We start from the raw sequence: 57,671 nt of genomic DNA on the forward strand, positions 1-57,671 counted from the left end.
GCAACGCGACCCTCGCCGACCTGCTCGGCGCGTTGGAGCAGGCGTCCGGCCGCGACCTGTCGTGGTGGAGCGCGCAGTGGTTGCAGACCACCGGCCTGAACACCTTGCGGCCGCGGTTCGACGTGGACGGCGGCGACCGGTTCACCTCCTTCTCCGTGGTGCAGAGCGGCGCCAAGCCCGGCGCGGGTGAGCTGCGCACGCACCGCACCGCGATCGGCGTCTACGACCGCGACCGCACCACCGGCAAGCTCGTCCGGATCAACCGCGTCGAGCTGGACGTCACCGGTGAGGTCACCGAGGTGCCCGAGCTCGTCGGCACCCCGCGCGGCAAGCTCGTGCTGGTCAACGACGACGACCTGACCTACTGCGCGATGCGGCTCGACCCGGGCTCGCTCGCCACGCTGATCGACAGCATCGGCGAGATCGAGGAGTCCCTGCCGCGCACGCTGTGCTGGTCCGCCGCGTGGGAGATGACCCGCGAGGCCGAGCTGAAGGCCAGGGACTTCGTCACCCTGGTGCTCAACGGCATCGACGCGGAGACCGAGATCGGCGTCGTGATGCGGCTGCTGCTCCAGGCCCAGGCCGCGCTGAGCTCCTACGCCGACCCGTCGTGGCAGGCCGAGGGCTGGTTCCGGTTCACCACCAAGCTGTTCGACCTCGTCGAGTCCGCGGAGGAGGGTTCGGACCAGCAGCTGACCTACGTCAACACGCTGACCGGCTCGGTGCTGCGGCCGGAGCAGGTGGAGGTGCTGCGCGGCTGGCTGGACGGCTCCCGCGAGCTGCGCGGGCTGACCGTGGACACCGACCTGCGCTGGCGGCTGCTGCACGCGCTCGTCGCGCACGGCGCCGCGGGCGAGGACGAGATCGAGGCGGAGCTGGCCGCCGACCAGACCGCGACGGGTCAGCGCGCCGCCGAGCGCTGCCGGTCCGCGCGCCCGCTGGCCGAGGCCAAGGCGGAGGCCTGGGATCGGGCGATGCGCGACGACGAGCTGCCCAACGCGATCAACGAGGCGATCGTCAGCGGGTTCTCCCACCCGGCGCAGCGGGAGCTGCTGGAGCCGTACGTGCCGCGCTACTTCGCCGAGGTGGCGGAGATGTGGTCGCGCCGCTCCACCGAGCAGGCCCAGCCGTGCGTGGAGGGGCTGTTCCCGAGCTGGGCGATCGAGGAGTCGACCGTGGAGGCGGCGGACACGTGGCTGGAGGGCGAGGCCTCACCCGCCCTGCGCCGCCTGATCACCGAAGGCCGGGCGGGCGTCGTCCGCGCGCTCCGCGCTCGCGAGTTCGACCGCGCGTAATTCCCGCGCTTCCCGAAAAGGGGCCGCCGGTTCCCGGCGGCCCCTTTTCGCGTTTTGTCACCTAAGCGCGAATGAGAGCGCTCCCAACCCGCATCAAGGTGACACAACGCGAAAAACGACGGCGCCCGCCCACCGGGAGGGTGGACGGGCGCCGGGTGGATCGGAGTGCGGCGGGCTAGTGCTTGGGCGCGGGGCCCGCCTGGTCGGAGAGCATGCGCAGGCCGCTGACGAGACCACCGGAGAGGTCTCCCTCCTTGAAGGAGGCGACCATGCTCATCACCGCGAGCTTGCAGCTGCGGTCGGAGAGTCTGCGGGCGGACTCCTCGCCGGTCACGACCTCCAGCACGCGGCTGCCCGGCGAGACCGCGATGAGCACCGAGTCCGTCGCGCGCGCGCCGATGCCCGCGTGCAGCGACTCCGCCGTCTCCCGGCTGTCCTCGCCGAGGTCACCCAGGTAGACGCTGAAGTCCAGACCGGTCGCCCGGCTGGCCAGGGTCAGCGCCTCGTCCAGGGACGCCAGCTGCGAGGGGGTGAACGGGACCGCGGGCGGCTCCGGCTGCACCATCCTGGCGGCCGAGATCCGGCCGCTGGTGGTCAGCGCCTCACCGGGACCCAGCTCGGCCTCCAGCTCCTTCTTGACGACCTCACCAGCTACCACGGGCACCTCCCCGAGCGGTCCGGACGGACTGCGCTGCGGACTCGACGGGCGCGGAGTGGTTCACGCGCACGCCGACCCCGGCCGGGTTGGCCGTCCACCACACCGGCTCGTAGTCCCAGTCCTGCCCCGGGCGGTACCTCGGGGTACGAGCGAACTTGGGCCACAGCGTCAGGAGCGCGATCACGCCGTAGATGGCCAGCGGGATCAGCGCAAAGACGAGTAGGGTCTCCGCGACGTTCACGGCTCGTACTCTAGATGCCCGATCCCCGCGCGGCTTGGCCAGGTCCACCCGTCCTCAGCAGCGGACCTCCCAGCACCACCGCGGTCGTGGCGACGATCACCGCGGCGCCCAGCAGCACCGTCTGCAGCGAGCTGGCCCCGGCGACCGGACCGGCCAGCGCGGCGCCCAGCGGCATCAGCCCCCACGCCAGCACCCGGTAGCCGCTGGAGACCCGGCCGAGCAGGTGGCCGGGGGTCAGCCGCTGCCGCCTCGTCGCCGACAGCACGTTCCAGCACCCGCTGCCGAGCCCGGTCACGAAGTACGCCACCCACGCCAGCTCCGGCGCGCCCGCCGTGCCCAGCACCGCGAAGCCGAGGGCGACCAGCAGCAAGGACCCGATCATCATCGGGCCCTCGCCGAAGCGGGCGGTCAGCACCGGGGACAGCCGCGCCGAGACGAGGATGCCAACGGCCATCGTGATCATCAGGGTCGGCACGAGCGCGGGGGCGAGGCCCAGGACCTGGATGGCGAACAGCGCGCTCACGACGTTCACCGCGGCCGCCGACAGGGCGCTGAGCACGACGGCGAGCACGAGCACCCGCAACGCGCGCTCGGTTGCCAGGTAGCGGACGCCCTCCACGACCTGGAGCAGCAGACGCGTCCGCGATCCGCCCACCGCGCCCTCGGGGTCGCGGCACGGGACGACGTCGGGCAGCCGGGCCACGTACCAGGCGGCCACGGCGAAGGACAGCGAGTCGAGCGCGAAGCACGCCGCCGGCTGCCACGCGAAGAGCAGGGTCGCCGCGAGCGGGCCCGCGAGATCGACCCCGATGGTTTCCGCTGTGACGAAGCGGCTGTTGGCGCGGTCCAGGTCAGCAGCACCCGCGATCTCCACGAGCAGCAGCTGGGACGCGGAGTCGGCGAAGGTCTCCGCGGTGGTGAGCACGAAAGCCAGCGCGGCGAGCACCGCGACCCCGTCGTTGCCGGTGAGCACGGCGAGGGCCAGCACGGCGGTCAGCACGGCGCGGGCGAGGTGGGAGACCAGCACGACCGTGCGCGGGCGCCACCGGTCCACGAGCGCGCCCGCCGGGAGCGCGACGAGCAACCAGGGGAGGAGCTCGGCGACGGCGACGGTGGACGCCGCCAGCGGGTCACCGGTCCGGACGGCGACGTAGAGCGGAAGCGCAGCCACCCGGACACCGTCTCCGACCAGTGAGACGGACCAGGCGAAGAACAGCCTGCGGAACGCGGTGCCGCGCACTCCCGCGCCCGCTGTGGCATCCCCGCCGGGGCCACTCACCGTGACCGTGTCCTCCCTCGGTGTCCAGTGTGTACGACGACACCGGTTACCGATCCCCCGACCTGCGGTGATCCGCATTATCGGCGAACGGTAGACCGCATTCGACCACTTCCTGGGAGCGGTTTCCGAAGATCACTCGACGAGACCACGACCTGCGGCCGAATGGCCCCGGTCCGGACGGCGGCGAATGGCGGTCAGCTTGGCGGCTTGTTCTCCGAGCGCCGGGGCCTTACTTTTTCACCTATCCGGGTCTTGCGTATGCATCCGATCTCCCCTTATCCGAACAATGATCGCTGGAGGGCAATCATGTCCACTTCGACCATCCCCACTCAGAGCAGCAACGTCACCCGTCCGGGTAAGGGCATGTTTACCGAAGCGTGCACTTCATACCAGGGAGTGCGGATCAGCGCACGGGACGGCGTCCGCATCAGCGCGCGGGACGGCGTTCGGATCAGCTCCTGCTCCGGGGTGCGCATCAGCGCACGTCAGGGTGTTCGGATCAGCGGGAAGGGCGGCGTTCGGATCAGCGCGAAGGATGGCGTGCGCATCAGTGCGCGGGAGGGCGTTCGGATCAGTTCCCGCGACGGCGTGCGAATCAGCAACCGCGACGGCGTGCGCATCAGTGCGCGGGACGGCGTTCGGATCAGTTCCCGCGACGGCGTGCGAATCAGCAACCACGAGGGCGTGCGGATCAGCCGCGAAGGGGTGCGGATCAGCAACCGCGACGGCGTGCGCATCAGTGCGCGAGACGGCGTTCGGATCAGTTCCCGCGACGGCGTGCGAATCAGCAACCGCGACGGCGTGCGGATCAGCCGCGAAGGGGTGCGGATCAGCTACGCGCTCGCGGCCTGAAAACGATCTCGACGTTGACTTCGACAGTGGCTGAAGGGGCCGGACCGGCCCCTCAGGCCGCTTCGTCCAGATAAGGCAACCAGAGCGGATCGGCCTCGGAAATGCTCGCGAGCAGCCGCCAGTACCGACCGCGCGGAGCGCGCGGAACCACCCGCAACCGCCAGCCCAGCTCGGAGAGCTGCTTGTCCGCCTTGCGGTGGTTGCACTTGGCACAGCAGGCCACGCAGTTCTCCCACGTGTGCGGGCCGCCCCTGCTGCGCGGGACCACGTGGTCGATCGTCTCGGCCCGGCCGCCGCAGTACGCGCAGCGGTAGCGGTCGCGGTACATCAGCGCGGCCCGTGTCATCGGGACCCGCCCCCGGTACGGCACGCGCACGAAGGTGCTCAGCCGGATCACCGACGGAACCAGCACGACCTCGCTCGCGGAGTGCAGCACGAGCCCGGCGGGATCACCGTGCACGACCTCGGCCTTGCCGCAGATGAGCAGCACGACCGCGCGGCGCAGCGGCAGTGCCGTCAGCGGTTCGTAGGTGGCGTTGAGCAGCAGGACCCTTCGTCTGCCCCAGATCGGCTTACCGTCCGCGGTGGCTTTGTCGCCCCCGAGCGGAGAGCCGGATCCGGCGTGGGATGATGATGTTGCCACCCCTGTCGGACACGGCTTTGCCCGAGGCGCCACCCTCAAGGGTGCGCCCTTGGTAGTCGGTTGTCGGTCTGGCACGCGACCACCTCCACCGGTTCAGTTCTTAGCAGACCACACAACCGCCCTCGTACGCACGTGTGATTCATGACGTGTCGGTGAAGACTCGGCCAATGAGCCGAGACACGGCCACCGGCCGGACCGACCAGCGAGGTGTGGTCGGTGCGAGCCTCTATCGTCGGTGCCGTGACCGATTCGCGACCTCCTGCCCTGCCGAACTCCTACCCCGACGCGCAGCGCCTCGACCTCGTCGAGGACCTGCACGGCCATCTCGTCGCCGACCCCTACCGCTGGCTTGAGGACACCGCGGACGAGCGGACCACCACGTGGGCGGCCGCACAGGACGAGCTGGCCAAGGCCCAGCTGGCCGCGCTGCCGGGACGGGACAGGATCGCGGGCAGGCTGGACCGGCTGATGCGGACCGGGTCGGTCGGCGCACCGCGCTGGCGCGCGGGCCGGGCGTTCTTCACCCGGCGGCAGCCCGACCAGGAGCACCCGGTGCTCTACGTGCGCGAGGCCGACGGCTCCGAGCGGGTGCTGCTGGACGTCACGGCGATGGACCCGACCGGGCTGACCACGCTGGACGGCTGGTCACCGAGCCTGGAGGGCACGCGGCTGGCCTACAAGGTCTCCAGCAGCGGCGACGAGGAGTCCCGGCTGAGCATCATCGACGTCGCCTCCGGCGAGCTGCTGGACGGCCCGATCGACCGGATGCGGTTCAGCTCGATGACCTGGCTGCCCGGCGGCGAGGAGCTGATCTACGTCCGGCGGCTGCCGCCGGAGGCGGTCCCCGAGGGCGAGGAGGTGTTCCACCGCAGGGTGTGGCGGCACCGCGTCGGCGCGGACACCTCGACCGACGCGCTGCTGCACGGCGACGGCCTTGACCTGACCTTCTACTACGGCACGCGGGTCTCCGACGACGGCCGCTGGCTGATCGTGGACGCCACCCCGGGCACCGCGCCGAAGCAGTCGGTGTGGATCGCCGACCTGCACGGCGGCGGCGAGCTGCGCAAGATCGTGGACGGCGACGCCGACGGCGGCTACTGCTCGGCGTGGGTGGAGGACGACGGCCGCCTCTACCTGATGACCACGTTGGACGCGCCGCGCTGGCGGCTGTGCGTCGCCGACCCGGAGCACCCGCAGCGGGAGAACTGGACCGAGCTGATCGCCGAAGACGCGGACTCGGTGCTGGAGGGCGTGCACCGGGTGCCCGCGACGGCGGAGCGGCCCGCGCGACTGCTGGCGCTGCGGACCAGGCACGCGGTCTCCGAGCTCTACCTGCACGACGAAGTCACCGGCGAGCGGGTCGGCCAGGTCCCCTTGCCCGGCATGGGTTCCGTGCACGCGGTGTCCACTGTGGACAGCAAAACCGCCGGGCACCCCGACGACGTCTGGCTGGGCTGGGCGGACTTCGTCACCCCGCCCTGCGTGTACCGCTACTCGCTGAGCACCGGGGAGATGGTGCTGGAGGCGACCGCCCCGGGCGCGGCCGCCGCACCGGCAGTGCACACCAGCCAGGTCGCCTACACCTCCAAGGACGGCACCACCGTGCGGATGTTCGTCATCTCGCCGCACGCGCGGCCGGAGCGCCCGCTGCCCACCCTGCTCAACGGCTACGGCGGGTTCTCGCTGAGCTCCTCGCCCGGCTACCGCGCCGCGGCGCTGGCGTGGGCGGAGGCGGGCGGCGTCTACGCCATCGCCTCGCTGCGCGGCGGCGGCGAGGAGGGCGAGGGGTGGCACCAGGCGGGTATGCGGGCCAACAAGCAGAACACCTTCGACGACCTGCACGCGGCGGCCGAGCACCTGGTCGCGACGGGCTGGACCACCTCGGAACAACTGTCGATCATGGGCGGTTCCAACGGCGGCCTGCTGGTCGGGGCGGCGCTCACCCAGCGACCGGAGCTCTACCGCGCGGTGGTCTGCTCGGCCCCGTTGCTGGACATGGTCCGCTACGAGAAGTTCCTCATCGGCCGCACCTGGAACGACGAGTACGGCAGCGCGGACAACCCGGAGGAGCTGCCGTGGCTGCTGTCCTACTCGCCGTACCACCACGTGCGCGAGGGGGTCCGCTACCCGTCGGTGCTGTTCACCGTCTTCGAGTCGGACACCCGCGTTGATCCTTGCCACGCAAGGAAAATGTGCGCAGCGCTTCAGCACGCCACCATCGGGTCCGATGTTGATCACCCGATAGTGTTCCGCCGTGAGACTGAGGTCGGCCACTCGGCACGTTCGGTGTCCCGGATGGTCGACCTGCTCACGGACGAGTTGGCGTTCCTGGCTTCGGCCACCGGACTGGACCTGGAGAGTCGGTAAGTGCAGTCGCTTCCGATAGACCTGAACACGATGACCGAGGCGGTGCAGAACCCGGAGCAGGCGGCCTCATGGGTCGCGGACAACTGGCCGAGGCTGCTCGCGGGAGCGGGTCAGATCATCCTGATCATCCTGCTCGCCTTCATCGCCAGGTACCTGGTGCACCGGGCGATCCGCAAGCTCACCAGCGGCGGCGACGGCAAGGTGCCGAAGCTGTTGCAGCCGTTGAAGGAGCGGGCGCCGGAGTCGCTCGGCCCGCTGCTGTCCGAGCGGCGCAAGCAGCGGGCGCAGACCATGGGTTCGGTGCTGCGCTCGGCGTTCTCCATCCTGATCTACGGCGTGGCGTTCCTGATGGTGCTGGACGTGCTGGGGGTCAACCTCACGCCGATCCTCGCCTCGGCGAGCGTGCTCGGCGTCGCGATCGGTTTCGGCGCGCAGAACCTGGTGAAGGACTTCCTCTCCGGCATCTTCATGCTGCTGGAGGACCAGTACGGCGTTGGTGACGTCGTCGACCTCGGTGAGGCCAGCGGCACCGTGGAGTCGGTCGGACTGAGAGTGACCACGCTGCGGGACGGCAACGGCACCGTCTGGTACGTCCGCAACGGCACGGTGATGCGGGTCGGCAACTCCACCCAGGGCTTCGCGGTCGCCGTCGTCGACGTGCCCCTGGCCTACACCGTGGACGTCAACAGGGCGATCGAGCTGATCGGCGAGACGACCGCGGCGGCCACCCAGGTCGCCCCGCTCGCCGACGACGTGCTGGCGGCCCCCGAGGTCCTCGGTGTGGAGAAGGTCACGTCGGAGACGATCACCGTCAGGGTCACCGTGAAGGTCCGGCCGAGCAGGCAGTGGGCCGTGCAGCGGGCGCTGCGGGCCAAGGTCAAGTCGGCGGTGGACGAGGCGGGCATCGAGGCCCAGCCGGTCGCGGCCGCCGACTCCTGACCCGCGTCGCTGTCCGGGCGGTCCTCGTACCGCCCGGACGCGGCGTGTCAGGATGGACGGGTGGGCACTCCCGAGACTTTCTACGAGGCCGTGGGCGGCGAAGAGACCTTCCGGCGGCTCGTGGCCCGCTTCTACGCCGAGGTGGCCGTCGACCCGCTGCTGCGGCCGCTGTACCCGGAGGAGGACCTCGGTCCCGCCGAGGACCGCATGCGGATGTTCCTGATGCAGTACTGGGGCGGCCCGCACGACTACTCCGACCAGCGTGGGCACCCCCGGCTGCGGATGCGGCACATGCCGTTCAAGGTCGGCCCCCTCGAACGGGACGCGTGGCTGCGCTGCATGCGGATCGCGGTCGACGAGGCGGGGCTGGACGAGGCGCACCGCAAGCAGCTCTGGGATTACCTGGAGATGGCGGCGAACAGCCTGATGAACTCCCCCGTCTGACCCCTGAACGGGCCTCGGATCGCCCTCATCGGGCGGTTGTTGTCGGTGCCGGATGGCAGGATGAACTCCCGTGCGACCTTCCCCCGGCTCCTCGCCCGACACCGAGCACGCCGACGCCCCGGGCACCTTCTGGTGGAACAACACCGTGTTCTACCAGGTCTACGTCCGTTCCTTCGCCGACGCGAACGGGGACGGGGTCGGTGACCTGGAGGGCATCAGGGCCCGCCTCGGCTACCTCGAACTGCTCGGCATCGACGCCCTGTGGCTGACCCCGTTCTACCGCTCCCCCATGGCCGACCACGGCTACGACGTGGCCGACCCGAGGGACGTCGACCCGCTCTTCGGCGACCTGGCCGCCTTCGACCGGCTGGTCGCCGACGCGCACTCGCGCGGCATCCGGGTCACGGTGGACCTGGTGCCCAACCACAGCAGTGACCAGCACGAATGGTTCCAGGAGGCGCTGCGCGCGGCCCCTGGCAGCCGGGAACGGGAGCGCTACGTCTTCCGTGACGGGCGCGGCGCGGACGGCTCGGAGCCGCCGAACAACTGGCCGAGCATCTTCGGCGGACCGGCGTGGTCCCGGGTGCCCGACGGCCAGTGGTACCTGCACCTGTTCGCCCCGGAGCAGCCGGACCTGAACTGGGCCAACCCCGAGGTGGCCGAGGACCTGGACCGCACCCTGCGGTTCTGGCTGGACCGCGGCGTGGACGGCTTCCGCATCGACGTGGCGCACGGCATGGCCAAGTCCGCGGACCTGCCGGATGTCGGCGACGGCTTCATCAGCGGCACCGCGGTGCTGCACGACAACGACAACGACCCGCGCTTCGACAACGACGAGGTGCACGAGATCCACCGCCGCATCCGCAAGGTGCTCGACGAGTACCCGGACCGGATGGCGGTCGGCGAGATCTGGGTCAAGGGCGACGACCGCTTCGCCGCCTACGTCCGGCCGGACGAGCTGCACCTCGGCTTCAACTTCCGCCTGGTGGAGACCGAGTTCGACGCGGAGCAGGTGCGCTCGGCGATCGACCACTCCATCGCGGCGGTGCGGACCGTGGGCGCGCTGCCGACCTGGACGCTGTCCAACCACGACGTGGTCCGGCACGCCACCCGCTACGGCGACGGCGAGCTGGGACAGGCGCGGGCACGGGCCATGGCCCTGGTCGAGCTGGCGCTGCCGGGCGTCGTCTACCTGTACAACGGCGAAGAGCTCGGCCTGCCCAACGTGGACCTGCCGGACTGGGCGCTCCAGGACCCGGTGTGGGAGCGCTCCGGTCGCACCGAGCGCGGCCGCGACGGCTGCCGCGTCCCGATGCCGTGGGAAGGTGACGGGCCGACTTTCGGCTTCACCACGGGCGAGACGACCTGGCTGCCGATGCCGCAGGACTGGGGTTCGCTGACCGTCGAGGCGCAGCTGGAGGACCCAGGCTCGATGCTCTCGCTGTACCGCCAGGCCATCGAGCTGCGCAGGACGCATCCGGGCTTCGCGGGCGAGGAGATCGAGTGGTACGGCGCGCCGGAGGGCTGCTGTGCCTTCCGCCGCAGGTCCGGCGGCCTGATCTGCGCGCTGAACACCTCGGACGCCCCGGTCCCGCTCCCGCCGGGCGAGGTGGTCCTCGCCAGCGCCCCGCTCGCCGACGGCGAGCTCCCCCCGAACGCCGCCGTCTGGCTGGCCTGATCCACCCCGCACCCCACCCCGCCCGCCCCACATCGGCCGGCTGGGGTGGGGTTGCCCGTTCATGACCAGGCCCGCCGAGGCGGCGAGGGGTGGTCAGACCAGCAGGGGGAGCAGGGAGTGGCGGCGGCGGACCACGGCGCCGTAGCGGGCGTCGAGGCGGACCCAGGAGTCCGTTGCCGTCACCCGCACGACGTCCCCCTCCTGGCGGCCGGTGAGGAACCCCATGCCGGAGAGCGCGAACAGGCAGCGGAGCGGGATCTTCACGTCCAGACCGGAACCGCTGACCGTCAGGACCGACTGGTCCAGCAGCGAGGCGGGCGGCGTGCCCCGCGGCCCCGGGTTCTCCTTGGCCACCGCCACGCCCTGGTCGGCCAGGTCGGAGACCATCTCCGCGGGCAGGTCGTCGACCAGGAGCCAGCCCGTCGCGGGCGGCAGCGCCGAGCGCCACATGATGTCCTGCGGCGGGCCCGGGTCGATGCGCTCGCCGCCCACCACCGCCAGTGAGGCCAGCAGCTCGTTGCCGTTGACCGTCAGGTCGCTCGGCTCCACCCTGCCGCGGACGGTCCGGGTGACCAGGGTGTCGAACGGCGTCGACGCCCACGCGTCCAGCAGCGGCTGACCCTCGACGTTCTCCCGGACGCGCATGCGGACCAGGACGCCGGTGTCCAGCCGGACCGCGCGCGCCACGAAGGCGCCGAGGTCGTCGCGCTCGTCCCGGTCGGAGATGAGCAGCTCAGGCATGGACGTCCTCCACCAGGTACTTCTCCAGGAACTCGCGTTCTTCCTCGGCCAGCCGGCGCGCGCGGGTCGTCGCCACGTGGAAGCCGGCGACCAGGACCTCGCCGACCGCGGCGACCCTGTCCGACTCCGAAGGTCCACAGTGGACTGTGTGCCGCATGACGAACGTCGCGGGCCGCAGGTCGCTGATGTCGACCTGGACCCGCACCGGGCCGCCGGTCCAGTCCAGCGGGGCGCGGAAGTCCACGGTCAGCTTCGCAACGACGAGGCCCCGGGCCGGGTCGGCGAACCCGGCCCAGGGCGACGCGTGCGTGAACAGCATGTGCCCGCGCGCTTCCTCCATCAGCGTCACGATCACCGCGTGGTTGACGTGGCGGTTGAGGTCCATGTCCGCCCAGCGTGGATGGACATGGGTCACGAACGGGCTCACTGCTGGTGCTTCCCCTTTATCTCACGATGCTGCGGACCTGACGGGCCGCCACCGACAGCGTAGGCAGGTCGAGCCGACCGGCCTCACGGATGTCCTGCATCGCGGCCCGCATCCGGGCGAGGCGGGAGGCGTTGGCCTCCTCCCACTTCGCGATCTTCTCGTCCGCGGAGTCGTCGGGGTCGCTGGTGCGCAGCACGTCCAGCGTGATGGCGCGCATCGTCGAGTACAGGTCGTCGCGCAGCGCGAGCCTGGCCAGCGCGTGCCAGCGGTTGCCCCGCTCCAGCGCGCTCACCGAGACCAGCATCCGGTCGACGTCGAGGTGCTCGGACAACGCGTAGTACAGCTCCGCCGTCTGGCGCGGGCTGTGCTCGCCACCGTGGACCAGACCGCCCTCGCGCTCGGCCAGCTCGGCGACCTCGGTCACGTCCAGCAGGCAGTAGGTGTAGAGCAGCGAGGCCACCCGGCACGCCAGCTCCTTGGGCACGCCGGAGGACATCAGCCGCTCGGCGTGAGCCTGGACGGTCTCCAGCTCCCGGCCGCGCAGCATCTCCATCGCCCTGGGCGCGAGGTCGCCGACCACCCGCTGGAACCGGGTGATGTCCGCGCCCACCGCGAGCGGCTGCGGGCGGTTGGACAGCAGCCACCGCGACGCGCGGTCGAGCAGGCGCCGCGACTCCAGCACCATGTCGTCGGCCACGTGGGTCGGGATGACGTTGTCCAGGGCCTCGATCTCCCGCCACAGCGACGGCAGGTCGTAGACCTTGGTCACCACGGCGAAGGCGCGCACCGCGTCGGTGGCCGATGCCGTCATCTCCTCGGCGAGGCGGAAGGCGTAGGAGATGCCACCGCCGTCGACGACCTCGTTGACCAGCAGCGTGGAGATGATCTCCCGGCGCAGCGGGTGCGAGGGGATGGCGTCGCCGAAGCGCTCGCGCAGCGGCGTCGGGAAGTACTCCGGCAGCCTCGCCGCGAACGTGCCCAGCTCGGGCAGGTCGCTGGCCAGCACGTCGTCCTTGAGCGCGAGCTTGACGTGCGCCAGCAGCGTGGCCAGCTCCGGGGAGGTCAGGCCCTCGTTCGCCTGCTCCATCGACTTGAACTGGCCGCGGGTCGGCAGCGCCTCCAGTGCGCGGTCCAGCCCCCGGTTCTTCTCCAGGTCGGTGACCAGGCGCGAGTGCACCGACAGCATCGGCACGGCGTGCGCGCGGCTCACGCCGAGCACCCCGTTCTGCCGGTAGTTGTCGGTCAGCACCAGCTCGGCGACCTCGTCGGTCATCTCCACCAGCAGCTCGTCGCGCTGCGCGCCGTCCAGCCTGGCGTCGGCGACCAGCCGGTCCAGCAGGATCTTGATGTTGACCTCGTGGTCGGAGCAGTCCACCCCGGCGGAGTTGTCCAGCGCGTCGGTGTTGACCTTGCCGCCCGCCTTGGCGAACTCGATCCGGCCGCGCTGGGTCAGGCCCAGGTTGCCGCCCTCGCCGACGACCTTGACCCGCAGGTCGGAGCCGTCCACCCGGACCGCGTCGTTGGCCTTGTCGCCGACCTCGGCGTGGCTCTCGGTGCTGGCCTTGACGTAGGTGCCGATGCCGCCGTTCCACAGCAGGTCGACCGGGGCCAGCAGGATCGCCTTGATCAGCTCGGCCGGCGACAGCTTCTCCACGCCCTCGTCGATGCCAAGCACCTCGCGCACCTGCGGGGTGAGCGGGATGGACTTCGCGGTGCGCGGCCAGATCCCGCCGCCCTCGCTGATCAGGGCGCGGTCGTAGTCGTCCCACGAGGAGCGCGGCAGCGCGAACAGCCGGGCGCGCTCGGCGAAGCCGCTCGCCGCGTCCGGCGCCGGGTCGATGAAGACGTGCCGGTGGTCGAAGGCGGCGACGAGGCGGATGTGCTGGGAGAGCAGCATGCCGTTGCCGAAGACGTCACCGGACATGTCGCCGACGCCGACGACGGTGAACTCCTCGGTCTGGGTGTCCGTGCCGAGCTCGCGGAAGGCGCGCTTGACGCTCTCCCACGCGCCGCGCGCGGTGATGCCCATGGCCTTGTGGTCGTAGCCGATGGAGCCACCGGAGGCGAAGGCGTCGCCCATCCAGAAGCCGTAGCTGGCCGCGACCTCGTTGGCGATGTCGGAGAAGGTCGCCGTGCCCTTGTCCGCCGCGACCACCAGGTAGGTGTCGTCGCCGTCGTGCCGCACCACCTGCGGCGCCGGGACGACGACGTTGCCCTCCGGGGTGGCCTGGAGGTTGTCGGTGACGTCCAGCAGCGCCGAGATGAACATGCGGTAGCAGGCGATGCCCTCGGCCAGGAACGCCTCGCGGTCCAGGCCCGGGTCGCCGGTGGGCGTCGGCGGGCGCTTGACCACGAAGCCGCCCTTCGCGCCGACCGGCACGATCACCGCGTTCTTCACCGCCTGCGCCTTGACCAGGCCCAGGATCTCGGTGCGGAAGTCCTCGCGGCGGTCGGACCAGCGCAGACCACCGCGGGCGACCGGCCCGAAGCGCAGGTGCACGCCCTCGATGCGCGGGGAGTACACGAAGATCTCGAACGCCGGGCGCGGCTCCGGCAGGTCCGGGATCGCCGTCGGCTCCAGCTTGAACGCCAGGTACGGCTTGGTGGCATTGGCGTCATCGCGGACGAAGTAGTTCGTGCGCAACGTGGCGTTGATCAGGGTGAGGTAGCTGCGCAGGATGCGGTCCGCGTCCAGGCTGGTGACCTCGTCGATCATCCGGGTGATCTCGGCGACCAGCGTCTCGGTCTGCGCCCGGCGGCCCTCGTCGGCGAGTCTGGGGTCGAACCGGACCTCGAACAGCCGCACCAGCGCCGCGATGACCTCGGTGTGCGCGAGGACCGCGTCCTCGATGTAGTCCTGGCTGTAGGGGGTGCGGGCCTGGCGCAGGTACTTGGCGTAGGCGCGCAGCAACGCGGCCTGCTGCCAGTCCAGCCCGGCGCGCAACACCAGCGAGTTGAACCGGTCGACCTCGGCCTCGCCCCGCCACGCCGCGGCGAAGGCGTCCTGGAAGCGGGTGCGCACCGCGTCCAGGTTCTCCGCGCCGATCTGCTCCAGCACCGACGGCTCCAGGCGCAGCCCGAAGTCGAAGATCCAGCACTGGGTGCCGTCGTCGCGCACGACCTCGTAGGGGTGCTCGTCGACGACCTCGACGCCCATGCCCTGCAGCACCGGCAGCACCTGGGACAGCGTGATCCGGCGACCGGCCAGGTAGAGCTTGAAGCGGCGCTCCCCCGGCTCGGCGTCCTCGGGCACGTAGAAGCACATGTCCGCGTCGCCGGGCCCGGACAGCCGCTGCAGCCTGCGCAGGTCGGACAGGCCCTCGACGGCCGGGAAGTCCTCCTTGTAGGACTCCGGGAACATCGTGGCGTAGCGCTGGCCCAGCTCGGTCGCGGACTCCGTGCCCGCGGTGGCCGCGGAGTGCTCGGCGAGCACCGCGTCCACCATCAGGTCGTCCCAGCTGCGGGCGGCCTCGGACAGGCGGTTCTGGATGCTCGCGGTGTCCGGCTCGATGTCGCTCTGCGGGTCGGTGTGCACCATGAAGTGCACGCGCGCCAGCGCCGACTCGCCGATGCGGGCGCTGTACTCCAGGCCGGTGCCGTTGAGCTCGGCGAGCAGCACTTCCTGCATGGCCAGCCGCGAGGTCGTGGTGTAGCGGTCGCGCGGCAGGTAGACCAGGCAGGAGAAGAAGCGGCGGTAGGGGTCGCGGCGCAGGAACAGCCGCAGCTTGCGGCGCTCGGCGAGGGCCAGCACCTTGGTGGTGGTCTGGAACAGCGACTCGGGGTCGGTGGAGAACAGCTCGGTGCGCGGGTAGTTCTGGATCACCTCCAGCATCCGCTGGCCCGAGTAGGACGCCAGCGGGAAGCCGGCGCGGTGGATCACGTCGCGGACGCGGCGCTCCATCACCGGGATGTCCAGCACGTTCTCGTGCAGCGCGGTCGTGGTGAACACGCCGAGGAAGCGGTGCTCGCCGTTGACCTCACCGTTGGCGTCGAAGGTCTTCACGCCGACGTAGTACGGGTAGACCGAGCGGTGCACCGTGGACGGCGCGCTGGCCTGGGTCAGCACCAGCAGCTCCTTCGCCAGCGCCTGGGCGGCGGCGTCCGGACCCGCGGTGAAGCTGCGCGCGGCCAGGCTGTCCTGGCGCAGGACGCCGAGGCCGGAGGCGAGCACGGCGCGCAGCGCGGGCTCGTTGCCGGTGGTCTCGTCGCGGACCAGCTCGTAGTGCCGGTAACCGAGGAAGGTGAAGTGGCCGTCGGCCAGCCAGCGCAGCAGGCCGGCGCCGTCGACGACCTCCTCGCTCGGCAGCGGCGGCGGCGCGGTCTCCAGCTCCGTGGCCAGCTCCAGGGCGGTGCCCGCCATCTTCTCGCTGTCCTCGACGACCTCGCGAACGTCGTTGAGCACCGACAGCAGCCGCTGCTCAAGGTCCCGCGCGCGCTCGGCGTCGGTGATGTAGTCGACCTCGAGGTGCATCCAGGACTCGGCGAGCGCGTCCGCGGGCGGGGAGCTGGGGTCCGCGTCGTCGAGGACCTCCAGCAGCGTGCCGGTCACGTCCCTGCGCACCACCAGGATCGGGTGCACCACGCGCTGGACCTGCGCGCCGCTGCGGGTGAGCTCGGCGACGACCGAGTCGACGAGGTAGGGCATGTCGTCGGTCACCAGCTGGACCACGGTGGCCGGGCAGGCCCAGCCGTCATGGGCGCGTTCGGGGTTCAGCGCGCGGACCGCGGGGCGGCCGGGGACCCGGTTCTCGGCGAGCTGGTAGTGCGAACGGACCGCGCCGACCAGGTCGACGGGCTCGTCCTCGACGACCTCTTCCGCCGGGACGTGCCGGTAGTAGAGGCGGAGGAGCTCGGCGAGGTCCGGAGCGGCTTGCACCGCTCGGTCGAGCAGCTCGTCGCGGACCGACTCGGGACTTCCCGGGACGTCGTCGACGGGGTTGCGGGTGGACTCGGGACGGGAGGTTGCGGTACCCAACGGTTCTCCGGTCGAAGTCATTGTCAGCATGCTCCACGCGCTCTCCGGCACGCCGGTGTGCCGGGACCTCGCGAGGGTAGCTCCCCGAACGCAGTAACCGGGAAGCGGGCGGATGGCCGTCTCGACGCGCCGGGCGACACGCCGTCAGTCGATCGGGCGACCACGATCCGGCGGGGTCCACGGCTGGTCAGGCGCGGAATGGCTCACTCTCGGTCGCGGACGCCCGGCCACCCCTTCGCCGTTGGAGTGATCACCGTCATGCCGGGATTCGGTGTGGGCCGATGCGGCGGTCGGTGGGCGCGGTGCGGCGGCCGGTGGCTGCTCCAGCGGCGGCCGGTGCCGGGCAGAAGGATCTTCGTGGCCCGGCGCCTCCGTTGCGGCGCCGAACGGCGCCCAGTGCTCGCCGGTCCCGTACTCGCCCGGCTCCGGTGGCCGCGGGGACAGCCCGGAGGGCAGCATCGGCGCCGACGGCATGGACAGCGGCGTCCGCTGCGACCGCGCCAGCCAGCCGGTGTCGTAGCCGGACGAGCGGTGTTCGCCGCTCACCGGGGGCCGCCGCCGCTGGTGCTCCGGCGGCGGGGCCGGCTGGTGACCGGAGGTGACGTACGGCGCCGTCCTGGGGGCGTCCGGGGACTCGCCCCAGTACTCCGTGGGCCGGTCCGCGGAGGGCTCCGGGGCCGGTCCCGCCGGCGGCCGCAGGAAGGTCGTCTCCTGGGGCGGTACGGGCGCGGCGGTGGTGTGCTGGTCGCTCCGGGGCGGCCCGCCGGGGAAGACCGTGGTGCGGGCGCCGGGTGTGGGAACCATCGTCGTCGGCTGGGCTCCCACGGGCATGACCGTGGTCTCGGGCGCGGTGGTCTTGGGCGCGGTGGCCGCGGGCGGCGCGGGGACGACGGTGGTGGGCCTGCCGGGCAGGGGCAGCGCTTCGGAGTGGCCGGGAGCGGGCATCAGCGTCGTCGCCGAGTCGGGCGCCGGGACCACCGTGGTCGGCGGAGCACCGTTGGCCGGACGTCGCGGCTCCCCGCCGTCGAGCATGCCGTCCAGGGCGAGCGCGTCCGGCACCGAGGCGTGGTTCGGGTCGTCGTGCTTGGTGCTCTCGTAGGCGACCAGAGCCTCCGCGAGCAGCTCGGCGAGGCCGATTCCCCCCTTGCGACGACGGGACGAGGGGCCTCCGGAGGGAGGGCGCTGCTCCTGCTCCGGTTGCTCCTGCTCCGCGCTCGCAGCCGCTGCGCGACGCTCCGGCTGATCTGCCTCCACTGGCGGCTCAGGCCGCGCCGGACGTTCGCCGGTGGCCTCGTCGAGGGTGCGGCGCTGCACGACCCGCTGGACGGCCAACGAGGGGTTGGTCACGTGGTTCGCCGGGTGCGGGGCGCTCTCGCGCGCCGGGCGGTCCTGTGCGGCCGGGGGCATCGGAGCGTTCGCGGGCGCGGCGGGGGCTTCGGCGGCCGGGCGCGGCGGCTCAGCGGGCGCGGTGCTCGGAACGGCAGGAGCGCCGCTCCCCTGGTCGCTGCTGTCGTGGCCGCCGGTGGGGTGACCGGTGGCCTCCTCGCTGCTGGCCCAGCTCGCGAACTCCGCCGCGAGAGACCTGCGACGGGCGGCCACGCGCAGGGACGGCGTGGGGGGCGGCTCCGGCGCGGGGGCCGCATCGGTCGCGTGCTCGGCCGTCGGGTCCTCGGTCTCCTGGTCCGCGGCCCCGGGCTGCGGGGGTGTCACCGGTGGCGGGGGCGACGGGATCGCGTCCGGGCCCGGCTCGTCCGGGATCGGCTGCGGTTCCGGCACGTCCGGGATGGGGCTCGGCCGTGGGGGCTCGGGCTCCTTCTCGGGCTCGGGCAGGTCCGGGGTCGACGGCGGCTCGGGAACGGTGTCGGCCGGGACCGAGGGCGGCGGAGCGGGCGTGGGCCACGCCGGGAAGCCCTGCGCCCAGCCGCGCGGCGCGGGTCGAGTGACCGGCTCCGGCGTGAGTGGTTGCGGCGCAACGGTTTCGGGCGCAACGGTTTCAGGAACGACGGTTTCGGGCGCGGCTGTCTCCGGCTGCGCCTCGGCGACGGCCACCGGTTCGGGGATGGTCACCGGCTCGGGGGCAGCCGCCGTCTCCTGGACCGGGACCGCCTCGGGTTCCGGCTTCCCGGCTCGTGGCCGCGCGGGCAGGTCGAGGTCACGGGCAGTCAGCACCGGCGGCCAGTCCGCGCGCGCCGCCGGGATGCCGTAGTGGTCGTCCTCGGGTCCCTTCGAAGACGAGACCGGGAGCCCGACGGAGAAGCTGGGGCCGTCGAAGCGGTCGTCCTCCGGCTCGTCCTCGTCCTCCAGCTCCGGTTCGGCCTCGGCGTGGATCTCGGGCTCGGGTTCCGGGTGGGCCACGGGTTCGGACTCGGGCTCGGACTCGAACTCGGCGAGAGCCGGCGGTTCCGGTTCGGGCGCGGCTTCCGGTTCGGGCGCGGCGGCGAACTCGGCCTCGGTCTGGTGCAGCTCGGAGAGGAAGTCATGGGCGGCGACGCGGTCGTACGCCGAGGAGTCGTCGGCGTACTCCACCGGCTCCGTCCAGCCCGCGGGCTCGGCGGTGCCCTCCTCCGGGAGGCCCGGGGTGGGGTCCACCGGCAGGCTCTCGGCCTTGCTGTCCTCGGACATCGCCATGACCTGGGCGAGCAGCTCCGCCACCGAGTCGCGACGGGCCTGTTCGGCGGTGTCCTCCGCGGCGGCGGCCGGTTCGGGCTCGGCGTGGCTCTCGGGCTCGGGTTCGATCTCAGGCTCGGGCTCGGCGAAGGAGGGCAGGACGACCGGGGAGAGCTCCAGCTCGTCCTGTCCCGGATCCGACCAGTCGTCCCGGTACCGCCGGTCCGCGACCTGCTCGGAGTGCGACTCCAGCCGGACCTCTGTGATCTCCACCAGGTCCTCGTCGACGGCGTCCACGGGCTCGACGGCGTGGTGCTCGGCCTCGTGCTCGACGTCGGGGTCCGGCATCGCGGCGAAGCTGACCACCGACGGCAGCAGCGTGCCGGGGAACTCGAACTCCGCGCCGTTGCCCGGCCGCGGCTCCGGCTCTGGCTCGCGCGGGGCGAAGGACTCCAGCTCAGCCGCGGAGTACGACGTCTCGGGCTCGGGGTGGTCGTCGTCGGCGATCACCGGGATCGCGACGGTGGGCGCTTCGAAGAACGCGGGCCGCGGCGACTCGCCGAGCGCGTGGCGGACCTCGTCCTCCAGCTCGATGTCCTCGTCCTCGACGTCCTCGGCCGCGGGATCGAGGGTGGGCCAGAAGGAGCCGCCGCGGCCGGCCTCCAGTGACTCCTCCAGCCGGTAGCTGAAGTCCTCCGGCAGCGCGTAGCCGGGCAACGAGACGACCGGGGTGGCGGGCTCGCTCGGGAGCGGGTCGGCCGCGACCGCATCGTCGAACGCCGCGTCGTCGAACGCTGTCTCGTGCGGGACGGCGTCGGGTAAGGCGGTCTCGCGCAGGTCTGTCTCGCGCAGGTCTGTGTCGTGCGATGCGGTGTCGGGCAGGGCTGTGTCGTGCGGGACAGCGTCGTGCGGGACAGCGTCGTGCGGGACAGCGTCGTGCCGGTCGGCCTCGTACGGGCTCGACTCGGGCAGGAGCGAGGCGGGCAGGGTCGCCTCGGGGAGGGCCGAGTCGGGCAGAGGGGACGCGTCGCGCAGGGGGTCGTCGAGCAGCGGGGTGTCCAGGAACTCGGTGTCCGGGAATCTGGCGTCCGGGAATCTGGCGTCCGGGAATCTCGCGTCCGGGAATCTGGCGTCAGGGAACGCGGTGTCCGGGAGCGAGCTGTCCGGGAGACGGGTGTCGGGGAGCGAGCTGTCCGGGAGACGGGTGTCGGGGAGCGGGCTGGGGGCGGGTTGTTTGGCCTCGGCCAGCGCGCGGTCGGCCTGGGTGAACAGGTCCTCGGGGTGACCACCCGGCCGGTGCTCCGCGACGCCCGCGTTGACCGTCACCGGGAAGCCGATGGCCGTGCGCAGCTGCGCCACCCAGCGCTCCGCCTCGTCGCGGGTGGTGCCCGGGAGCAGGACGGCGAGCTCGTCGCCGTCGACCCTGGCCAGCGTCGCCTCATGGGGCACGCTGCCGCGCACGCGCTCCACCAGGGAGTTGAGCATCTCCTCCTGGCCGGACTCGGCGTCGGAGAGCTGCGGACCGCCGAGGTCGAGCAGTACCAGCGCGTGCGTGTCGGTGACCTGGCCGTCGTTGACCACCGCGTCCAGCCTGCGGCGGAAGCCGCTCTGGCTGAGCAGCCCGGTGACCACGTCCATGTCGATCTCCGCGGAGCCGCGCCCCACGTCGCGGCGGATGCGGCCCCTGCGCAGGGTGGCCGCGACCTGCTCGCGCAGCGAGGTGCCGCTCTCGCCGTGGTCCTGGCCGGGGACCCGGATGGTGCTCAGCCGCTCGATCAGCATCATCCGCACGCCGTGCACCGCGCGCTGGCGGCGGCGCTCGGCGGCGTGCGCGTCCCGGAGGCAGCCGAGCGCCTCGGTGAACTCACCGGTGAGTTCGTAGACGTGGGCCAGCGACTGCAGGCTCTGGGAGAGCAGGGGTTCCGAGCGATGCCTCCTGGCGAGGTGGGCGGTGGCGCGCAGCAGCTCCGCCGCCGTCTCCAGGTTGCCGATCGGCAGGTGTAACCGGGTGGCGAGGGCCAGCTTGAGCCAGCCCACGCTGGAGGCCAGCGGGGACCGCACCGGACGCTCCAGGAACTCCAGAGCGACCCGCTCCGCCTCCGTGCCCCGGTTCAGGTCGAACAACGCGCAGACCTGTTGCAGCACAAGCCTTCCGCTGGCGTAGCCGCTGTCGGCCGCCGGATCGGACAGCTCGCCGAGCAACGCGATGCCCTCCTCGGCGGAGTGCACCGCCGCCGGCAGGTCGCCCCAGCGGCGGTGGTTGCCCGCGGCCACCGCGCGCAGCAGCGACCGCAGGATCACCACGGTGTCGGCTTCGAGCTGGGTGTCCTGCTCGTAGAGCTGGTCGGCCTCGGTGAGCGCCTCGGTCAGCTCGGGCACGCTGCCGAGCCGGGCGAGGCAGTCCACCAGCTGCACCATGGCGGCGCCGCGCAGGCCGGACGGGGCGTCCCCGGCCTCCAGCAGCGGGCGGAGCAGGGCGAAGCCGGTGAGCGGTGTGCCGACCACGCGGGCCGAGTTGGCCAGCTCGATCCGCACCCGCCACCCGAGCTCCACCTCGCCGACCGCCTCCGCCGCCGCCATCGCGGCGATCGCGCGTTCGGCGACGGCGACGCCCTGTCCGAGCCGGTTGAGCGCGAACAGGGCGAGCATCTCGCCACGCAGCCGGGCCCATTCGTCCCCGTGGGCGAGGGCGAGCTCTGCCGCTCGCTCGCCCAGCACCAGGGTCAGTTCGGGCGCACGCCAGCGAAGCCGCCAGGCGGAGGTGACCAGCAACCCCGCTTCGCTGCTTCCCTGGTTCGTGCCACCGGCCGCCACGGTCCCAGTCCCCGCTCAGCCTCTGGTGAGCTTGCGGTGGGTGACGCGGTGCGGGCGCGCCGCCTCCGCGCCGAGCCGGTCGATCTTGTTCTTCTCGTAGCCCTCGAAGTTGCCCTCGAACCAGAACCACTTCGCCGGGTCCTCGTCGGTGCCCTCCCACGCGAGGATGTGGGTGGCGATGCGGTCGAGGAACCACCGGTCGTGGGAGATGACCACGGCGCAGCCCGGGAACTGCTCCAGCGCGTTCTCCAGCGAGCCCAGGGTCTCGACGTCGAGGTCGTTGGTCGGCTCGTCGAGCAGGATCAGGTTTCCGCCCTGCTTCAGGGTCAGCGCGAGGTTGAGGCGGTTGCGCTCACCGCCGGAGAGCACGCCCGCGGGCTTCTGCTGGTCGGCGCCCTTGAAGCCGAACGCGCCGACGTAGGCCCGCGAGGGCATCTCCACGTTGCCGACCTGGATGTAGTCCAGGCCGCCCGAGACGACCTCCCAGACGTTCTTCTGCGGGTCGATGCCGCCGCGGTTCTGGTCGACGTAGGACAGCTTGACCGTCTCGCCGACCTTCACGTCGCCCTCGTCGGCCTTCTCCAGCCCGACAATGGTCTTGAACAGCGTGGTCTTGCCGACGCCGTTGGGCCCGATCACGCCGACGATCCCGTTGCGCGGCAGGTTGAACGACAGGCCGTCGATCAGCACCCGGTCGCCGAAGCCCTTGACCAGGTTGTCGACCTCGACGACGACGTTGCCCAGGCGCGGGCCCGGCGGGATCTGGATCTCCTCGAAGTCCAGCTTCCTGGTCTTCTCGGCCTCCGCGGCCATCTGCTCGTAGCGCTCCAGGCGGGCGCGGGACTTGGTCTGCTTGGCCTTGGCGTTGGAGCGGACCCACTCCAGCTCGTCCTTGAGGCGCTTGCGCAGCTTGGCGTCCTTCTTGCCCTCGACCGCCAGCCGCTCGGCCTTCTTCTCCAGGTAGGTGGAGTAGTTGCCCTCGTAGGGGTGGGTGCGGCCGCGGTCGAGCTCCAGGATCCACTCGGCGACGTTGTCCAGGAAGTACCGGTCGTGGGTGACGGCGAGGACGGCGCCCGCGTAGGAGGCCAGGTGCTGTTCGAGCCACAGCACGCTCTCGGCGTCCAGGTGGTTGGTGGGCTCGTCGAGCAGCAGCAGGTCCGGCTTGGACAGCAGCAGCTTGCACAGCGCGACACGGCGGCGCTCACCACCGGAGAGCGTGTTGACCGGCGAGTCCGGCGGGGGGCAGCGCAGGGCGTCCATCGCCTGCTCCAGCTGGGAGTCCAGGTCCCACGCGTCGGCGTGGTCCAGCTCCTCCTGGAGCTTGCCCATCTCCTCCATCAGCTCGTCGGAGTAGTCGGTGGCCATCTGCTCGGCGATCGCGTTGAAGCGGTCGAGCTTGACCTTGATCTCGCCGACGCCCTCCTCGACGTTGCCGAGGACGGTCTTCTCCTCGTTCAGCGGCGGCTCCTGCTGGAGGATGCCGACCGTGTAGCCCGGGGCGAGGTAGGCCTCGCCGTTGTTGGGCTGATCCAGGCCGGCCATGATCTTCAGCACGCTCGACTTGCCGGCGCCGTTCGGGCCGACGACGCCGATCTTGGCACCAGGCAGGAACTGGATGTAGACGTCATCGAGGATGACCTTGTCCCCGTGTGCCTTGCGCACCTTTTTCATGGTGTAGATGTACTCGGCCATAACCGCGATCGTATCCGTCCTGTCGGTGCCTGATTGACCCGCGACCCCGCCACGGCGGCGCCATGGCCGGGTGGTGCGCGGACATAGTCTGGATCACACGGGATACAGGGATCCCGCCGCCTCGGGGACCTCGACGTCCCCAGGCTCCCGGAGTTCGACCACACCGTCCGCGGCCGGGCCTTGCCCATCAGGATCCACGATGCCACCGCGGCGCACGCGCCGGACCCTCGCCGTGCTGCGCGCGAGGTCCGGTCCGACCGCGTCGGCCTCCAGCTCCACCACGGACCTGCGCTGGCCGTCGGCCTCCCACTCCCTGGTGCGCAGCCTGCCGCTGACGATCACCGGGTCGCCCTTGTGCAGCGAGTGCGCCACCCCGGCACCGAGCTCGCCCCAGCACTGCACGGACAGGAACAGCTGGTCGGCGTCCACCCACTCGCCGGTGGCCTTGTCGAGCCTGCGCCGGGTGCTGGCCACGCGGAACCCGACGACGTTCGCGCCGGATCTCGTCGTGCGGCGCACGGGGTCGGTGACCACGTTGCCGATCACCGTCGTCTTCGCTTCGTTCATCTCCGCCTCCGGTCGAGTGCTGCTGGCCGTTCCAGGGTGGGCCGGGCGGGGCGGGCGCGGGGCGCGCCGGGACGGATCTGTGGACAACGGGGATCGATGGGGACAACCCGGCGGACGAGGGCGTCCTGGACCGGGCCACCGTCGGGGTCACGTGCTAAGAACCTTGACTTCGCCTTGACTGAGTGAGGACTCACTCATAAGTTGCCGGGCATGCCGGTCGCCAGCCAGCGTCGCCGACGCGCACCCGCGATGAGTCCCGAGGACCGCAGGGACTCGATCGTGCGCGCGACGCTGCCGCTGCTGGCCGAGCACGGCGGCAACGTCACGACCAGCCAGATCGCCAGGGCGGCCGGCATCGCCGAGGGCACCGTCTTCCGGGTCTTCTCCGACAAGAAGGAGCTGATCGGCGCGTGCCTGGAGGCCGCGTTCCGGCCGGACCCGCTCGCCGAGGAGCTCACCGCGATCCCGGTGTCGGACAACCTGGAGCGGACCCTGGTGCACGCGGTGCGGGCGATCGGGGCGCACGTCGACCGGCTCGGCTCGCTGATGCAGGGGCTGGCCGCATCCGGCTACCGCCAGGACGACGGCGAGGACACCGACGAGCACGGCACCATGCGCCACCTCGGCCCGATCAGCGAGGCGCTGTCGGCCCTGCTCGCACCGCACGACCGGGCGCTGCGGCTGGGCGCGGAGCGCTCGACCGGCTACCTGATCGGCCTGGTCTTCGTCGACCGCCTCGCCGGCCGCTTCGGCGGCACGACCGCAGCGCCCGAGGAACTCGTGGACCTCTTCCTGCGTGGAGCAGGCAGCACGAAGGAAGGACCGCCGGCATGACCGAGCTGATGATCGACGCCGTCCGGATCACCAAGAAGTTCGCCAAGATGACCGCGCTGGACGGCGTGGACCTCCAGGTGCCCAAGGGCACGGTGATGGGCCTGCTCGGCCACAACGGCGCGGGCAAGACCACCCTGGTCAACATCCTGTCCACGCTGAGCACGCCGACATCGGGCACGGCGCGGGTGGCGGGCTACGACGTGCTCACCCACGGCCACGACGTGCGCGGCCGGATCGGGCTGACCGGGCAGTTCGCCTCGGTGGACGAGCAGATCACCGGGATGGACAACCTGGTGCTGATCGCCCGGCTGCTCGGAGCGGGCAAGCGGGAGGCGCGGCAGCGGGCCGAGGAGCTGCTGGAGGTCTTCGACCTGACCGCGGCGGGCGGGCGCAAGGCGCAGACCTACTCCGGCGGCATGCGGCGGCGGCTGGACCTGGCCGCCAGCCTGGTCGGCCACCCGGACGTGATCTTCCTCGACGAGCCGACCACGGGCCTGGACCCGTCCAGCCGCAACAGCCTGTGGGAGATCGTCGAGCGGCTGGTCCGCGAGGGCACCACGGTGCTGCTGACCACGCAGTACCTTGAGGAGGCCGACCGGCTGGCCGACCGGATCACCGTGCTGGCCTCCGGCAGGATCGTGGCCGCGGGCACCGCCGACGAGCTCAAGGGCGACATCGGCACCCGCACGATCATGCTGACGCTGGCCCACCCCGGCGACGTCACGGTGGCGATGGACGCGCTGAGACGGGCCGGGCTGCACCCCTCGCACGACGTCACCCGGCGCAAGATCTCCTCCCCCGCCGCGGCGTCGACGGACCTGATCCTGGCGGTTCGCGCGCTGGACCGGGCCGGGGTGATGGTCACCGAGCTCGGCATGTCGGAGCCGTCGCTGGACGACGTCTACCTGGCCCTGAACCACGACCCCAAAGCCGACATCGAGAACGCCAACGCCGTCACCCAGATCATCAAAGCCATCTCCGCGGCGTGAGTAGGAGCACACGTTGAGTTCGTCGTCCCTCGCGCCCGCGGCCCAGAACCGGGCCTGGCGGGGCAGCAGCCTGATCACGCAGGTGCTGGTGCTCACCGGCCGCTCGCTGCGCAGCGTGCTGCTCGACCCGAAGAACCTGCTGTTCACGCTGCTGACGCCACTGATGATGCTGTTGCTGTTCAGCCAGGTCTTCGCCAACGTCGCCAACACCCCTGGCTTCCCCAAGGGCGTCAGCTACATCAACTTCCTGATGCCGGCGACGCTGGTCACCACGGCCCTGTCCGCGGCGATGACCGCGGGCGTCGGCTTCGTCAACGACCTGCGCAACGGCGTGCTGGCGCGGTTCCGGGCGCTGCCGATCAACGGCGGCTCGGTGCTGGCCGCGCGCAGCCTCGCCGACCTGGTGCGCAGCGCGGTGCAGCTGATCATCATGATCATCGCCGCGGTCGCGCTGTTCGGCTTCACGCCCAAGGGTTTCGGCGTGGTCGGCGCGCTGCTGCTGGCCCTGGTCGTCGGTTGGGGCCTCGGCTGGCTGTTCCTGGCCGTCGCGACCTGGATGCGCAACCCCGAGACGCTGCAGATGTTCACCTTCCTGGCGATGTTCCCGCTGATGTTCGGCTCCAGCGCGTACATGCCGCTCGACGGCCTGCCGGGCTGGATGCAGGTGGTCGCGACGGTGAACCCGCTGACCTACGCGATCGACGCCTCCCGCGAGCTGACGCTCCAGGGCACGCTGAGCTCGACCGCGTTCACCTCGGTCGGCATCAGCCTGGTGATCGCGGCGGGCGGCATGGTGTTCGCGGCCAAGGGCTTCCGCAGGCAGTGACAGCGACTCACCGGTCGCGTTCGGCCAGGCGGGCGAGCATCTCGTTGTAGGCGTTGAGGTCGGCGTCGCCGTCGGCGTCGGCCCTGCGGTCGCTGCGCTTGGCCTCGCGCTCGTCGTCGCGGGCCCACTGCACGAGCAGCGCGATCACAACGACCAGCAGCGGGATCTCACCGGAGGCCCACGTCAGGCCGCCGCCGAGGCGCTGGTCGGTGAGCATGTCGGTCACCCACGGCAACGCGAGCTGGGCGTAGAAGTCCTGGCCGATGACGTACTGGGCGCTCATCAACGCGATGCCGAAGAACGCGTGGAACGGGATCGCGGCGAACAGCAGCCCGAGCCGCCCCAGCGGTGGCAGCCTGCGCGGCGACGGATCGATACCGACCACCGGCCAGTAGAAGACGTAACCGGCGATCATGAAGTGCAGGTTCATCGCCAGGTGCGCCCAGTGCTCCGGCAGCGCCGCGTCGAAGAGGCCGGAGAAGTACAAGCCGTAGAAGGACCCGACGAACAGCACGAGCGCGACGATCGGATGCGTGAGGAACCGGCTCACCGGCGAGTTGACGAAGGCCAGCAACCACTCACGCGGTCCAGGCGGGGCCTGCTTGCCCGCCGGGGGGATCGCGCGGAGCGCGAGGGTCATGGGACCGCCGAGGACGAGCAGGATCGGCGCCAGCATCGACAGCAACATGTGGTTGCCCATGTGCACGCTGAACATCGCGGGGGCGTAGCGGCCGATACCGCTCGACGTCGCGATGAGGATCGTCGCGCAACCGCACAGCCACGCGATCGTCCGGCCCACGGGCCACTGGTCGCCGCGCTTGCGCAGTCGCCGCACTCCAGCCAGGTAGAGCACGGCCAGCACCAGCGACGCCGTACCGAAGACGAGGTCGAACCTCCAGTCGAACACCAGGTTGAGCAACGTGGGCGGACCGTCGAGGGTGTAGCCGATGAGCACCTCGGTGCGGGTCAGCACCGGCGCCTCGTTGGGCGGCGGAGTGCTGCCGAGCGCGACACCGATGCCCACGGTCGCGAGCATCATCAGCACTTCGAGGCCGCCGATGCGCAGCAGTGTGGCGCGTGAGGCGTCCTCCGAGACGGCCTTGACGCCGCGCTGGCGCTGGAACTGCCCGAAGACACCGAGAACGCCGAGCGCGACGACCTTCGCGACCAGCAGCAAGCCGTAGGTGGTGGTGAACAGGTCCGCCAGTGGCAACCGCACCAAGCCGTTGATCACGCCGGAGACCGCCATGACCAGCCAGCAGACGAGTGCGACCTTGGAGAAGCGGGAGTAGGCCAGCCCGAGGTTGTCGCCGCGGCGGCGGGCGTGGGCGATCAGCGCGACGAGGCCGCCGACCCACAGCGACATGGCCACCAGGTGGTAGATCAGGCTGTTGGTGCCGACGTCGTGCGAGCCACCGGTGGCGGAGTGGCCGGTGACCGCGACGGGCAGGAGCGACACCAGCGCGAGCGCGAAAGAGGCGACGGTCCAGCCCCACGAGAGCACGACGCGGGTCACCAGCGCGAGTACACCGGTCAGCAGCGCGGTGAACACCCACGCCTTCGCCTGTTCCAGCACACCGATGAACGAGAAGAGCGACCCGGAGGTCAGGATCTCGGTGACCGGCTTGCCAACGGCGTTGGCCACGAACAGCGGCACGGTCAGCGTGGCGCCGACGAACCAGGCCAGCGCGCCCCAGGCCCCGAGCCGCAGCGCGGCCCACCCGTCCGCCGAGAGCCTGCCGGTGCGCTGCTGGCCGACCATGAACGCGGCGAACATCAGCGAGCCGACGCACAGCACCGCGCCCGCCTCGGCGAGCGCCCTGGCCATCGGCAGGGCGAGCCGGGTGAACTGGCCGGGATCAGGGAGACCGAACCGGATCAGCTCCTCGCCCGGTGAGAGCGCGGTGAGCGCGGCGGCCACGACCAGAGCCAGCAGGACGGCGGGCGACACCAGCGCCGCGATGCCGGCGGCGCGGCCGCGGACCGGGGCCGGGCCGGGCTCGGCGGTAGGGGCTTCAGGCACTCGTCGAGCCTAAGCCGTGACGCGGATCGCCCCGCCTCACCGGTCCGGGTTGGCGGATCAGGCGCGAACCACACGGACGCAACAGTTACTCTTCACCCGGCGCGCGAGCGCTCGGCCTCCATAGCTCAGCTGGATAGAGCAACAGACTTCTAATCTGTCGGTCGCAGGTTCGAGTCCTGCTGGGGGCGCTCCTCGGTGTCGTACGGCACCGCGTTCGGACTCCGCGCGGGTCACCCGGCTGGACGCGCCCAGTCGGGGGATCCGCCGGATCAGCGCCATCGGCGGCTCGCGGGACCGTTCCCCCGAACGCGCGCCGCCAAATGCCGATCCAGACCTCGCTTGCCACTCGCGCAAGAATTCGCCCGGAGTCCCGCTCCGTCCGCGCGCCGGAAAACCTCAAGACACCCGCACTGAGCCCCCCGTGCTGCGAACTGTCCGTTTCGCACGGTGAACGGCACCTCTTTGCCGCACCCGCACACCAATATCCCTAGACACATTCCCGGCGGAGAGCACAGGAACGGGGAAGGGGAATCGCGCCGCCCCGAAGGCACCCTGACAAACGTCACAGAAAAAACCGTGCATGCACATGAAAGATCTCCCTGCAGGCGGGTATTCCCCGCAGGAGCATGCGCCACGCAATTCCCCACTTTGATGCTTTGTCGTGGCGAGCGAAAATCCACCACTTCAGACCGGATCACCGCGTTTCGTCCACTAGCCGACCGGTGCGCGCACTTCGCCGCTACCACGGGATTCGCTGTGGCGGACGCGACTCTCCCCTGGGCAGACTCCGCTCAACCCAGCCGAATCCGCGGCCGATCACATCGGCTGCTCGCACGAGAAACCCGCGTGTACGTGAACCTTGAACCCCGTCACCCCGCCGAGCCGACTTCCCAGGGGCGGGAGCCCGCGCAGCGGCACCCCACGACGTGGCTCGCGTTTTTCTGGGACCTGGCCGGGGACCGGAACCGACTGACAGGACTGGCGTTCCTCGCCGTCGTGGTCGGAGTGGTCGGCTTCTTTCTCGACTCCTGGGCATACCCGGTCGCGGCCGTGGCGACGCCGGTCATGTGCGCGTACATCAGAAGACGACAGGGAAAGGCGTCCAACGAGAACAAGTCCTCATGAACCGGAGTTCGGTCGCGACACCAGTTTCTCCAGATCCGTGACCGCCTCGTCGAGGTCGGGCCGGGCGAGCACGGCGCGCTCGGCCTGCTTCGCCCCATCAGCGGCCTCCGGGACCAGGGCTGCGGCACGTGTGGCACCAGGTGGGCGTTCGGCGGAACCGTGATGTCGGTGACATCCAGGCCCGCCGTCGGGGCGATCTCGCCCTGCTCGCGGAGCGGGACCGTCAAGGCCGTGCCCAGCGCCGCGAGCACCAACGGGCGCTCCGACCGACGTTCACCTGGTCGAGTGAGAATCGGTTGCCGGCAGGCGGGGCGGCGACGTTGACGAAACCGCTGGGCAGCGGCACGAACGGGACACCGAGGCGGGCCGCGACCAGGACCTCGTGGCGCCCTGGCGGTCGGAACCAACGGTCGGGTGTGTGACGGCGCACAGCACCCGCAAGGAGGCTCCTCGCGGGATCGGGGCGGCTCTCCGGTCTCCCGAGAACCGTCGTGCCGTACCCCGCTCCTTGCCCCAAGGTGCAGGGTGGCGCGGATCACATCAGTCGCCGATGAGTTCGGCGGGTGACGCAGGTCCACATTGGCGAGACCACACAGGAGGCAACACCATGAGCAGGATCGTCCACTTCGTCCACCAGTCCGCCGACGGGTTCATCGAGGGGCCGAACGGGGAGTTCGACTGGCCCACCATGGGCCCGGAGCTGTCGGCGTACTCCCGGAGCCTGTCCGAGAGCGCGGACGCGTTCCTCTACGGGCGCGTGGTGTGGGAGATGATGTCGAGCTTCTGGCCGAAGGCCGAGGAGCACTCGACCGACGAGCACGACCTCGCGTTCGCCCCGCTCTGGCGCGAGGCCCCGAAGGTCGTGGTGTCCAGGACGCTCACGGCCGCGGACTGGAACACGCGGGTGGTCAGCGACGTCGCCGAGCTGTCCGCGCTCGACCAGGAGCTGGTGCTGTTCGGCGGCTCGGAGCTGGCGGCCAGCCTCACCGAGCACGACCTGGTCGACGAGTACCAGATCTTCGTGCACCCGGTCGTGCTCGGCGGTGGCAAGCCGGTGTTCAAGGACCCCGGCAAGCGGTTCGACCTGCGCCTGGCCGAGTCGCGCGTGTTCGACTCGAACGTCGTGCTGCTGCGCTACCAGCGCTGACGGCGGGCGAGGACCGCGTCGAGGCTCGCCTTGCCCGCTCCGGCGCAGACCAGCCACGCCAGCAGGCAGATCAGCAGCCATTCCGGCGCGTAGAAGAGGTTGCTGGGGAAGTTCCACGCGTCGGGGTACCTGGCCAGCAGCGGCGGAACGATCGCCGTGGCCAGCGCCCCGGCCATCGTGGCCGCCAGCAGCGCGGCCGCCAGCCTGGTGCCGATGCCGAGCATCAGGGCCAGGCCACCGGCGAGCTCCACGACCGCGACCGCCGGGGCGGCGAAGCCCGGCACGGGAATGCCGAGCTGGTGGAACTCCTCGGTGAAGGCGCCGAGCCTGCCGAGTTTGCCCACCGCTCCGCTGGCGAACATGAACCCAACGGTGAGCCTGGCCACCAGGTTGGGCAGCCAGGCGAGGTTGTCGAGCTTCCGGGTATTCATGAGGATCTCCGTAAAAGGGCGTTGTCCAGCACACCGGAATTCCGGTGAGGTCACGTGTTGTTCGCAGAATCTAAATTCGCAACACGGACAGGACGAGAAGATCCACGGAATGGGGTGTTCCCCTGGGTTGTGGGCGGATGGCGGGCGTTGACGACGGTGGGATCCGGTCGTCAACGAGCAGCGGAACCGCCTTCTCCCAGTTCGGCGCGGCCACAGTCGCGCTGACCTGGGGTCTTGCGTCCCCGATCGAGCACTCCGGCTGGGGATGTCCGGAGAACTGGGTCCCCGCCGCCTTGGCGGCGGCCACGCTCACCGGGCACGGCGCGGGGCCGGCGAAAGGCACGGCGGCGAGGAGGAGGACGACGAGGACCGTGAATACCACCGGGGCGGCGGCCAGTGCCCTCTCGCGTCTCATCGCGTGGAGGCTATCACCTGTCGTTCCGCCGACTCGGCGCGTTACGGCGGAACGGAAATCGTGACTTCGCCTGCTGGCGGCATCCCCTTTTTCGCTTAGTCTCCCCCGGAGGGGAGAAACGCCTTTTCGGCCGGAGTCGATTGCCTCGGCAGGACCAAGCCGAGGAGAGAACATGACCGTCACCCGGATCCACCCGGCCCGCGCGAAGTTCGGCGGCCTCGCCCTCACCTCGTTGATCCTCGGGATCGTCGGGGTCTGCGGCTCACCGGTCGTCTTCGTCAACAACGCGACCGCCATCGCGGCCGGGGTCGGGGTGGTGCTCGGCGCGATCGCGTTGTTCGGTTCGAAGAAGGCCATGGCCGGGATCGGCGTCGTGCTGTCCGTCCTCGCGATCGTGTTCACCGTCGTCGCGCAGAACGCGGCGGTGCGCGAGCTGGAGGAGATCTTCACCGGCTCGGCGGACCAGGGGACGCCCGGCACCGCTCAGACGTCGACCTGGGGCAAGCGCCACACCTGGAAGGACGGGCTCGCGGTGGAGGTCTCCGCGCCCGCCGCCTGCACACCGGGGCAGTCCTCGGCCCCGTCGAACATCGAGCGGGCCGTGAAGTTCACCATCACCGTCACCAATGGGACAGACAAGCCCTTCGACGCCGCCTTGCTGACCGTGGGCGGCGACGCGCAGTTCAACGGGAGGAAGGCCGAGGCCGTCTTCGACCACAGCGGCGGGTGCGGCGGCAACGGCGGCTTCGAGTCCGCGACCGTGCTGCCCGGCAAGACCTACACCTACGAGACCTCCTACGCCGTCGGCGCGCAGCCCGGCGAGATGCAGCTGGCGTTGCGGCCCAGCTTCACGGCGGACAAGGCGGTGTTCATCGGACAGGCCTGACCGACCGGCGCTCGTCCTCGCGCGGAGATCCGGGCGTCTCCTGGCCGCAGGGGCAGTCCTTCGGGCAACGCCCGGATCTCAGCTCGGTGATCACCACGTTCGGCAGGGCGATGCCCACGGCGACCGCGATCGCGACCAAAACGATGTCCAAGGTCATCAGTCCGGCTCCCTCCGTCACCCCAGGAGGCGTGCAACCGGACTGAACAATGTTCACCGCCGCTCGGCTGTCGTGAGAAGCCGGAGGTGAGTGGCGCGGAACGCGGTCGCCACCGGCCTTCTCGGGCGCGCGGCGATGCGGCGTCGGGCACCGGACCGGCGTGCCCTCACCCCGAGCCGGTCCACGCCGCGAGACCATGGGGAAGGGGTCTGACACCATCGGGGACGACCGACGACAAACTTGATCAACTTCTCGCGCAACTACCCAGTTCCCACAACGTCCTCTTTGTGTGGTCCGCGAGTTTCACCGACGAGGGGGCATCGGCCATGACGAGTGAGCTGAGGGGGCAGGACCGGGTCGAGCTCGACCTCGGCGCCGTCGCCGGGGTCAGCGACCGCGGCCTGCGGCACCACCGCAACGAGGACGGGATGGCGGTGCGCCGGGTCACCCGGTCGGCCGAGGTCATCGCGGTGGTCTGCGACGGGGTGTCCACTTCGGACCGACCGGACGAGGCCTCCCGCACGGCCTCGACCACCGCCGCCGACGTGCTGCTGGAGGCGCGCGACTCGGGTGAGGACCCGATCACCGCGACCCGGCGCGCGATCACCGCGGCCGCCGAGGCGGTCGCCGCGCTCGAACGGCCCAAGGAGGAGAGCGAGACCGGGCGGCCACCCGCGTGCACCTTCGTCTCGGCGGTGGTCACCGACGAGACGATCACGATCGGCTGGGTCGGCGACAGCCGCGCCTACTGGCTCACCGCGCCCGCGGAGAAGTCCGCCTGCATGACCCTGGACGACGCGTGGGCCGCCCAGATGGTCGCCGCCGGGCACCTCACCGAGGAGGAGGCGCACAACCACCGGATGGCCCACGTGCTGATGGCGTGGCTGGGCGCGAACGCCGGTGAGATCCGGCCGCACGTGGTCACCTTCCGCCCGCAGGGGCCCGGGGTGGTCGTGGTGTGCACCGACGGGCTGTGGAACTACGTGCCGTCGGCGGAGGAGCTGGCGGAGATCACGCTCTCCGACTCGCTGGACTCGCCGCTGGACGCCGCCAGGGTGCTGACGCAGCGCGCGCTCGACGACGGCGGCCGCGACAACATCACCGTCGTCGTGGTGCCCTTCCCCCAGGGCCACGCCGGGCAGCGCCCCTGACCCGCTCGGACGAGGACCCCCGGGTCGCCCGCCACCACCGCGGGGGTTTCGCGTTTTGTAGGCATAGCGCGATTTGGGAGCGCTCTCTTTCGCAATATGCCTACAAAACGCGAGTTCTGGCCACGCCGGCCCAGGTGGCGGTCACGACGTGCGGGACACGAATAACCAGTCGCGACCTGGGGCGACGGCGGGATAGGTTCGGAGCACTCCACGAAGTCGCTCCCTGGAAGTACGCCGCAGAACGGGGGCAGCGTCGCCGGTCGCGACGCCACGGAAGGGCGGCACCTGTGTTCGCCATGCCCTTCCGGAGGAAGTTCTCATGCACATCGGTCTTGGCCTGCCCATCGCCGACCCCCGCGCCCTGCTCACGTGGGCGCGCCTGGCCGACGCGGGGCCGTTCCGCACGCTCGGCCTGCTCGACCGCGTCGTCTACGGCAATCCCGAGCCCCTGGTCACCCTCGCCGCGCTGGCCGGAGCCACCACCCGGATCCGGCTGCAGACCGAGGTGCTGATCACGCCCGTTCGCGAGACCTCGTTGCTGGCCAAGCAGTGCGCCACGCTCGACCGGATGTCCGACGGACGGTTCACGCTCGGCGTCGGGCTCGGCGGCCGTGAGGACGACTACCGCGTCACCGACACCTCGTTCGTCCACAAAGGACGTCAGCTGGACGCGCAGATGGCTCTGCTCAAGCAGATCTGGTCCGGCAAGGAGATCGGGCCGAAACCGTCCCGGCCGATCGAGGTGCTCTTCGGCGCCTTCGCCCCCGCCGCCATCGAACGGATCGCGCGCTGGGGTGATGGCCTGCTGTGCGCCGCGTCCCTTGACTACGCGGGAGATCTGGTCGCGATGCTGCACTCCTCGTGGGAGCGCGCCGAACGCCCCGGCCGTCCGCGACTGGTGGGGCAGGTCAACGTCGCGCTCGGCCCCGACAGCGTCGTGGAGCAGGCGAAGCGGGAGATCACCGGCTACTACTCGTTCTCGCCGCGCGCGTCTTCCATCGCTGAACGGCTGATCACCACTCCGCACGGGATCAGGGACGCGGTGAGCGGCTTCGCCGACCTGGGCGCGGACGAGGTGATCCTGTACTGCTGGTCGCCCGCCGCCGGGCAGGTCGAGGACCTCGCGAGGCTCGCGGTTGACCTTAACTAACGTTGAGGTTGCACGGTGGGCGCATGACGACGACGGAAGCCGCGAGCCCGTTGACCCACCGGCGGATCAGGGCCGTGGTCATCGGGCTGCTCATCGGCACCTTCCTCGGCGCGCTGGACACCATGATCATGGTGACCGCGATGCGCACCATCGCCGACGAGCTGCACGGCCTGACCATGCAGGCATCGGTGACCACGGCCTACCTGATCGCGTCGATGATCTCGATGCCGTTGTACGGCAAGCTCTCCGACATCTACGGCCGGAGACGGCTCTACCTGGCCGGGATCTCGGTCTTCCTGCTCGGCTCGCTGCTGTGCGCGCTCGCCGGGGACATGGGCCAGCTCGCCCTCTTCCGGGCCGTCCAGGGTCTCGGCGGCGGCGGGCTGATGGCGTTGGCGCTGGCCGCGATCGCGGACATGGTGCCGTCGGAGCAGCGCACGCGCTGGCAGGCGCTGTTCGGGTTCTCCTTCGCCGCGGCCAGCATCAGCGGGCCGGTGCTCGGCGGACTGTTCGCGGGCATGGACAGCTTCCTGGGTATCGACGGCTGGCGTTGGCTGTTCCTGGTCAACCTGCCGATCGGGCTGGTCACCATGGCCGTGGTCGGAAAGCTGTTCACGGTGCGCACGCCGCGCCTGGCGCAGTCGGTGGACTACTGGGGCGCGATCGCGCTCGCGACCGGCCTCGTGCCCCTGCTCCTGCTGGCCGAACAAGGCCGCGAATGGGGCTGGACCTCACCGGCCTCGCTGTCGCTCGCCGCGGTCGGCGTGCTCGGGCTCGCGGTGTTCGCCCGCGTCCAGGTGCGCAGGCAGGACTCCGCCTTGCTGCCGCCGAAGTTGTTCAGGGACAAGGCTTTCACCCTGATCAACCTGGTGAACTTCCTCGGTGGGGTCGGGGTCTTCACCGCGCTGGCGTTCGTGCCGCTGTACCTCCAGATCGTGCAGGGCCTGAGCCCGACTGCTGCCGGCTTGCTGATGCTGCCGCAGTCACTGGCGACGATCACCGGCTCCAGGATCGTCGGACCGTTGCTGGGCAAGGGGATGCGCTACAGCCGCGTGCTGGCGGCCGGCCTCGGCCTCTCCGGGAGCGCGTACCTGGCGCTGAGCCTCGCGGGCCCGGCGACGCCGATGGCGCTGATCACCGTTCTGGTGCTGGCCAACGGGGTCGGCGGCGGGATGTTCTTCCAGGTCGTGCTCGTCACGTTGCAGGACGCGGTCGAACCACAGGACCTCGGCGTCGCCAGCAGCCTCTCCGGCTTCTCGCGGCAGCTCGGCGGTGTCGCGGGCACGGCCGTCTTCCTGTCGCTGGTGTTCAGCACCGCGAGCGAACGCATCACCAGGCTCTTCAACGAATCCCTTGCCAGTGAACAGTTCCGCGCACTGGTCGCCGCGGACCCGCTTGCCCGATCTGTGATCGACCGGCCCGGCGGCGTGGACCTCAACGACACGTCGTTCCTCAGCCTGCTCGACCCGCGCGTGGCCGCCCCGGTGGTCGAGGGCATGTCCAGCGCGATGAACACCGTCTTCCTCAGCATCGGCCTCGTGGTGGTTCTCGCCGCGGCGCTCGCTCTGTCCATCACACCGTCCAGAAAGGACACTCCATGAGCACCATCCGCCTGGCCGTCATCATCGGCAGCACCAGGGAGGGCCGCCGCGCCGACGTGGTCGCGGGCTGGTTCGTCAAGCAGGTCGAGCAGCGCGCGGAGTTCGACGTGGAGGTGGTCGACCTCGCCGAACCGTTGCTGGGCGAGCGGCACCCGAACGGCTCGACCCCGGAGCTCGACCGGTTCAACGAGCGCATCGCGGAGGCGGACGCTTTCGTGGTGGTGACACCGGAGTACAACCACGGCTACCCGGCATCGCTGAAGTTCGCGGTCGACTCGTGCTACTACGGCTGGCAGGCCAAGCCGGTCGGCTTCGTCTCCTACGGCGGGATCTCCGGCGGCCTCCGCGCGGTGGAGCAGCTGCGCCAGGTCTTCGCCGAGCTGCACGCGGTCTCGGTGCGCGACACGGTGAGCTTCCACAACGTGTTCGGGGCCTTCGACTCCCAGGGCGTCCCGCACAGCTCCGATGAGGTGAACACGGCGGCGAAGACCATGCTGGACCAGGTCCAGTGGTGGTCGGAGACACTGCGGGACGGTCGCGCCAAGCGCCCCTACAACTCCTGACGAGAAGGGCCCGGTGTGGCCGGATCACCGACCACACCGGGCCGTCCCCTTCGCTCAGGCGGCGTTGAACTCGTCCGGGTTGGGGCCGGTGCGCTCGTCCTTGTTCAGGGTGGCGATGCGGTCCAGGTCGGACTGGTCCAGCTCGAAGCCGAAGACGTCGAAGTTCTCACCGATGCGCTTCGGGGTCACCGACTTCGGGATCACGACGTTGCCCAGCTGGAGGTGCCACCGGATGATGACCTGCGCGGTGGTCCTGCCGTGCTTGTCGGCGATCTCGGTCAGCACCGGGTCCTTCAGCAGCGCGCCGCCCTGCGCGAGCGGGCTCCACGCCTCGGTGTGGATGCCGAGCTCCTGGTGCACCGCGCGCAGTTCCGCCTGCTGGAGCAGCGGGTGCAGCTCGACCTGGTTGAGCGCGGGCACGGTGCCGACCGCGTCGATCACCCGCTCCAGGTGCGCGGGCTGGAAGTTGGACACGCCGATCGCGCGGACCCGGCCGTCGGCGCGCAGCCGCTCCAGGGCCTTCCAGGTGTCGACGTAGAGGTCGCGCTCCGGGGTCGGCCAGTGGACCAGGTACAGGTCGAGGTGGTCCAGCCGCAGCTTCGCCAGGCTGGCGTCGAAGGCCGCGAGGGTCTTGTCGTAGCCCTGGTCGGCGTTCCACACCTTGGTGGTGATGAACAGCTCGTCGCGGGCGATGCCGGACTTCTCCAGCGCGATGCCGACCCCGGCCTCGTTGCCGTAGATCGCGGCGGTGTCGATGCTGCGGTAGCCGGTCTCCAGCGCGGAGGTGACCGCGGCGGTGGTCTCCTCGTCTGGCACCTGGAAGACGCCGAAGCCCAGCTGCGGCATGGTCACGCCGTTGTTCAGGGTGACCGTGGGAACGCCGCTCATGATGTGTCCTTTCGGTTGGTACGCGGGGGAAAGATCAGGGGATGAGGCTGTTCGCGACGCCGCCGTCGACCCGCAGCGCGCCGCCGGTGGTCGCCGAGGCCAGGTCGGAGGCGACGTAGGTGATCAGGTTCGCCACCTCCTGCGGGCGGATCAGCCTGCCCAGCAACGAGGTGGGGCGGTCCTTGGCCATGAACTGCCGCTCGGCCTCCTCGAACGGGACGTCGGCGCCGTTGAGGCTGCGGATGAACTCCTCGACGCCCGGGGTCAGTGTCGGGCCGGGCAGCACGCTGTTGACGGTGACACCCGTCCCGGCGACAGACTGCGCCATGCCTCGGGAGACCGCGAGCTGAGCGGTCTTGGTCATGCCGTAGTGCACCATCTCGGTCGGGACCTGGATCGAGGACTCGCTGCTGACGAAGATCACCCGGCCCCAGCCGCGCTCCACCATCCTCGGCGTGTAGTGCCTGGCCAGCCGGATGCCGGAGAGCACGTTGACCTCGAAGAAGCGCAGCCACTCCGCGTCCGGGATCTCGAAGACCCCCGCGGGGGCGAAGATCCCGGCGTTGTTGACCAGGATGTCCACGTCCGGCTCCGCGGCGAGCAGCGCGTTCGCGCCCTCCTCGGTCCCGATGTCGGCGGCGGCGCCGCGCACCGAGGACGAGCCGGTCGACTCGGCCAGTCTCTCCACGGCGGACTTCACCCGCTGGTCGTCACGGCCGTTGACGATGACCGTCGCACCGGCCCGCGCCAGCGTCTCCGCCGTGCTGTAGCCGATTCCGGAGGTGGAACCGGTGACGAGCGCGGTACGGCCGGAAAGGTCGATGTTCATCGGGCGATGGCTCCTTGCTTGTTCTCGACGAGGTCGGCTGCCGTGGAGCGCCGGTCCAGCGCTCCGGAGTACAGGGCGACGGCGAGCCCTGCCACTGCGAGCACCGCTCCGATCCAGTTCGGCGCGGTGAGTCCCAGACCGCCTTCGATGGCGGCGCCGCCCAGCCACGCGCCGATCGCGTTGCCGAGGTTGAAGGCGGCGATGTTGGCGGCCGAGGCGAGCGCGGGCGCGCCCTCGGCCTTCTGCATGACGCGCATCTGCAACGGCGGGACCGTCGCGAAGCCGACCGCGCCGAACACGACGATGGTGATCGCGGCGGGGACCGGCGAGTGCGCGGTGAGGACGAAGAGCCCCAGCACGGCGGCGAGCGCGGCCAGGATCACGTAGAGGCTGGGCATCAACGAGCGGTCGGCGGCACGGCCACCGAGGAGGTTGCCCGCGAACAGGCCCGCTCCGAACAGCACCAGCAGCCACGTCACCGCACCGGAGGAGAAGCCCGCGACCTCGGTCATCATCGGCGCGATGTAGGTGAAGGAGGCGAAGACCCCAGCGAAGCCGAGCGTGGTCATCGCCAGCGCCAGCCAGACCTGCGGGTTGCGGAACACGGCGAGCTCGCCGCGCAGGCCGCCGGTGTCCTGGGCGGGCTGACGCGGAACCAGGGTGATGACGCCGACGAGCCCGATCACGCCGAGCACGGTGACCGCCCAGAAGGTGGAGCGCCAGCCGAGCTGCTGACCGAGCGCGGTGCCCATCGGCACGCCGAGCACGTTGGCGACGGTCAGGCCGGTGAACATCATCGCGATGGCGCTGGCCTTGCGGTCGGGGGCGACCAGGTTCGCCGCCACGACCGATCCGACGCCGAAGAAGGCGCCGTGCGACAGGGCGGCGACGATCCGGCCGACCATGAGCAGGCCGTAGCTGTCGGCGACCGCCGAGACGAGGTTGCCCGCGATGAACAGGCCCATCAGCGCGACGAGGATGGTCTTGCGGGGCAGCCGGGAACCGACCGCGGTGAGCAGGGGGGCTCCGACGACGACGCCGAGCGCGTAGCCGGAGATGAGCAGCCCGGCGGCGGGGATCGTCACCCCGAAGTCGGCTGCGACCTCGGGCAACAGGCCCATGATGACGAATTCGGTCGTTCCGATGCCGAAGGCGCTGATCGCCAGGGCGAGCAGGGCAGCGGGCATGTCAGGTCTTCTTTCCCGAGTAGTCTTGTTACCTAGCGCACTCAACAACCCGCGTCCGAGATAGTTGCACACGCTTTCTATTGACGACGCCCGATACTGCCCTATGCAACGAGGGTGTGCAAGTCGTACGCTCGATGTACAAACCGACCGGAGAGGTGAGCCGTGGGACTGTCCGACGACGCGGTCGAGGCGCGAGCTCAGGGATGGCGTGCGCTGGCCGCGCTGCACGCTCGGATCGAGGACGGCCTGGAGCGCGCGCTCCAGCAGGAGCACCAGCTCTCCGTCAGCGAGTACAGCGTCCTGGACGTGCTGGCCAGGCAGGACGGCTGGCACATGCGGATGAACCAGCTCTCCCGCGCGGTGGTGCTCAGCCAGTCCGCGACGACCCGGCTGGTCACCCGCCTCGAAGACCGCGGGCTGCTGCAGCGCTACCTGTGCGCCGACGACCGGCGCGGCATCTACACCGAGGTGACCGCCGAGGGCCACAAGCTGCTCGACGCGGCGCGGCCCACCCACGACACGGTGCTGGACGAGGCGCTCACCGAGGCCGCCAAGCTGCCGGAGCAGGCGCCACTGGTGCGCGCGCTCGCGTCACTGACCACCGCGACCACCTAAAACCTGTGCCGTAGCCCCTCCGCAACGACACCCGAACCCCGCTTCGTGGCTCGCGGCCACACCCACTCGGAGCCGCCACACACACTCCCGCTGTAACGCGTTTTGTCACCTTAATGCGAGAAGAGAGCGCTCTTTTTCGCATTAAGGTGACAAAACGCGAAACTCCCCGACCACGCCAGCCAGAGGACGCGCGCACTGCGGCGCGGCGGGGCGGGACGGGGCGCGGCGGGACGGGGCGGGGCGCGGCGGGACGGGGCGCGGCGCGGCGGGACGGGGCGGGACGGGGCGCGGTGCGGTGCGGTGCGACGGGGCGGGGCGCGGCGGGGCAGGGCGAGGGGGCGAGCGGTTTGATCCACTGATCGGTTGATGGGGGCATCGACCACGGGGGCCGGCGGCGGGGCCGGTCGGTCGAGGCGGCGGGCGGGGTGGGCGCGAAACGCTGCCCCGGTGACTCCCTTCGCAAGAAAGCCGGTGTTCGCCATAGCCGGGGCCGCCGCGCTGCTGTTGCTCATCGGCAGCGCCGTGGACGGCTACTTCTTCGACGAGCTGTACTTCCTCAGCGCGGGCAAGCACCACCTCGACTGGGGCTACGCCGACCAGCCGCCGCTGGTGCCCGTGCTCGCCCGCGCCATGGACTTCCTCTTCCCCGGCTCGGTCATCGGCCTGCGCCTGCCCGCGACGCTGGTGATGGCGGTGACGGTCGTGGTGGCCGCGCTGACCGCGCGGGAGCTGGGCGGGGCGAAGCGGGCGCAGGTGATGGCGGCGGGCGCCGCCGCGATCTCGCTGCACGCGGTGACCATCAACCACTGGCTGACCACCTACACGCTCGACCCGTTGTGGTGGGCGCTGGTGCTGTGGCTGGTGGTGCGGTGGACGCGCACCAGGGACGACCGCGCGCTGCTGTGCGCCGCACTGGTCACGGCGTTGGCCTTGCAGACGAAGTTCCTCATCCCTGTGCTGTGGGTGGCGCTCGGAGTGAGTGTGCTCGCGATCGGCCCACGTGAGCTGCTGCGACGGCCACTGCTGTGGGTGGGGGCGGCCGTGGCGGTGCTGACCACGGTGCCCGGACTGCTCTGGCAGGCCGCGCACGGCTGGCCACAGGCGGAGATGACCCAGGTCGTCGTGCGGGAGGCCGAGATGCAGGGTGGCCGACCGGCGCTGCTGATCGGCGGCCTGATCTCCGCCGGGGTGATCGCCGGGGCGATCCTGTGCCTCTACGGCGGCTGGTTCTTGTTGCGCTCCAAGGAACTTCGCTTCCTCGGCTGGACAGTGCTCGGCGCCATCGCTCTGCTGCTGATCACCAACGGACAACCGCGCTACCTCGCCGGGTTGTACCCGTTGCTCTTCGCCGCGGGGGCCGTGCGGTTCGAACGGAGTGAGCCGGGGCGCTGGTGGAGCTGGGCGCTGAGGTGGCCGGGCTACGCGCTCTCGACGGTCGTGGCCATCGGGTTCGGCGGGTTCGTCCTGGCGGTCCAGATCCCCTTCTCCGCAACGGGTCCCACCGAGACCGCCACGGTCGCCGAAGCCTTCAACCGGCTGCCCGCACCGCAACGCGAGCGCACGGCGCTGGTCGCGTCGATCTACCCGACCGCCGCCACGCTCGACCGGTTCGGCCCGGAGCTCGGGCTGCCGCTGACGCAGAGCCCGCACCGCGGGTACTGGTACTTCGGGCCGCCCGCGGAGGGGAAGGACACCGTGCTCTACGTCGGGGAGGACGTGGACCGGGTGCGGCCGTACTTCGCCTCGGCCCGCGAGGTGGCCCCGCACGTGTGGTTGTGCGAGGGCAGGAACCAGCCGTGGCAGCGGGTCTGGCCCCACCTTCGCTACACCTGAGCCACCCCCGTGTGGCACGGTTGAGCCTGCTGGGAGGTGATGTGGGATGGGTGAGCTCTTCGTCGGCAACGATGTCGAGGAACTGCACGAGCTCGTCTCGGCGCAGTTCGCCCCGCACCGGCTGCGTGTCCTCGCCGACGAGGGCGTCGACGGCCGGTTCCACCTGGCGCACGAGGGAGCGGTGTCGCTGTTCGTGCTGGGCTACGGCGCCGAGGTGGAGGTCGTCCCCGACCGGTTGCCCGACATCTACAACGTGCACCTGCCGCTCGCCGGGGGCGGCGCGCTCATCGTCGACGGTGACGAGGTCGACGCGGCCAGCGTCGTCGGTCCGGGTCAGCGGCTGCGCATGCGCTGGAGCGCGGACAGCACCACCCTGATCGTGCGCATCGGCCGCGACGCACTGGACCGCGCGCTGACCGAGCACCTCGGCGACACACCGAACCGGCCGGTGCGCTTCACACCCACGCTCAACTTCCGCGACGAGGCCGCCAGGCAGTGGGCGGGCTGGGCGCGGAGCATGGTCGACGCCTCCGGGGCCGGGCTGCTGCGACGCTCGCCGCTGGCCGCGCGGCACTTCGAGCAGACCCTGGTGCACGGGCTGCTGACCTTCCAGCCGCACGAGCTCTCGGCGTCGCTCAGCCATGACGGGGTGACCGCGCCCGCGGCCGTGCGCCGTGCGCTGGCCTTCTGCGAGGAGAACGCGGGCGAGGCGATCTCCGTCGGGGACATCGCCGCGGCGGCGCGCACGAGCGTGCGCAGCCTGCACGAGGCGTTCCGCAGCCACGTCGGCACGCCGCCCATGGCCCACCTGCGCACCGTCCGGTTGCGCAGGGCGCACGAGGACCTGGTCGCCATCGCGGCCGCCGACGGCGTCGGCCGGGTCACGGACGTGGCGCTGCGCTGGGGGTTCCTGCACCTCGGCCGGTTCAGCCAGCTCTACCGGGAGCACTACGGGCACTCGCCGTCGGCGACGTTGCGCGGCGATCGTCCGGATTCCGCGGACCGCACCGCGCGGAACGGATAGCCGCCGCGCCCTCACCGTTCCAGGATGACGCGGCGGGCCTCGCGGTCCGCCCCGCCGCTTCCCAGAAGGAGCCCTCGATATGGACACGCCCGTCGCACGGCAGTGGGAATCCGGCTGACCCCGCCGCTTTCCGCACGAGCCGAACGAAAGACGCCCCCGCTGCCCGGGGGCGTCTTTCGTTCATCTCGGCACCGGACGGCGAGGACCTTATCCGGATCTCACATCGCCCGGAACTGAGTCGATCATGGTGACGGAAAACGCCTTGCAGGGCAAATCGCTTGCCGGTAAGGCATTCCCGAGAGCCAACGAGTATCCATCTCGGCATTGTGGACCGTAACGCCGCGCTCCGCCGCGACGATAGGGATCTCTCTCCGACCGGCCACGACGGTGTGCACCCGGAAAGGGCAGGCGCGGCAGCGCCCGCCGCCACAGCAGCACCAGCCGTTACATCGTCCCCGAACGATACCCGTTCGGGTGATCCCCCTCGGAGTCATCTGACCTGGGGAAACGTCCCAATCCCGCTGGTTGCGTGTTGGGGCCGTGATGTTGTCCGGCATTGACCGTGGCCATTTCGCTGAAGTAGGAAGTTGCCGCACAGTCTTGGTTTTCGACTAACGCTTGTCGAAGACGACAACGATGGTCACCGCTATTCAGCCCGTCCGCTCACTGGCTCCGCCACCGACCGGCCCGTCGGCCGTGCTCACCGGTTCAGCGTGGACGCCTTCGGACAGGGCCGAATGTTCGTCGCTTTTCCAGCGCGCGGCGACCGGCGCGGCACAACCGCGTTCCCACCCCACATGTGAATTCGGAGTCAAGGTCTTTCTGATGGCTAGAACCGCGTCCGTCCCCCGCACGGTGCTGACCGCTCTGCTCGGCGTCGTGACCGTGGCCCTGCTCAGCGCGGGCTGCGGCTCCGGTGACACCCCGGCGCAGGCCGCGCCCGCCGAGCTGAACCAGGCCGACCTGGCCGTGCTGCCCGACCTCAACACCTTCGGCAAGATCGACAACGCCCCGCTCGACCCGGCGCCGACCGCGCCGTCCACCGGCAAGGTCCTGAAGGTCACCAAGGAGCTGCCGACCTACGACAAGCCGGGCGGCAAGCCGTTCGGCAAGCTGCCGACGCTGCAGGTCGGCTCCCCCACCTGGGTCCCGGTCATTGCCGAGCAGGGCGAGTGGGCGCAGGTGCTGCTGCCGTCGCGGCCCAACGGCCTCGCGGGCTGGATCCACACCCCGGGAGCCACCGAGTCGGCACCGAACCCCTACACCGTGAAGATCAACCTGGCCGACTACAGCCTGGACATCCTCCGGGACGGCAAGTCGCAGGGCACCCACAAGGTGGGCATCGGCAAGCCGGAGTTCCCCACGCCCAAGGGCAGGCACTACCTGATGGCCTCCATCGAGGAGACCAAGAACACCTACAGCAAGTACGTGCTGCCGCTGTCCGCCCACTCGGACTCGCACGAGACCTTCGGCGGCGGCCCCGGCACGGTCGCGCTGCACACCTGGCCGACCAACGAGCACATCGGCAAGAGCGACAGCGACGGTTGCATCCGGGTCACCCCCGAGACGCTGACCAAGCTGATGGAGCTGCCGCTGGGCACGGTCGTCTACGTCGCCTGATCTTTCCTCATCCCCGGTCACGGCCGGGTCGCGTCGGGAACGCGCCGCAAGCGCCCGGCCCTGGCCAGACCGCCCATTCACCCTGAAAGGTTTTTCCTTGTCCAGCAAGAAGATCCTGGGCGCGCTCGCCGCGCTCGCCGCCGCAGGACTCGTCGCTGCGCCCAGCGCGTCCGCGACGCCCTCCGCCGCCGCGGGCGAGGCGTTCGCCCTCTCGGCCAAGGGCCTGCTCAACATCGACCCGCTGCCGCAGGTCACCGGCGCGCACGGCTACGACCACAAGAAGGTCGCCGAGGTCCCGGCGAAGTCCGTCCACGTCGCCGCCCTGGAGGCCGAGGCGGGCAAGCGCAACGCCAAGGCCACCGTGACTCGCCTGTCGATCGACCTCGGCCCCGACCTGCTCAAGGAGCTCAAGCTCGGCGGCGGCCCGCTGCTGGCCGCGCAGGTCATCACCGCCAAGTGCGACAAGGGCACCGCGTCCTCGTCGCTGGTCGGCGCGAAGCTGCTCGGCAAGCCGCTGGACGTGTCCGTGCCGCCGAACACCGGCATCGAGGTGCCCGGCCTGGCCAAGGTCATGCTCAACGAGCAGGTGAAGAACAAGAACGGCACCACCACCGTCAACGCGATCTCCATCAAGGTCTCGGAGCTGCAGAAGATCACGGTGGCGTCCGCGACCTGCGCGAACGGCAAGGACGACGGCGGCGACGGCGGCACCGGCACCACCAAGCCGAGCACCCCGAGCACCACCAAGCCGGCCACCAGCACCCCGGCGACCACCAAGCCCGGCGGTGGCTCCCCCAGCACGACGGAGACGTCGTCCTCCGACGCCGGCAGCGGCATCGCGCCGAAGCCGACCCCGATGCCCGCACAGCTTGACGTGACGGGCTGATCCCAGTGACAGCGGTGCCCGGCCGGGAGCTTCCCGGCCGGGCACTGTCGCATGTCCGCCCGCTTCTGGCGAGAAGGACCGGATTCGTCCACAAAGGACTGAACGTGCAAGAGCCGGGAGGGGACCGGCTGGAACGGTCCCCTCCCGGCCGCTGGAGGTCCGGCGACGCAGGGCGTCGTCGCCGGACCGGTGCCGGCGCCGTCCCGCTGGGGGTTCGGGGTGCGCCGGGGCCGTCCGGGTCAGGCCTTGCTGTTGACCATCGGCAGGCTGACGGCGATGCCGATGACGACGCCGATCGGGATGAGGATGCCCGGGTTGAGCACGAACAGACCGCAGAGGCCGCCGACCACACCGCCGATGATGGCGGCGACGGACATGACCAGAATCTGCTTGTTCTTGTCCGGCTTCGTCATTGTTCCTCCTCGGTGCTGGACCTCGAATAATCCAGCGAGTGCGATGGCGGGCTACCGTTCACACCTCGGCTCAGGATTTTCGAAGCAAAGATGCTACCGGTGTCACTTCCGGCGTATATCAAGTTGTTTACCCATTGACCGGGGTCACCCCGGCGATTCCGCCGAGGGCCGGTCCTGCCTGGCTTGGCCGCTGCGGCCATGACACAAGACTGCCCCTGAGCCGCGCGGACCGCCTAGGTGTCCTGTCACGAGCTGCCCGTGACAACTGTCAGGAGGAAAACCGGACATTACGGGTGGCCTGGCTGCTGAGAGAGATTCCGCGCGCAAATCGGGTACGCACCGTCACGGCCCGTCCCGCCCCGTGGTTAGGGGTTGCGACTTATTCCTTACCCGGCCCGCGAATAGTAGTTTCAGGGGCCGCAGCGCAGTCAGCAGCAGTCTGCCAGAAGGGTCCCCGCCGTAATGGCTCACATCGCTTTCTTCGCCCCGTCCGCAGCCGGGCACATCAATCCCACCCTGGGCATGGTTGCCGAGCTGACGGCTCGCGGCCACCGGGTCACCTACGCCACGACCCCCGTCTACGCGGAGCGGGTCGCCGAGGCGGGCGCCGAGATCGTGCACTTCGACACCACCATCGCGCCGCCGCCGGACAAGCCGTTCAAGCTCAGCGGCGTCGACCTCTCCCGCGGCCTGCTGGCGAACCTGCGCGAGACGCGCACGGTGTTCCCGAAGCTGTTGCCCTTCTACGAGCGGAACACACCGGACCTGGTGATCTTCGACGGGATCGCCGCGTGGTGGGGCAGGCTCATCGCGCAGAAGCTGGGCGTGCCGTGCATGCCGGACTGGACGACCTTCGTGTCCAACAGCGAGTGGTCGCTGATGGGCCCCTACATCAAGCCGAACCCGTTCGACCTGCGGCTGTGGGGCTTCGCCATCGGAATGCAGCGGCTGGCCTCGAAGGCGAAGCTGACCATGGCGGAGCTGGTCGACGGCACCGGGACCGGGGTGCGCGGGCAGCTGGTGTTCATGCCGCGCTCGTTCCAGTTCGCGCAGGAGAGCTTCGGCGAGGAGTTCCACTTCATCGGCCCGTGCCTGGGTGAGCGCGCCAGCCAGGGCGAGTGGCAGCCGCCCGCGTCCGGCCGCCCGGTCTGCCTGGTCTCGCTCGGCACGATCTACACGGCGCGCCCGGAGTTCTTCGCCGACGTGATCAAGGCGTTCACCGGCTCGAAGTGGCACGTGGTGCTGGCGGTGAGCGACCGGGTGGACCGCTCGCTGCTCGGTAAGATCCCGGAGAACATCGAGATCCACTCCGCGGTGCCGCAGATGGCGATCCTGCCGCACACCGACCTGTTCATCAACCACGCGGGCATCACCAGCGTGATGGAGGCGGTGCACTTCGGCGTCCCGATGATCGCGGTGCCGCAGATGGTGGAGCAGCGCGCGACGGCGGACCGCATGGAGGCGGTGAACATCGGCCGTCACCTGCCGCCGGAGAAGGTGACCGTGGACGTGCTGCGGAAGCTGATCGACGAGGTCTCCGAGGACCAGAGCATCAAGGACAGCCTGGTCACCTTCAAGAAGGAGCTCGACGAGGCGGGCGGCACCACCGCCGCGGTCAAGATCATCGAAGAGGTCGTCGGCACCCCCTAGCGCCTGTCCCGCCAGCCGTCCCGATCCCCCGAACCTCCGCCCCCGTCCCCCGCCCCCCGTGCCCCCGTCCCCCCGTCCCCCGTGCGCGCCACCCCCGTGCCCACGTGGGCCAGCTGGCGTGGTCGAGGTTTTCGCGTTTTGTCACCTTGATGCGCGAAAGAGCGCTCCCAAATCGCATAAAGGTGACAAAACGCGAAATGAGGGGCACGAGGGGGGTGAGGGCGCCAGGGGGGAGGAGGGCGCCAGGGGGGTGGGGTGGAGTTACCGCGTGCAGGGCACCCCTAGGCGCATAGGGGTACCCCACCGCGGGTGTTGGCGTGGCTGGAAAGCCGCCGCGGCCCCGTCAGAGGGGGGTGGGGTGGAGGAGGTGGGTGCGGATCTCCGCCGCGAGGGGGCCCGGGGTGTCACCGAAGTAGAAGTGGCCGCCCTGGAAGGTCTTCGAGGTGTAGGAGCCCGTGGTGTGGCTGGCCCAGCCGTCCAGGTCCTCGGGACTGACGCGGGGGTCGGAGTCGCCGCAGAGGCCGACCACCGGGGAGCTCAGGGCCGGTCCCGGGGTGTAGGCGTAGGTCTCCGCCGCCTTGTAGTCGTTGCGGATCGACGGCAGCACCATCCTGATCAGTTCCTCATCGCCGAGCAGGGACGACTCCGTTCCGCTCAGGCGGGCGATCTCGGCGATGATGCCGTCGTCGTCGCGCTTGTGGATCTCCGCGCTGCGGTGCAGTGACGGGGCGCAGCGGGCCGAGACCAGGAACCGCTCCACCGGGCGGCCGTGGTCGTGCTCCAGCCGCCGCGCCACCTCGAAGCCGACGGTGGAACCCATGCTGTGGCCGAAGAACGTCAGCGGCCGCCCGGTCAGCGGCATGATGGCCTCGACGACCTGCTCGGCCAGCGTCACCACGTTGTCGACGCAGCGCTCGGCGCGGCGGTCCTGGCGTCCCGGGTACTGCACGGCGAGCACGTCCACCGACGGGGACAGCGCCTCGGAAAGCTTGAAGAAGTAGCTCGCCGAGCCGCCCGCGTGCGGGAAGCACACCAGGACCGGCGCGTCGTCGGCCGGGGTGTGGAACCTGCGGAACCACAGGGACAACTCCGGGGAGAGCTCCAGCATGGGGTCGTCCTTCCCTTCACACTCGCCCGGGCTAGGCCAGGCCCTCGATCCACTCGTTGATCGCCGACGCGGTCTGGCTGGAGTACTCCTCCAGCATGGAGAAGTGGTTGCCCGGCACGTCGACCACGTCGTGCGGGTACTCCCAGAAGGAGCGCCAGTCCTCACCGAGTGCGCGCATCGAACCCTGCGACAGCGGCTCGGTCGCCCGCACCAGCAGCGTACGGGTGTTGATCTCGTCCGGACCCCACTTCCCGAAAAGTGTGAGGTACCAACCCATCGCGGAGAGCCTGGCGTCGTCCATGGTGACGAACACGCCCTCGCGCTCGACCATGCCGTCCATCAGGGACAGGCCGAACTGGTTGATCAGGTTGCTCTTCGGCGTGTAGGTGTCGACGAGCACCACGCCGGCGGGCTGCTCCCCGACGCTCTCCAGGTAGCCCGCCGCGGCGTGCGCGAACCAGCCGCCCGCCGACGATCCGAGCAGGACGATCGGGGCGCCGTCGGCGTCGCGGCGCACCGCTTCGGCCTGCGCCTGGATCACCGCGGCGATGTCGGTCGGCAGGCTCTCGCCCCGGTTGAAGCCGGGCACCGCGAGCGCGGAGACGTTGCGCTGCCCCCGGAAGCTCGCCGCGAACCTGGCGTACTGGTGGATGCCCGCGACCGCGAGGCACGAGGAGAAGCAGTAGACCTTCTTCTCCGCGTCACCGCGCGAGAGCAGCACCGGCTTCGGCATCTGCTGGAGCTTGTCCAGGTCGTCGGAGCCGGTGAACATCGGGCGCAACGCGGCGGCGGCGCGCAGCAGCTCGAAGATCTCCGCCCACTTGCCGGTCTGGAACGCGTCCATGTACAGCGACATCAGCGTGGTCCCACCAGCGTCCGAAGTGGACGGTGCGGCGGCAGCCGTTGCCTCGGTGGGCGCGGCGGTTCCCAGCTCCTGCACCAGGTGTGCCGCCAACGCCGCGGGGTCCGCGTGGTCGAAGACCAGCGTGGCGGGCAGGCGCAGGCCGGTGGCCGTGGCCAGCCGGTTGCGCAGCTCGACGGCGGTCAGCGAGTCGAAGCCGGAGTCGACGAACGCGTGGTCGGCGCTGATCGCCGAGGAGTCGGCGTGGCCGAGCACCGTTGCGACGTGCTCGCGGACCAGGTCCAGGACTGTGCTCAGGCGCTGCTCCTCGGTCATCGAGGCCAGCTTCTGCGCCAGGCCGCCGCCAGAGGCCGCGCCACGGGACTTCGCGGTGCGCCGCGACGGAACCCTGACGAGGCCGCGCAGCAGCGCTGGGGCGGAGCCCGAAGCGGCGTTGGCGCGCAACGAGGTCATGTCCAGGCGCATCGGGATGACCACGCCTTCGCCGAGGCTCAACGCGGTGTCGAACAGCGAGAGGCCCTGTGCGGTGGACAGCGGCGCGATGCCGGACCGGTTGCCGCGCCCGGTGTCCGCCATGCTGCCCTCGCTCGCCCACACGCCCCACGCGAGCGACACAACCGGACGGCCCTGCTTGCGCAGGCTTTGCGCGAACGTGTCCAGGAACGTGTTGGCCGCCGCGTAGTTGCCTTGACCGGCACCGCCGAGGACACCGGCCGCAGACGAGAACAGCACGAACGCGGAGAGATCGAGGTCCTTGGTCAGCTCGTGCAGGTTGACCACGGCGTCGACCTTGGGCCGCAGAACGGTGTCGATGCGCTCCGGGGTCAGTGATGCCATCGTGCCGTCGTCCAGGACACCAGCGGTGTGCACGACCGCCGACAAGGGGTGCTCCAGCCCGTTGATCACTGCCGCGAGAGCGTCCCGGTCGGCCGAGTCACACGCGACCACGGAGACCGAAACACCTTCTGCGGCAAGGGAGTCACGGAACTGCTCAGCACCTTCGGCTGCGAGGCCGCGGCGGCTGGTCAGAACCAGGTGCTTCACACCGTGTTCGGCGACCAGGTGCTTCGCCAGTGCCTTGCCGAGCGAGCCGGTGGCACCGGTGATCAACACCGTTCCGTCGGCCGGGAACTCGACCGCGTCGAGGGTGTCGGGCACCGCGATGCGCGCCAGGCGTGGAGTGTGCGCGACTGCCGCGCGAACGGCCATCTGCGGTTCGGTGCTGTTGAGAATCGTGGCGAGCGCGTTGTGACTCGTCGGGTCGTCGTCGATGTCCAGGAGGCCGATGCGGTCCGGCATCTCCGACTGCGCGGAGCGGAGCAGGCCCCACAACGCCGAGTTCGCCAGGTCGGTGATCTCGTCGGTCTCGGTGGCCTGCACGGCTCCCGTGGTGACGAAGACCAGCCGCGAGTCGCTGAAGCGGTCATCGGCGAACCACTGCTGGACGAGCTCCAATGCGGCGGCCGTGGTCTCACGAGCGGCTGTGGGAACACTGCCGGAGATCGGTCCACATGGGACAAGAACAACGCCGGGAGCTGAGGTTCCGGTGGACAATGCACCGGAGAGCGAGTCCAGGTCGGCATAGGACTCGACGTGCACCCCGGCCCCGTCGAGGGCCTCGGTGATCTTGAGTTCGTCCAACCCGACCAGCCCCGCTCGGCGGAGTGGCGCTCCCGCGACCGACGTGGCCGTCCAGTCCAGCCGGAACAGCGACTCGTGCAGGTTCGCCGGCGCGGCGGCCGTGGTCGTGGTGGCCGCCATCTGCCTCAGCACCAAGGCTTCCACGTCGGCGACCGGATTGCCTTCGGCATCGGCGATGGTCAGCGTGACGGAGTCACCACCGGCGCGCGCGAGGCGGACCCGGACCTCCTCGGCACCGGAAGCGTGCAGAGACACTCCGGTCCACGAGAACGGGAGTCGGCCACGGGTCGGGTCCTCACCGGGGTCGAGCAGCGACGCGCCCAGTGCGATCGGGTGCAGGGCGGCGTCGAGCAACGCCGGGTGCAGCCCGAAGGCAGCGGCGTCCTCGCGCTGCTTGGTCGGCAGGGCGACCTCGGCGTAGACCTCGTCCCCCTTCGCCCAAGCAGCGCGCACACCTTGGAATGCCGGTCCGTAAGCGAAACCGTTGCTGGCGAAGCGCTCGTAGAGGTCTTCGACCTCAAGCTCCTCGGCGTCGGCAGGGGGCCAGGCCGCCAACGACGAAGCGGGTTCGGCCGCACCGACCGCGAGCAGGCCGGTCGCGTGGCGAACCCATGTCTGCTCGGCGAACTCGCTGTCGTCGCGGGAGTAGATGTTCAGCTCGCGGGCACCCGACTCGTCCGGAGCACCGACGCTGACCTGAAGCGAGACACCGCCCTTTGTGGACAGTGTGAGCGGGGCCTGCAAGGTGAGGTCTTCGACTCGGTCGCAGCCCACCTCGTCACCGGCGCGCACCGCGAGTTCCAGGAAACCCGTTCCGGGGAACAGGATCGTCCCGCCGACCGCGTGGTCGACCAGCCACGGGTGGGTCTGCGCGGAGAGGCGTCCGGTGAACACGACTCCGTCGGTGTCGGGCAGCTCCACGATCGCACCGAGCAGCGGGTGCTCCGCACCACGTTGTCCCGCGCTGGCCACGTCACCGGTCTCGGCGACCGCGTCGAGCCAGTACTTCTCACGCTGGAAGGCATAGGTCGGCAGGTCAACGACCTTGGCGCCGGTTCCCGCCAAGTACTCCGTCCACTTCACCACGCCCCCGGCGGTGTGGATGCCGGAGAGGGCGGCGAGCAGCGTGTCGATCTCGTCGCGCTCGCGGCGCTGCACCGACGCCAGGGTCGCGCGGTCGGGGTTGGCGAGGCAGTCGGCTCCGGCAGCGGTGAGCACTCCGTCCGGGCCAAGCTCCAGGAATCGCGTCACACCAAGGCTTTCCAGGGTGCGGATACCGTCGTGGAACCGCACGGCCTGGCGAATGTGGTCCACCCAGTAGTCGGCCGTGTAGCCGGTGACGCGCTGACCGTCGAGGTTGGAGATGACGGGGATCTTCGGCGCGGTGAAGGTGATCGTCGCGGCGACCTTGCGGAACTCCTCCAGGACTCTGGCCATGTGCGGGGAGTGGAAGGCGTGGCTGACCTTGAGGCGCTTGGTCTTGACGCCCTCGGCCTCCAGCGCCGAGGCGATCTCCAGCACCGCGTCCTCGTCACCGGCGATCACCGTGGCCTCGGGGCCGTTGACCGCGGCGACGCTGACCTTCTCCTCGCGACCGGCCAGGTGCGGGGAGACCACGTCCTCGGCCGTACGGACGGAAACCATCGCACCGCCCTCGGGCGCGGACTGCATCAGCCGGGCGCGGGCGGTGACCAGCGTGGCGGCGTCGGCCAGGGACAGGGCTCCGGCGACGTGCGCGGCGGCCAGTTCACCGATCGAGTGGCCGATGAGGAAGTCCGGCTTCACGCCCCAGCTCGTGACGAGGCGAAACAGGGCGACCTCGACGGCGAAGAGCGCGGGCTGCGTGTACTCGGTGCGGTCCAGGCCGTCGCCGTCGGCGATGACCGAGGCGATCGGCCGGGCGAGGTGCTTGTCCAGCTCGGCGGCGACTTCGTCGAAAGCCTTGGCGTACCCGGGGAAGTCCTTGTACAGCTGCTGGCCCATGCCAATGCGCTGAGCGCCCTGGCCGGTGAACTGGAACGCGGTCTTGCCGCCGACCGCACGTCCGGTGACGGCACCGACCCCGTCCAGCGAGTTCAGTCGCGCGACCAGGTCCTCGCGGGCAGAGGCGTACACCACCGCGCGGTGCTCGAAGGCGGAACGCGTGGTGACCAGGGAGTGGGCGATGTCCACTGTGGATAGCGGAGACGACTCCACAAAGGATGCGATGCGGGTGGCCTGCGCACGCAGCGCCTCAGGGGTCTTGCCGGAGAGCACCAGCGGGATCACCGGGACCGAGGCGGTGACTTCGACCGGCTCCTCCTCCACCGGCGGGGCTTCTTCGAGGATGACGTGCGCGTTGGTGCCCGAGAACCCGAAGGACGAGATGGCTCCACGACGCGGGTTCTCACCACGTGGCCAGTCGCGGGCCTCGGTGAGCAGCGAGACCGCGCCGACCGACCAGTCCACATTGGACGATGCTGTGTCGGCGTGCAGCGTCTTCGGCATGACACCGTTGCGCAGGGCCATGACCATCTTGATCACGCCACCGACACCGGCCGCTGCCTGGGTGTGGCCGATGTTGGACTTCAACGAGCCCAGCCACAAGGGCTTCTCGGCGGTGTGCTCCTGGCCGTAGGTGTTCAGCAGCGCCTGGGCCTCGATCGGGTCGCCCAGCGAGGTGCCGGTGCCGTGCCCTTCGACGAGATCGACCTCGTCGGCCTGGAGGCGGGCGTTGGCCAGCGCCGCCCGGATGACGCGCTCCTGAGAGGGGCCGTTCGGTGCGGTCAGCCCGCTGGACGCGCCGTCCTGGTTCATCGCCGAGCCCTTGACGATGGCGAGGACCTTGTGGCCGTTGCGCTGCGCGTCGGACAGGCGTTCGACGGCGATCATGCCGACGCCCTCGCCCCAGCCCGTCCCGTCGGCCGAGTCGGCGTAGGCCTTGCAGCGGCCGTCGGGCGCGAGGCCGCGCTGGCGGGCGAAGTCCACGAAGGCGACCGGCGTTGACATGACCATCGAGCCGCCGACCAGAGCGAGGTCGCACTCGTTGTGGCGCAACGACCTCGCGGCCAGGTGCAGTGCGACCAAGGAGGACGAGCACGCGGTGTCCACGGTGACCGCCGGGCCTTCGAGGCCGAGGATGTAGGCGATGCGACCGGAGGCGATGCTGCCGGAGTTGCCCGCGCCGAGGTAGCCCTCGACGTCGTCCGGAACCGTGGTCAGTCGGCGGCTGTAGTCCTGGTACATCACGCCTGCGAAGACACCGGTGCGGCTGCCCTTGAGCGATGCCGGGTCGATTCCCGTGCGCTCCAGTGCCTCCCACGCCGTCTCCAGCAGCAGCCGCTGCTGCGGGTCCATCGCGACGGCCTCGCGCGGGGAGATGCCGAAGAACGCCGCGTCGAAGTGGTCAACGTCGTCGACGAAGCCGCCCTCGCGGGCGTAGGAGGTGCCCGGGACGTCGGGATCGGGGTTGTACAGGGCTTCCAGGTCCCACCCTCGGTCGTCGGGGAAGTCGCTGATCGCGTCCGTCCCGGAAGCGACCAGCTCCCACAGCTGCTCCGGCGTGCTGACCCCGCCCGGGTAGCGGCACGCCATGCCCACGATCGCGACCGGCTCCTCGAAGGACTGGAGCCGTTGACGAGTGCGGTGCAGATCAGCCGTCACCCGCTTCAAGTAATCCCGAAGCTTGTCCTCACTCACCGCGCTACCGCCACTTCCTCGTCGTCGTCACGACAGTCACAGACCGAGCTCGTTGTCGATGAAGTCGAAGATGTCGTCGTCACTGGCCTCGGACAGCCGGGCGGAGACCTCGTCGGTCGCCACGCCGAGCACCCCGAGCAGCTCCTGCAGCCGCGCGGCGACCTTGGCCTTGGCCTTGTCGTCCGACGCGATTCGGCCCAGCCCCCTTGCGACCTTGTCCAGCTCGGCGAGGCTCTGCCGCGCCGGGTCGACCTCGGTGGTCTTGATCTGGCTGCCGAGGTAGCCCGCGATCGCCGTGGAGGTCGGGTAGTCGAAGAGCAGGGTCACCGGGAGCCGCAGCGAGGTCGCCTTGCTGAGCCGGTTGCGCAGCTCGACCGCCGTCAGCGAGTCGAAGCCCAGCTCCAGCAGCCCGCGCTCGGCGTCGATGCCACTGGCGTCGGAGTACCCGAGCACAGCGGCGGCTGTGGACTGCACGAGCTCCTGGAGCACCTGGTTCTTCTCGTCGGTGTCCAAACCGGACAGTCGCTCGGCGAGCCCGGAGACCGCGGCCGACGTTGAGGCGGTCGCCCGCTTCGCGGGGGTCCGGACCAGGCCGCGGAAGACCGACTGGATCGTGCCGTCCGCCGCCTCGGCCTTGAGCGCCGTCGGGTCGAGCCGCGCCGGGATCAGCGCGCTGTGCCCGGAGCCGAGCGCCGCGTCGAACAGCCCCAGCGCCTCCTCGGTGGTCATCGGCGCGATACCGGAGCGGGCCGCGCGCTGCATGTCGGCGGAGTCGAGCTTGCCGGTCATGCCGCTGCGCTCCGCCCACAGACCCCACGCGTGGGACTGCGCCGGGAAACCCTCGGCGCGCAAGCTCTGTGCGAACGCGTCCAGGAAGGCGTTGGCAGCGGCGTAGTTCGCCTGCCCCGCGCCACCGACCACACCGGCGATCGAGGAAAACAGCACGAACGCCGCCAGGTCGAGGTCCTTGACCAGTTCGTGCAGGTTCACCGCCGCATCGACCTTGGCCCGGAACACCGTGTCGAGCCGTTGCGGGGTCAGCGAGTCGAACACGCCGTCGTCCAGGACACCAGCGGTGTGGACCACGGCGGTGAGCGGGTGCCCGGCCGGAACCTCCTTCAGCACCACGGCGACCGCTTCGGGGTCGGACACGTCGCAGGCGACCACCGAGACGTCGGCCCCCAAGGCGGTCAGCTCGTCGCGCAGCTCCACCGCGCCCGGCGCATTCAGGCCACGGCGGCCGACCAGGATGAGGTTCTTGATCTCATGCTGGGCGACCAGGTGCCGCGCGACGAGCTGACCGAGCATGCCGGTCGCGCCGGTGACGAGAACGGTCCCCTCGGGGTCGATCTCCTTGGCGACCGGAACTTCCGAGGCCCTGCCGACCCTCGCCGCCAGCACCGCGCCGTCCCGGGTCATCAACTGCGGCTCGTCGGTGGCCAGCGCGGCCGGGAGCGCCGCGTACGACGCGTCCGTCCCGTCGGTGTCCACCAGCACGAACCGATCGGGGTTCTCGTTGCGCGCGGATCGGATGAGCCCCCACACGGCGGCTTGGCCCAGGTCCTCGGCGGGACCTCCCATCGCGTTCTCGGTGAGGAACACCAACCTGGCCCCACCGAGCTGGTCCTCCTTCAACCACGCCTGCGCCAGCTCCAGCGCCCCGTGCGCCGCCTCCCGCACCCGCCGCGCCAGCTCGCCATTCGCGGGCTTATGGACGCTTTGGGAGTCCTCAGAAGGTCCATAAGCCCGCGAATGGCAGGTGGTGAGGACGGTTTCGGGGATGAGGGCGCCGGTGGCGAGGTGGGTGACCAGGGCCTGGAGGGTGGGGTAGGCGGTGATCTTGACGCCGCCGGTGCGGAGCGCCTGGACCGCCGGGTGGGAGTCGTCCCCGAGGAAGGCCCACTCGCCGGTGGCTGTGTC

The 57,671-nt window shown here is 70.6% G+C and carries 41 protein-coding genes, 1 tRNA gene and 2 pseudogenes (2 of these 44 cut by a window edge); 23 read left to right on the plus strand and 21 right to left on the minus strand.

What is annotated here, in order from left to right; genetic code table 11:
• A protein-coding gene (pepN, locus tag ACFFQA_RS35860; protein ID WP_377862189.1) for an aminopeptidase N crosses the window boundary here: on the plus strand, window positions 1-1,295 show its 3' portion. It extends 1,270 nt beyond the left edge of the window; 1,295 of the gene's 2,565 nt are visible here — the last part of the coding sequence; the start codon falls outside the window, past its left edge; the stop codon is at window positions 1,293-1,295.
• A gap of 175 nt (window positions 1,296-1,470) precedes the next feature.
• On the opposite strand, the gene ACFFQA_RS35865 is transcribed toward pepN, so the two are convergent.
• Genes ACFFQA_RS35865 through ACFFQA_RS35875 form a run of 3 tightly spaced genes read right to left on the minus strand, consistent with a single transcriptional unit; the run spans window position 1,471 to window position 3,473 of the window.
• On the minus strand, window positions 1,471-1,953 hold the full coding sequence (locus tag ACFFQA_RS35865; RefSeq protein WP_377862192.1) for a DUF5130 family protein: 483 nt from the start codon (window positions 1,951-1,953) through the stop codon (window positions 1,471-1,473).
• Window positions 1,940-2,194 (minus strand): aa3-type cytochrome oxidase subunit CtaJ, encoded by a 255-nt coding sequence (ctaJ, locus tag ACFFQA_RS35870; RefSeq protein WP_377862195.1) that lies wholly within the window; start codon window positions 2,192-2,194, stop codon window positions 1,940-1,942. Before ctaJ ends, ACFFQA_RS35865 begins: the two co-directional genes overlap by 14 nt.
• Window positions 2,195-2,204: 10 nt before the next feature.
• Window positions 2,205-3,473, minus strand: a complete 1,269-nt coding sequence (locus ACFFQA_RS35875) for an MFS transporter (protein ID WP_377862198.1) — start codon at window positions 3,471-3,473, stop codon at window positions 2,205-2,207.
• A gap of 306 nt (window positions 3,474-3,779) precedes the next feature.
• Here ACFFQA_RS35875 and ACFFQA_RS35880 point away from each other — a divergent pair, with 306 nt between their 5' ends.
• Window positions 3,780-4,325: a hypothetical protein gene (locus ACFFQA_RS35880; protein ID WP_377862200.1), complete on the plus strand. Its 546-nt coding sequence runs from the start codon at window positions 3,780-3,782 to the stop codon at window positions 4,323-4,325.
• Between the two features lie 52 nt (window positions 4,326-4,377).
• Here the strand turns inward: ACFFQA_RS35880 and ACFFQA_RS35885 are convergent, their stop codons facing one another.
• Window positions 4,378-5,043, minus strand: a complete 666-nt coding sequence (locus ACFFQA_RS35885; RefSeq protein WP_377862203.1) for an HNH endonuclease — start codon at window positions 5,041-5,043, stop codon at window positions 4,378-4,380.
• Between the two features lie 165 nt (window positions 5,044-5,208).
• Here ACFFQA_RS35885 and ACFFQA_RS35890 point away from each other — a divergent pair, with 165 nt between their 5' ends.
• The 4 genes from ACFFQA_RS35890 to ACFFQA_RS35905 all read left to right on the plus strand — a co-directional run bounded on the left by ACFFQA_RS35890 (window position 5,209) and on the right by ACFFQA_RS35905 (window position 10,396).
• The gene (locus ACFFQA_RS35890) at window positions 5,209-7,335 is read left to right on the plus strand and encodes a prolyl oligopeptidase family serine peptidase (protein WP_377862206.1); all 2,127 of its coding nucleotides are present in this window, start codon (window positions 5,209-5,211) and stop codon (window positions 7,333-7,335) included.
• A gap of 30 nt (window positions 7,336-7,365) precedes the next feature.
• Window positions 7,366-8,274 (plus strand): mechanosensitive ion channel family protein, encoded by a 909-nt coding sequence (locus ACFFQA_RS35895; protein WP_377862209.1) that lies wholly within the window; start codon window positions 7,366-7,368, stop codon window positions 8,272-8,274.
• Between the two features lie 60 nt (window positions 8,275-8,334).
• Window positions 8,335-8,718 (plus strand): globin, encoded by a 384-nt coding sequence (locus tag ACFFQA_RS35900; RefSeq protein ID WP_377862212.1) that lies wholly within the window; start codon window positions 8,335-8,337, stop codon window positions 8,716-8,718.
• A 70-nt stretch (window positions 8,719-8,788) separates the two neighbouring features.
• Window positions 8,789-10,396: a glycoside hydrolase family 13 protein gene (locus ACFFQA_RS35905; protein ID WP_377862215.1), complete on the plus strand. Its 1,608-nt coding sequence runs from the start codon at window positions 8,789-8,791 to the stop codon at window positions 10,394-10,396.
• 93 nt (window positions 10,397-10,489) lie between these two features.
• On the opposite strand, the gene ACFFQA_RS35910 is transcribed toward ACFFQA_RS35905, so the two are convergent.
• From ACFFQA_RS35910 to ssb, 6 genes are all read right to left on the minus strand, one after another.
• The gene (locus ACFFQA_RS35910) at window positions 10,490-11,137 is read right to left on the minus strand and encodes a DUF8185 domain-containing protein (RefSeq protein WP_377862218.1); all 648 of its coding nucleotides are present in this window, start codon (window positions 11,135-11,137) and stop codon (window positions 10,490-10,492) included.
• Entirely contained in the window at window positions 11,130-11,564 is a 435-nt protein-coding gene (locus tag ACFFQA_RS35915; protein WP_377862221.1) for an acyl-CoA thioesterase, read from the minus strand. Before ACFFQA_RS35915 ends, ACFFQA_RS35910 begins: the two co-directional genes overlap by 8 nt.
• 16 nt (window positions 11,565-11,580) lie before the next feature.
• Complete coding sequence (locus tag ACFFQA_RS35920; RefSeq protein WP_377862223.1) at window positions 11,581-16,560, minus strand: NAD-glutamate dehydrogenase; 4,980 nt, start codon at window positions 16,558-16,560, stop codon at window positions 11,581-11,583.
• A gap of 123 nt (window positions 16,561-16,683) precedes the next feature.
• Window positions 16,684-21,960: a tetratricopeptide repeat-containing diguanylate cyclase gene (locus ACFFQA_RS35925; protein ID WP_377862226.1), complete on the minus strand. Its 5,277-nt coding sequence runs from the start codon at window positions 21,958-21,960 to the stop codon at window positions 16,684-16,686.
• A gap of 15 nt (window positions 21,961-21,975) precedes the next feature.
• Window positions 21,976-23,652 (minus strand): energy-dependent translational throttle protein EttA, encoded by a 1,677-nt coding sequence (gene ettA, locus ACFFQA_RS35930; RefSeq protein ID WP_377862229.1) that lies wholly within the window; start codon window positions 23,650-23,652, stop codon window positions 21,976-21,978.
• 93 nt (window positions 23,653-23,745) lie between these two features.
• A complete protein-coding gene (gene ssb / locus ACFFQA_RS35935; RefSeq protein ID WP_377862232.1) occupies window positions 23,746-24,219 on the minus strand; it encodes a single-stranded DNA-binding protein in 474 nt (157 codons plus the stop codon).
• A 210-nt stretch (window positions 24,220-24,429) separates the two neighbouring features.
• On the opposite strand from ssb, the gene ACFFQA_RS35940 reads away from it, so the two are divergent.
• Genes ACFFQA_RS35940 through ACFFQA_RS35950 form a run of 3 tightly spaced genes read left to right on the plus strand, consistent with a single transcriptional unit; the run spans window position 24,430 to window position 26,868 of the window.
• Window positions 24,430-25,053, plus strand: coding sequence for a TetR/AcrR family transcriptional regulator (locus ACFFQA_RS35940; RefSeq protein WP_377862235.1), 624 nt, complete (start codon window positions 24,430-24,432; stop codon window positions 25,051-25,053).
• Window positions 25,050-26,042 carry an ATP-binding cassette domain-containing protein gene (locus tag ACFFQA_RS35945; RefSeq protein ID WP_377862238.1) on the plus strand — a complete coding sequence of 331 codons (993 nt, stop codon included), beginning with the start codon at window positions 25,050-25,052 and terminating at the stop codon, window positions 26,040-26,042. Before ACFFQA_RS35940 ends, ACFFQA_RS35945 begins: the two co-directional genes overlap by 4 nt.
• 13 nt (window positions 26,043-26,055) lie before the next feature.
• Window positions 26,056-26,868 (plus strand): ABC transporter permease, encoded by an 813-nt coding sequence (locus ACFFQA_RS35950; RefSeq protein WP_377862241.1) that lies wholly within the window; start codon window positions 26,056-26,058, stop codon window positions 26,866-26,868.
• 7 nt (window positions 26,869-26,875) lie between these two features.
• Here the strand turns inward: ACFFQA_RS35950 and ACFFQA_RS35955 are convergent, their stop codons facing one another.
• A complete protein-coding gene (locus tag ACFFQA_RS35955) occupies window positions 26,876-28,891 on the minus strand; it encodes a bifunctional copper resistance protein CopD/cytochrome c oxidase assembly protein (protein WP_377862244.1) in 2,016 nt (671 codons plus the stop codon).
• Between the two features lie 114 nt (window positions 28,892-29,005).
• Here ACFFQA_RS35955 and ACFFQA_RS35960 point away from each other — a divergent pair.
• The 3 genes from ACFFQA_RS35960 to ACFFQA_RS35970 all read left to right on the plus strand — a co-directional run bounded on the left by ACFFQA_RS35960 (window position 29,006) and on the right by ACFFQA_RS35970 (window position 31,163).
• Window positions 29,006-29,079: transfer RNA gene (locus ACFFQA_RS35960), tRNA-Arg, on the plus strand.
• A gap of 658 nt (window positions 29,080-29,737) precedes the next feature.
• Complete coding sequence (locus tag ACFFQA_RS35965) at window positions 29,738-30,016, plus strand: hypothetical protein (protein ID WP_377862247.1); 279 nt, start codon at window positions 29,738-29,740, stop codon at window positions 30,014-30,016.
• A 607-nt stretch (window positions 30,017-30,623) separates the two neighbouring features.
• Window positions 30,624-31,163, plus strand: a complete 540-nt coding sequence (locus tag ACFFQA_RS35970; RefSeq protein ID WP_377862250.1) for a dihydrofolate reductase family protein — start codon at window positions 30,624-30,626, stop codon at window positions 31,161-31,163.
• Here ACFFQA_RS35970 and ACFFQA_RS35975 read toward each other — a convergent pair.
• Window positions 31,151-31,594 (minus strand): DoxX family protein, encoded by a 444-nt coding sequence (locus ACFFQA_RS35975; protein ID WP_377862253.1) that lies wholly within the window; start codon window positions 31,592-31,594, stop codon window positions 31,151-31,153. The genes ACFFQA_RS35970 and ACFFQA_RS35975 overlap by 13 nt on opposite strands.
• 70 nt (window positions 31,595-31,664) lie before the next feature.
• Window positions 31,665-32,009 carry a hypothetical protein gene (locus tag ACFFQA_RS35980; protein WP_377862255.1) on the minus strand — a complete coding sequence of 115 codons (345 nt, stop codon included), beginning with the start codon at window positions 32,007-32,009 and terminating at the stop codon, window positions 31,665-31,667.
• A gap of 172 nt (window positions 32,010-32,181) precedes the next feature.
• On the opposite strand from ACFFQA_RS35980, the gene ACFFQA_RS35985 reads away from it, so the two are divergent.
• On the plus strand, window positions 32,182-32,895 hold the full coding sequence (locus tag ACFFQA_RS35985) for a hypothetical protein (protein ID WP_377862257.1): 714 nt from the start codon (window positions 32,182-32,184) through the stop codon (window positions 32,893-32,895).
• Here ACFFQA_RS35985 and ACFFQA_RS35990 read toward each other — a convergent pair.
• The gene (locus tag ACFFQA_RS35990; protein ID WP_377862259.1) at window positions 32,879-33,052 is read right to left on the minus strand and encodes a hypothetical protein; all 174 of its coding nucleotides are present in this window, start codon (window positions 33,050-33,052) and stop codon (window positions 32,879-32,881) included. The two genes, ACFFQA_RS35985 and ACFFQA_RS35990, sit on opposite strands and share 17 nt — an antisense overlap.
• Before the next feature lie 326 nt (window positions 33,053-33,378).
• On the opposite strand from ACFFQA_RS35990, the gene ACFFQA_RS35995 reads away from it, so the two are divergent.
• From ACFFQA_RS35995 to ACFFQA_RS36010, 4 genes are all read left to right on the plus strand, one after another.
• Window positions 33,379-34,203, plus strand: a complete 825-nt coding sequence (locus ACFFQA_RS35995; protein ID WP_377862260.1) for a PP2C family protein-serine/threonine phosphatase — start codon at window positions 33,379-33,381, stop codon at window positions 34,201-34,203.
• Between the two features lie 319 nt (window positions 34,204-34,522).
• The gene (locus tag ACFFQA_RS36000; RefSeq protein ID WP_377862262.1) at window positions 34,523-35,353 is read left to right on the plus strand and encodes an LLM class flavin-dependent oxidoreductase; all 831 of its coding nucleotides are present in this window, start codon (window positions 34,523-34,525) and stop codon (window positions 35,351-35,353) included.
• A gap of 23 nt (window positions 35,354-35,376) precedes the next feature.
• On the plus strand, window positions 35,377-36,954 hold the full coding sequence (locus ACFFQA_RS36005) for an MFS transporter (protein WP_377862264.1): 1,578 nt from the start codon (window positions 35,377-35,379) through the stop codon (window positions 36,952-36,954).
• Window positions 36,951-37,517 carry an NADPH-dependent FMN reductase gene (locus ACFFQA_RS36010; protein WP_377862266.1) on the plus strand — a complete coding sequence of 189 codons (567 nt, stop codon included), beginning with the start codon at window positions 36,951-36,953 and terminating at the stop codon, window positions 37,515-37,517. The genes ACFFQA_RS36005 and ACFFQA_RS36010 overlap by 4 nt, the downstream gene beginning before the upstream one ends.
• A 54-nt stretch (window positions 37,518-37,571) precedes the next feature.
• Here ACFFQA_RS36010 and ACFFQA_RS36015 read toward each other — a convergent pair whose 3' ends face one another.
• The 3 genes from ACFFQA_RS36015 to ACFFQA_RS36025 are packed head-to-tail and all read right to left on the minus strand — an operon-like array spanning window position 37,572 to window position 40,421.
• Window positions 37,572-38,405, minus strand: coding sequence for an aldo/keto reductase (locus ACFFQA_RS36015; RefSeq protein ID WP_377862268.1), 834 nt, complete (start codon window positions 38,403-38,405; stop codon window positions 37,572-37,574).
• Between the two features lie 34 nt (window positions 38,406-38,439).
• Window positions 38,440-39,234, minus strand: coding sequence for an SDR family NAD(P)-dependent oxidoreductase (locus tag ACFFQA_RS36020; RefSeq protein ID WP_377862270.1), 795 nt, complete (start codon window positions 39,232-39,234; stop codon window positions 38,440-38,442).
• Window positions 39,231-40,421, minus strand: coding sequence for an MFS transporter (locus ACFFQA_RS36025; RefSeq protein WP_377862272.1), 1,191 nt, complete (start codon window positions 40,419-40,421; stop codon window positions 39,231-39,233). The genes ACFFQA_RS36020 and ACFFQA_RS36025 overlap by 4 nt, the downstream gene beginning before the upstream one ends.
• Window positions 40,422-40,583: 162 nt before the next feature.
• Between ACFFQA_RS36025 and ACFFQA_RS36030 the strand changes: the two genes are divergently transcribed.
• The 5 genes from ACFFQA_RS36030 (at window position 40,584) to ACFFQA_RS36050 (ending at window position 46,399) form a co-directional block, all read left to right on the plus strand.
• Window positions 40,584-41,036 (plus strand): MarR family winged helix-turn-helix transcriptional regulator, encoded by a 453-nt coding sequence (locus ACFFQA_RS36030; RefSeq protein ID WP_377862274.1) that lies wholly within the window; start codon window positions 40,584-40,586, stop codon window positions 41,034-41,036.
• Between the two features lie 447 nt (window positions 41,037-41,483).
• Entirely contained in the window at window positions 41,484-42,869 is a 1,386-nt protein-coding gene (locus tag ACFFQA_RS36035; protein ID WP_377862276.1) for an ArnT family glycosyltransferase, read from the plus strand.
• Window positions 42,870-42,915: 46 nt separating this feature from the next.
• Window positions 42,916-43,893 (plus strand): AraC family transcriptional regulator, encoded by a 978-nt coding sequence (locus tag ACFFQA_RS36040; protein ID WP_377862278.1) that lies wholly within the window; start codon window positions 42,916-42,918, stop codon window positions 43,891-43,893.
• Window positions 43,894-44,718: 825 nt separating this feature from the next.
• Complete coding sequence (locus ACFFQA_RS36045) at window positions 44,719-45,513, plus strand: protein-sorting L,D-transpeptidase LdtCP (RefSeq protein ID WP_377862280.1); 795 nt, start codon at window positions 44,719-44,721, stop codon at window positions 45,511-45,513.
• 97 nt (window positions 45,514-45,610) lie between these two features.
• Window positions 45,611-46,399 carry a choice-of-anchor P domain-containing protein gene (locus ACFFQA_RS36050; RefSeq protein WP_377862282.1) on the plus strand — a complete coding sequence of 263 codons (789 nt, stop codon included), beginning with the start codon at window positions 45,611-45,613 and terminating at the stop codon, window positions 46,397-46,399.
• Window positions 46,400-46,638: 239 nt separating this feature from the next.
• Here ACFFQA_RS36050 and ACFFQA_RS36055 read toward each other — a convergent pair whose 3' ends face one another.
• Entirely contained in the window at window positions 46,639-46,812 is a 174-nt protein-coding gene (locus tag ACFFQA_RS36055) for a hypothetical protein (RefSeq protein WP_377862284.1), read from the minus strand.
• 462 nt (window positions 46,813-47,274) lie between these two features.
• Between ACFFQA_RS36055 and ACFFQA_RS36060 the strand changes: the two genes are divergently transcribed.
• Entirely contained in the window at window positions 47,275-48,462 is a 1,188-nt protein-coding gene (locus tag ACFFQA_RS36060) for a macrolide family glycosyltransferase (protein WP_377862286.1), read from the plus strand.
• A 343-nt stretch (window positions 48,463-48,805) separates the two neighbouring features.
• On the opposite strand, the gene ACFFQA_RS36065 is transcribed toward ACFFQA_RS36060, so the two are convergent.
• From ACFFQA_RS36065 to ACFFQA_RS36075, 3 genes and pseudogenes are all read right to left on the minus strand, one after another.
• Window positions 48,806-49,570, minus strand: coding sequence for a thioesterase II family protein (locus ACFFQA_RS36065; RefSeq protein WP_377862288.1), 765 nt, complete (start codon window positions 49,568-49,570; stop codon window positions 48,806-48,808).
• 31 nt (window positions 49,571-49,601) lie between these two features.
• A pseudogene (locus tag ACFFQA_RS36070) lies at window positions 49,602-55,748 on the minus strand (type I polyketide synthase); the annotation flags it as partial.
• A 39-nt stretch (window positions 55,749-55,787) separates the two neighbouring features.
• Window positions 55,788-57,671, minus strand: a pseudogene (locus ACFFQA_RS36075) (type I polyketide synthase); its annotated part runs 8,190 nt beyond the window's last position; the annotation flags it as partial.

This window comes from Allokutzneria oryzae, from assembly GCF_042429765.1.
In the GTDB taxonomy this organism is placed as follows: domain Bacteria; phylum Actinomycetota; class Actinomycetes; order Mycobacteriales; family Pseudonocardiaceae; genus Allokutzneria; species Allokutzneria oryzae.

Excerpts from the sequence above, each read along its gene's own strand:
- ACFFQA_RS36010 (WP_377862266.1), top strand. The coding sequence starts at position 36,951 with ATGAGCACCATCCGCCTGGCCGTCATCATCGGCAGCACCAGGGAGGGC.
- ACFFQA_RS36065 (WP_377862288.1), bottom strand. The coding sequence starts at position 49,570 with ATGCTGGAGCTCTCCCCGGAGTTGTCCCTGTGGTTCCGCAGGTTCCAC.
- ACFFQA_RS35990 (WP_377862259.1), bottom strand. The coding sequence starts at position 33,052 with ATGACCTTGGACATCGTTTTGGTCGCGATCGCGGTCGCCGTGGGCATC.
- ACFFQA_RS35940 (WP_377862235.1), top strand. The coding sequence starts at position 24,430 with ATGCCGGTCGCCAGCCAGCGTCGCCGACGCGCACCCGCGATGAGTCCC.
- ACFFQA_RS36060 (WP_377862286.1), top strand. The coding sequence starts at position 47,275 with ATGGCTCACATCGCTTTCTTCGCCCCGTCCGCAGCCGGGCACATCAAT.
- ACFFQA_RS35980 (WP_377862255.1), bottom strand. The coding sequence starts at position 32,009 with ATGAGACGCGAGAGGGCACTGGCCGCCGCCCCGGTGGTATTCACGGTC.
- ACFFQA_RS36045 (WP_377862280.1), top strand. The coding sequence starts at position 44,719 with ATGGCTAGAACCGCGTCCGTCCCCCGCACGGTGCTGACCGCTCTGCTC.
- ACFFQA_RS35995 (WP_377862260.1), top strand. The coding sequence starts at position 33,379 with ATGACGAGTGAGCTGAGGGGGCAGGACCGGGTCGAGCTCGACCTCGGC.
- ACFFQA_RS36040 (WP_377862278.1), top strand. The coding sequence starts at position 42,916 with ATGGGTGAGCTCTTCGTCGGCAACGATGTCGAGGAACTGCACGAGCTC.
- ACFFQA_RS35920 (WP_377862223.1), bottom strand. The coding sequence starts at position 16,560 with ATGACTTCGACCGGAGAACCGTTGGGTACCGCAACCTCCCGTCCCGAG.
- ACFFQA_RS36025 (WP_377862272.1), bottom strand. The coding sequence starts at position 40,421 with ATGCCCGCTGCCCTGCTCGCCCTGGCGATCAGCGCCTTCGGCATCGGA.
- ACFFQA_RS36055 (WP_377862284.1), bottom strand. The coding sequence starts at position 46,812 with ATGACGAAGCCGGACAAGAACAAGCAGATTCTGGTCATGTCCGTCGCC.
- ACFFQA_RS36005 (WP_377862264.1), top strand. The coding sequence starts at position 35,377 with ATGACGACGACGGAAGCCGCGAGCCCGTTGACCCACCGGCGGATCAGG.
- ACFFQA_RS35910 (WP_377862218.1), bottom strand. The coding sequence starts at position 11,137 with ATGCCTGAGCTGCTCATCTCCGACCGGGACGAGCGCGACGACCTCGGC.
- ACFFQA_RS36000 (WP_377862262.1), top strand. The coding sequence starts at position 34,523 with ATGCACATCGGTCTTGGCCTGCCCATCGCCGACCCCCGCGCCCTGCTC.
- ACFFQA_RS36020 (WP_377862270.1), bottom strand. The coding sequence starts at position 39,234 with ATGAACATCGACCTTTCCGGCCGTACCGCGCTCGTCACCGGTTCCACC.
- ACFFQA_RS35945 (WP_377862238.1), top strand. The coding sequence starts at position 25,050 with ATGACCGAGCTGATGATCGACGCCGTCCGGATCACCAAGAAGTTCGCC.
- ACFFQA_RS35975 (WP_377862253.1), bottom strand. The coding sequence starts at position 31,594 with ATGAATACCCGGAAGCTCGACAACCTCGCCTGGCTGCCCAACCTGGTG.
- ACFFQA_RS36015 (WP_377862268.1), bottom strand. The coding sequence starts at position 38,405 with ATGAGCGGCGTTCCCACGGTCACCCTGAACAACGGCGTGACCATGCCG.
- ACFFQA_RS35880 (WP_377862200.1), top strand. The coding sequence starts at position 3,780 with ATGTCCACTTCGACCATCCCCACTCAGAGCAGCAACGTCACCCGTCCG.
- ACFFQA_RS35895 (WP_377862209.1), top strand. The coding sequence starts at position 7,366 with ATGACCGAGGCGGTGCAGAACCCGGAGCAGGCGGCCTCATGGGTCGCG.
- ssb (WP_377862232.1), bottom strand. The coding sequence starts at position 24,219 with ATGAACGAAGCGAAGACGACGGTGATCGGCAACGTGGTCACCGACCCC.
- ACFFQA_RS35970 (WP_377862250.1), top strand. The coding sequence starts at position 30,624 with ATGAGCAGGATCGTCCACTTCGTCCACCAGTCCGCCGACGGGTTCATC.
- ACFFQA_RS35985 (WP_377862257.1), top strand. The coding sequence starts at position 32,182 with ATGACCGTCACCCGGATCCACCCGGCCCGCGCGAAGTTCGGCGGCCTC.
- ettA (WP_377862229.1), bottom strand. The coding sequence starts at position 23,652 with ATGGCCGAGTACATCTACACCATGAAAAAGGTGCGCAAGGCACACGGG.